This window comes from Photobacterium japonica (assembly GCF_050337005.1).
Classification (GTDB): Bacteria; Pseudomonadota; Gammaproteobacteria; order Enterobacterales; family Vibrionaceae; genus Photobacterium; species Photobacterium japonica.
In genome coordinates, this window is sequence record NZ_JAKJSN010000041.1 from 1 (window position 1) to 54,431 (window position 54,431).

Here is a 54,431-nt window from a genome sequence, read left to right on the forward strand (position 1 = left end):
GCCTTTTTGGCGTTCACGTACTGGCAATATCGCCAAAGAAATCGCGCTCGCCATGAAGCCCTCACGAAATTACAGCGTTTCACCCAGCCCGCACAATTTGGTGAGCTGAACCAATTATTACGCCAAATGGCGATGACCTATCGCCCTCGACAGCATGTCGCCGGACTCGCCGGTGAAAAATGGCTGGCATTTCTGGATGCGCAACTTCCCCAGAAAGAGGCCGGATTTGTAGCGCTATCGAGTGATTGGCAACAAGGGCTTTTCTCACCTATGCCGTTAAGTGAGAAGCAATTCAATGCTTGTTTACGTCAAGTGAAGGTATGGATTAAAAAAGCGCGCTTTGTGCAGCAAGAGCAGTAGGACAATGTGCAATGTTTGAATTTATTTGGTTGTGGGCTTTCGCCTTATTACCGCTTCCCTTTCTTGTTTATTTTTTAACGAAACCGTCGGTGCAGCCGTCTGCGATTCGATTACCGAAATTGCCGGCAGGACTCGGACAACAACAGCAAACCAGTCGTTGGCTATTGGGGTTAATGGGCGCCGCTTGGGTCGCCTTGATCGTTGCTTGTGCACGACCGGTTTGGTATGGCGACCCGATTGAAATCAACCCTGAACACCGCGATATGATGCTGGCCGTCGACTTATCCGGCTCGATGTCGACGGAAGACATGATCACGGAAAATGGCAATGCTATCGACCGTCTGACCGCCGTTAAAAACGTGTTGCATGATTTTATTGGCCACCGTAAAGGCGACCGCTTAGGCCTTGTGTTGTTTGCCAATCATGGCTATTTGCAGACCCCACTCACATTCGACCGAAATACCGTACAGCAACAACTTGATCGCACGGTGATGGGGCTGATTGGGCAAAGTACGGCGATCGGTGAAGGGCTTGGGGTGGCAACGCGCACCTTCATTGAGAGCAAAGCGCCCCAGCGCGTCATTGTATTACTCAGTGACGGGGCAAATACTGCCGGTGTCATTGACCCGATTGAAGCCGCCGAGTTGGCCAAGAAAAGCAATGTCACCATCTATACCGTGGGTGTCGGCGCAGAAGAAATGGAACAACGTACCTTTTTTTCAAGCCGTACAGTGAATCCCTCACAAGATTTGGATGAAACCACACTCCGCCGCATTGCAGAGTTGACAGGCGGCCAATATTTCCGCGCGCGCAACCCGCAGGAGCTGGAACAGATTTATACCACGATTGACAAGCTTGAGCCGGTCAATAATGCCCAGCAAACGTGGCGACCTCGCCAAGAGCTGTTCCGCTTTCCGTTGGCTGCCGTCCTGTTGCTGTCCATCGTCATTGTTATCATGAGAAAACGTCATGGCTAGTTTCACTTTCTTATACCCAGCTTGGTTTATTGCGCTGTTGCCGCTCGCAATCGTGCTGCCTTGGCTACGCCGTGGTCAGCAAAAACAGGGGCTCATTGCTCCTCACCTCGCGGCAAAACTGGGTGATCATACCCCAAAGAAAACCCACCATTTTCTGCCTGGGCTCGGCCTTTTTTGGCTGGGCATGGTTATCACATTAGCCGGGCCAAGTTGGCAGAAAACAACCCTGCCCGCTTACAGCCTGTCTGATGCCCGTGTACTGGTGATGGATATGTCTCGGTCGATGTATGCCAATGACGTGACCCCGAATCGCCTCACTCAGGCGCGATTCAAAGCGTTAGATTTATTACCCGGCTGGAAGGAAGGCAGTACCGGTTTAGTCGCTTATGCAGCAGATGGCTACACGGTTAGTCCGCTGACTGAAGACGCGAAAACGTTGGCGAGCTTAATCCCATCACTGTCTCCGGAAATCCTGCCGATTCAAGGCAGTAATGCAGCAGCCGGTATCCAAGAAGCCATTAACCTGCTCAAGCAAGCTGGCCATCAAGAGGGGGATATTGTCCTGATCACCGATGGACTCAACGATGACGAACTGGCGAAAAGCCAAGCGTTACTCGCCAACACTCCCTATCGCGTGTCTATTCTGGCCGTCGGCACACCACAAGGTGCGCCCATTAGGTTACCAGAAGGCCATTTATTGACCGACCAACAAGGCAATACCGTGGTCGATAAATTGGACATCGACAACTTACTGCCTCTCACGCAACAAACCGGTGGCGTTTTACAATTAGCGCAACCGACTAACAGCGATGTGGATCAGTTGATTGCAGCCACCAGCCAAACGGCCTCTCAGGCGGAAAAGCACGAGAAAAAAACCCTAGAAGAGCGCGTAAACAATGGATTCTGGTTGTTATTACCCCTCGTAATACTGGCATTGTTCGGTTTTAAGCGTGGTATTGTCGTTGCCCTGCTCTTTACCGTGATGCCAATGGACATGGCCCACGCGGCAAGCTGGAAAGAGCCCTTCCGAAACAATGATACCGTCGCATTTGAATTGTATGAACAAGGACAATTTGCGGAAGCAGCCAAGCAGTTTAATGCCCCATCATGGAAAGGCGCAGCAGAATACAAAGCAGGTCAGTTTACGCAAGCCATTGACACGTTACGCCCCCTTACGGACGAAACATCACGCTATAACCTCGGGAATGCCTATGCCCAATCGGGTGATTTAGACAAAGCGGCCGCACAATACCGTGCCATTTTGGCCGACAATCCGGATCACGCCGATGCCAAGAAAAACCTTGAACTGATTGAGGCAGCAAAACAGCAGCAAAAGCCAGAGGATCAACAAGAACAGCAGAATCAGCAGAATCAGCAGAATCAGCAGAATCAGCAGAATCAAAATGCTAACGGGCAGAATAAGCAAGATCAACAAAACACCGAAGCGTCACAATCTGATCAGCAGCAGAACCAGCAAGGTCAAAATCAACAGGGACAGAACCAACAAGGTCAATCCCAGTCAGGGTCTGACAGCTCGGGAGCTGACAAGGCTGAATCGTCACCGTCTCCGTCTGAAGGCGCTTCGTCACAAGATCAGGGTGCTTCTCAAGAACACGCATCATCACAGAGTCAATCGTCCTCACAACAGAAAACACAACACGGTGAGAACGGGCAGCCTAAAAAGCAGAATGGGCAACAGGCAACACAAGGAGAGCAGCCTTCGCCATCTTCTGCTCAAGCGCAATCAGAAGGTAAACCGACATATCCAGAGCAGAACGCGGAAGCACAACAAACTGCACTGAAAATGGCGGAATCCGACGATAGCGATCCGCAGGATAAAAACGGGTCGGCGGCCGTTGGTACCTCTAACGAGGGGGACAGTAATGCCTCTGCCAGCGATCCAATTTTGAAAAAACTGGAACAGGTGCCCGATGACACGGCTGAATTGATCCGCGCGCAGATCATCTTGCAAGCACGAGAAAAAGCAGCACCACAAGATACGGCAAACTCATGGTAATTAAACAATGACACGACTTAACGCACTCTCATCATCCACCGCGACACTGTCTCGTTGGCGCCATTCTATGGTGGCCCTCATTGCCTGTGCGCTCTTTTTTTTCTCAGCCGCCAGTCAGGCGGCACAAGCCGTTGCCACAGTGTCAAAAAACATTGTTGGCGTGAATGAAGTCTTTCAATTGCAAGTCAGCATTGATGATAACGTCAGCACGAATGCGCTGGATCTATCGCCGCTGAGTAACGACTTCAATGTCGGCTCACCCCAAGTGAGCAGTGGTCAAAACATCATTAATGGTGTGATCTCCCGTAGCACCTCATGGCGAGTTGCCATTGCGGCAAAAGCGGTGGGCGAATTTGTTATTCCGAGCTTTCAGATCGGTGCGACATCGACCGATCCCATCACTATCACCGTGATGAAATCGGCCAATGCAGAGGCTGCCACTGACACGAAACCCAACATCGCCTTGTCTGCAACATTAGAAAAAGACACTGCCTACGTGGGAGAAACGTTGCGTTACTCAGTCAGACTACGTATTGGCGAGCAAATGAGCCAAGCATCGCTACAGCCACCCTCTGGTGACGGCTTGGACGTGAAGCAGCAAGGCGATGACAGTCAGTTTGAAACGGTGATTAATGGCCGACGCTATCTGGTGATTACGCGTGATTACCAAATCACACCGACCAAAGACGGCGAGATTTTGCTGCGAGGAGCAGGCTTTACGGGCTCTATCGTGAAAGGCAACCGTGGATTTGGATCAACATTACGCCTCCCGTTTGAAGAACACGCCGATGATCTTACCTTGAACATTAAAGGCAAGCCGGCCAGCTATAAAGGGCTTTGGTTGCCAACGGAAGATCTGCAACTGGCACAAAAATGGGATCCAGAATCACCCCAAATCAAAGTGGGCGAACCCATCACACGTACCCTAACACTACGTATTAAAAATGCTGAACAAAGCACATTACCAAATATCACCCTCACCTACCCAAGTGCGGTACGGGTCTATGATGAAAAACCGGTGTACGGCAGCGAAGGGGACTACACCACAATGACCCTGAAGCAAGTGATCATCCCTCGCGCAGAAGGCCAATTAGCCCTACCGTCTTTGGCCATTAATTGGTGGGATACCACTACCGATAAACCTCAAACCAGTAAAGTAGACGGCTTAACCCTTGACGTGCAACCAGGTGATAGCCATTCATCGCTCATGGTGGCACCACCAGCCAATGGGAACACCACCATTGATCTCGCGGAAAAGAATACACCTCAGCCAACGGCAATCACGCCGCAGGAAGAGCCTTCATCCGGCATTTGGCCTTGGGTTTGTGGTGTACTGGCCTTGTTATGGGCGATCTTCACCGGGTTGTGGTGGCATGAACGCACGCAGCGACAAGCCTTAACCCGTGCACTCGCGCAATACGCAACACCCACACTACGCACGTTGCCTGACACCGATCCCCTGCAAGGAATGATCAACGCCGTGGCGGATAACCAGACTATTTTACTGCAGACGTATTTTCAGCAGTGGATCAAACAAAACCCTTCGCACCCAAGTAGAGAAAGTCTCCACTTGTTAATTGAAAAGCAGATGAAAGCTCGATATAGCATGAGCGGTGATACGGCGAATAAAGAGGACATCACGGCGTTACAGCAGCAACTTCAGTCACTAAAAAAACGTGATCCTGCCATCAACATCAAGCAGAAAAGTGCCCTTGAACCGCTTATTCCATAAGCATTTTAAATGGTTACGATAAAAATTAAGCCCGCTTTTCGTGGGCTTTTTTAACAAAACTTTTCACCAACAAACTGGCTTATTAACAACTTTTTCCGCCATTTGTCTTTGATAGCAATACTTTCTAAAAATAGCGATATGGAATGTAAAAAAAACGTTTCTTAAAAGTTCRTTAAATCAATAGTGGAAATATACCGAAAATCCTGTTACAAAATGTGACGAATACAAAATTAAATGCTTCACAACATAAATATAAAATATGCAGGATGTAACATGAATCAATCACAACCGTTTTTAGCCCGAGTTGCAAATGGTAGCCTCGTGATACAGATACTCATCGGTATCGTCGCTGGTGTCTTCCTTGCAACCTTTTCACCCGCTTCAGCCCTCAAAGTCGGCTTCCTTGGCAGCCTCTTCGTTGGTGCACTGAAAGCGGTCGCGCCTATCCTCGTCTTTATCTTGGTAGCGTCTTCTATCGCTAACCAGAAAAAAGGCACCCATACCAACATGAAACCCATTATTGTGCTGTATTTGTTCGGTACATTAATGGCATCGTTCACCGCGGTAACAATGAGTTTTCTTTTTCCAACCACTTTAACTCTTGTGACTGGCGCGACCAATGCAACGCCACCGGAAGGGATCAGCGAGGTACTTAACACCTTGCTATTCCAAATCGTGGACAACCCTGTTCATGCATTAATGAACGGTAACTTCATCGGTATTTTGGCATGGGCTATCGCATTGGGTTTTGCGCTACACCAAGCCAGTGATGCAACGAAGCAAGTGTTCCATGACATGTCGAACGGTATCACGCTGATCGTGCGTTTTGTCATTCGTTTAGCGCCTATCGGTATCTTCGGTTTGGTGTCACACACCTTTGCTGAAACCGGTTTTGATGCCCTGCTAGGTTACCTGCACCTTCTAGGGGTACTGTTGGGTTCAATGGCCATTATCGCGTTCATCGTGAACCCGATCATCGTGTATGTGAAAACAAAAGAAAATCCCTACCCATTGGTGCTACGCTGTATTCGTGAAAGTGGCATTACGGCTTTCTTCACACGCAGTTCAGCAGCTAACATTCCGGTCAACATGCAACTATGTAAAGATCTCGACTTGCATGAAGACACCTACTCCGTTTCTATTCCACTTGGCGCGACCATCAACATGGCCGGTGCTGCGATTACCATCACAGTGCTGACACTGGCAGCAGTACATACCATGGGAATTGAAGTTGATATGGCAACCGCGGTTCTACTGAGCGTGGTTGCAGCGGTCTCGGCTTGTGGTGCATCCGGTGTTGCGGGTGGCTCACTGCTGTTGATCCCATTGGCCTCTAGCCTATTCGGGATCCCGAATGAAGTGGCGATGCAGGTGGTTGCTGTTGGCTTTATTATCGGTGTTATTCAGGACTCTGCCGAAACGGCGCTGAACAGTTCAACCGATGTTATCTTTACGGCTGCTGCTTGTAAGGCCGCAGAGGCAAAGATGCCAGCGGCAGAGAAAGCCGCTAGCACTGACGTCGATGCACGTACTGCGTAATCCACTACGTTAATGGCACAAAAATCGAAACCGCACAAAACAAAAATCCAGCACCGAGGTGCTGGATTTTTTTATCTATCCTGTTCATATCAATGAACAGATATATTCACTCACCGTGATCAGTATTGGGTCACTTCGAAGCTAGGTACAAACACTTCTACACGACGGTTTTGAGCGCGACCTTGATCGGTATCATTCGATGCAACAGGCTCAAGCTCACCACGGCCTTGTGCAACAATACGGTCTTTTGAAATACCGACTTGCTCTGCCACATAACCCGCGACAACCGCGGCACGTTCTTCAGATAGTTTCTGGTTATACTCGACAGAACCACGGCCATCGGTGTGACCAACGACGTACAGTTTCGTGTCAGGGTATGCCACCAACTGTTTCGCTACAGGTTGCAACAATGCAATGTCTTCCTGCGTGAGTTTATCACTATCAAAACCAAACGGCAGAATCGCCCCAACCGCTTCAATAGTGATAACTTCCACTTGTGGTTCTGGCTCTGGCATTGGTTCTGGCTCAGGTTCTACCACTGCGATCGGTGCAGGTGCACCCCAGTGATATACCAAACTCACCCCGTAGAAATGCACGTCACTTTCACCAGGTTGCTGTGTATCGCCAACTTGGTTGTAGTATTGATATTCAACACGGGCAGACAAGTCATCATTAAAGAAGTATTCAGCACCGACACCCGCAGTTGCGGCAAGGCCTGAATCATCATCATTCACGACGCCGTTATCTGCATCGTAAACAAATCCACCGGCTTTAGCGTAAAGATCAAACGAGTTAGACACCTCGTAAGTAAATTTACCCAGTAAGTCTATACCCTGCACTTCAAAACCATCATTCAGATAGTCAGCTTGCCCAAGGTAAGTGTAACCCGCTTCGAGACCGAACCATGGTGTCACGTTATAACCAATAAATAGACCACCACCCCAGTCGTCTTTATCCAGATCTTGACCTTTCAATGACCCATCGACGTTATCGAATGTGGTTCCCCCTACACGTGCACCGACGTACCACGGATTTTCAGTTCCAGCCTGTACAGCACCCGAAATCAACAGTGCAAGCGGAAGAATTTTGAAGATTTTTGTCATATTAGTATATCCCTACTTTTTTATTTACCACTACCCATTCATTTTTAGAACATGCTGGTAATTCCGTGTCTTTTTTTTCAACAACAATGACACAAATCACACATTTGACACATGATACACGACAAAAAAGTGATATCAACCAAAAGCCATATCAATCCGTTGCATAATTTATACATCAACAGCACGCAAGGGCAACAATGCGCATCACTCTGGCTTGCGCAATAAAGCACCGTACAAAGACACCACAAAAAAACGCCTTAAAAAAAGCCTGCTCAGTGAGCAGGCTTTTTTATGTAGGGGAGATTCATCGACATAACCGTCTTTCACCACGCCTTCGCGTTTAATGATGACACACCGCCAACGCTTCCGCAGACGCATCCTCAATGGCCAAAAACAAGTAGTCAACCTGGCCTCTTGGTGAGGTCATCGGATTCAGGGTGACATTCTGGTACATAAAAGGCGCTTGCTGCGTGATCGGTCTGACATTGCGGCACTTAAATAAGTAAGGCCGCTGGCGCCATGTGACAAAGCCACGGCAGCCTAAATCAAACACCGGCTTCACTTTCACGACAAACCATTCCTGTGGGATTTCAGGGAACAGTTCAAACACGTTTTTTCCGATGGCTTCATGGGCTTGTTTTCCACTGTGGTGTGTCATGAAACCATTCCACACATGCACAGTGTAGTCACGATCAATCACCACTAGACCAAGGTCAACATGCTGCACCATGTCCACCATCCAGTGAAACTGCTCAAATTCTGCAGGTAACGACAACATGCGACTACTCCTCATCCATCAAATATGACAACTTGTTATCCAGCAAAGGGAAAGATTCATCCACAAACATTAGCAAGAGCTCACACTTTACATTTGAATTTTCAATGCCATAGCTCACTTCAAAGGTCATGGTGCGACGCCAATTACTTTCCGTTTTATCAATCATGTTATCGATGGACATATGCTGCCCTAGTACCACCGGATAACTCTGGAAAAACTTCACTTCTGCTTGTTGTCCCAAGCCTTTAAGGAACGATCCAACGAGGATGTTGCTCACGTCCATTAACAGTTCAAGTTCGGTATCGACACCGTCCACCTCAGGGTAATTCATCAAACGCATGAGATCTGCCACACTCGAATCACTGAGTAAAACTAATGCTTCACCCGCAATACCTTCGCCGTTAAAGCCTTGGCAAATTCCCGACATACTGCTGTTACTCGCCAGATGACGCAGGGTCATATGCAGTTCGCTGACTTCAAATACATTCACATTGGGCAGCGGTAAATTCACGAACACATTAAAGTGTCTAGCCAGTGAATCAGCCGCACGCCCAATGGCGACGTTAGCCACTTCGAGGTACACATCTCGACGACGCAATATCGGCGTGCTCGGGCGCTTAATATCCACATCCAATGAAAACACATCGACCGGTGCGATGAGTGTCTTCAGTAGTGCTCTTAAATGTTCTTTATCAATCGGCTTTTTGAGAAATTCAATGGCACCTAGAGCTTTTACCCGTGCTTGTGCCTGCGGCTGAATATCACCTGAAACAACAATGGTTTTAACGTTAATACCCTGCTGGCGCATGGCTTCTAGCGTCTGATAGCCATCCATTTCAGGCATGGTCAGATCCAAGAACAACAAATCAAAGTGGCCTTGCTGAAGGTGGTGCAATGCCTGCACCCCGTTTTCCGCGAACGTCACCTCCGGTGCGATAGATGACGGTAACGCCCTCGCCATCTGTTTTCTGGCTAACGCAGAATCATCACAAATTAAAATAGAGGTAGACATGGTATTTCCCATTCAAATTTATTCACGGATGTCGGTATACCCAAGTCACTTCTTAACGAAAAAGACAAAAGTAGCTTGGGTATACAAAACATTGAAAACGAGTTGTTTTTTGTTAAAAACGTATAGTACCAGCTACTTGTAGCCCGGTCTTGAAATAATCTCTTCCCACTTGGCTTTATTTAGGTTTGCATTGTGATCTATGCACAGTAAAATCAGCGTATTCTTTACCATCGTTTTATGACTCACTGACTCTTTTTATGAATGATCAAAGCTTTCCAGCTCATCCCCCGCAGCATTCACTTCGCGTTGGCATTATAGGCGGTGGTATTGCAGGCTCTACCGTTGCCCTTCAATTAGCAGAGCTGGGCATACAGGTCGAACTGTTTGAAGCAGGTACTAGCCTTGTCAATGGTCCCCCAATCTGCCATTTACACGCAGGCGGCAACCTGTATCGCGAGATTTCTGATGAACAATGCGTCACTTTATTAAAGCAATCTATTGATACGGTGAAGGTGTTCCCACACACGGTGAATATTCGCCCGACCGTGATTGCCGTACCACAGCACGACAGCAGTGATCCTACCGCGTTGCTGCCACGACTGAATAAACTGCAAACCCTCTATCAGCAATTAGTGAACGATGACCCAAGCCTGTGCGTGTTAGGCCAGCCTAAGCATTATTATAAACTGTATGAACGTGACGACATGGCACGACTGGCGCAACAAGCTACGCCAGATGCGCCACAGCAACTCGATGACTGGATGATCCCTCTGGCTAAACAGTTGGATCTCGATCGTTTCAAATTTCCATTCGTGTTAGTGCAGGAATTTGGCTGGAGTGTGTTCCGTTTGGCGGCAACAGCTCAACTTGCGCTATCACACTTGCCTAGCTGTACCGTGCATACGCAAAGTAAAGTGACGCACCTGCAACAAGCTGACGATTTGGGCTGGTCCATTGAATACCAAACTCACTCGATGCCTGAAGCCGATCATGTCACACACACAACGCACGTGGATTACCTGATCAACGCCTGTGGTTTCCAAACCGGCACCATCGATGACTTGGCGCAACTAAGCCGCCCTCGCTTGGTGGAGTTTAAGGCCGCGTACGTGACACATTGGGCAGCATGTCAGGGAGTATGGCCAGAAGTGATCTTCCATGGTGAACGTGGGACACCGGACGGTATGGCACAGCTTACCCCTTACCCAGAGGGGTATTTCCAGCTACACGGTATGACTGAAGACATCACGCTGTTCAAAAAAGGATTAGTGGCGAGCACCAACAACAGTGCGCAACCCCAGTTACAAGGCTCGTTCATTCAGAAGATCAAGCAGGGTTGGCCAAACGATGAAGCCACACTGCGATCTCAGCGTGCAATTAATCACATGGCACGTTTTGTTCCTCACTACGCCTCTGCAACGGTGGGAGGGAAGCCGCTGTTCGGTGCCCAACAAATTCCAGGGGATGATGCTTCACTGCGCGCCGCCGACATCTCTTTTGCCGGCCAACGTTATGCCCGCACTGAAATTGTGAAAGCCTCTTCAGCATTATCCGCCGCACACAGCATCGTAGACAAACTCGTGGAAGAAGGCTTATTCCAGTATCACGGTACACAACAGTCAGATGCGTTGTCGTTGCCCGTTACCCGCTCAATCTCCTCTCAGGATGTGGAAGAGAAGGCCATCGCCTTAGCGGAAGAGCGTCACTACCCTGTTGCGTTGGCAAAACCGCTGTCTTATCCACTGGCGTCATAAGCCGACACAGCATCAGAGCGCCATAAAATAGCAGCGAGGCCTCGGTCTCGCTGCTATTTTCGATAAATATTCATCGCCACATTCATTGACAGTCGTTATCGGTAAAAAACCGCCAACCAGATTGTTTCCGTGTCTGGCGTGGTCCACGATACCCGATGCCGTTGGTGTGCAGGAATATTGATGTGATCCCCTACGCCGAGTTCCACTTCTCGCGTTCCCTCTTCAAACACAATGCGGCCTTGGCCTTGTAGCACCATCACCCACTCATGCTCATCTTGGTCATACCATTCATCGCTTGGTGTGGTATGCCCCTTCGAAACAATCCGCTCAATGCGCATTTGCTGCCCACTGACGATGTCTTCCATTAGCTCTTGCGGTAACACATCGGGGATCATTGTAAATACATTTGCCACCTTGTCGCTTTCCGTCATGTCCATCCCCCCACTTTATCATTGCCCTCATCATGCTTACCCACAGAGAGGCTCACGAATTAGGTCGCGTACAAAAAAGACGAGGGGTTAACCTCGTCTTTTGGTGTTTATGTGACATGATATCTTGGCGCCTTATTCTGGACGCGGGATCTCAATATCAATTTTGGTATTCAATTCGGCCAACTCTTCTTGCAGTGCTGCTAACTGAGCTTCTGCATCATCGACCGCTTTTAGCTTAGCATCATATTTGTCACAGTCGGCTTGAGAAACCCAATTCCAACTGGTGCCTGACTTAAATTCATCACACGGCTTTTTAAACTCTTTTGCCACACGTTTGGCTTTTTTTACTTCTGCTTCAGCTTTGCTCACTTGTTTTTGCAATAACAGTTGTTGTTGGTACAACGCTTTCGAGTTATCCAACACCACTTTTTGCTTTTCTGCCGTACTGGTGAGTTTCACCACTTGGGTGTCGAGTTTTTTCTTCGTCACAATCATCGTCTTTTGCTCTGTTTTCATTGACGACAATCGCTTTTCATACTCTGCTTTTTGCGCGGCCAATTGCTCATCCAACGTGATTTGTGCCTGAATGATTTTTTCCTGCAAGCGCGTAATTTCAGCCCCAGCCGCTTCATTCAGCTGTTGAAATTTCGACGTTAAGTTGGCATTTTGTGCCTCCAGCACCTCTGTCTCTTTTGCCAACATAGCCAACGCTTCATCGTTTGACTTTTGGGTAACGAAATACCAGCCCGCAGAGGCAACGCCTGCGCCCAGTAGCAGACCGGCAACTAATGATACTTTCCAAGATGTCATATTATTTTCCATTGCATCCTCGTCAATTAAGGATAGATCTTTCCTTAATCCACTCATGCCCAAAAAGGAACGAAAACAAGCGAAGTCAGTGTTATATCAAATTTGCTGCGTAAACAGTAGAACCCGTTGCATAACTTGTCACATTACTGACATCCGAAGAACATCGGCTTAATGTAAATTCAGCACGAGATCTCCCGGCTTGATCCAACCGGCTTTACGCATCATTTCGGCAAAGAAAAGTGTCAACAACGCTGGCAGTACAAAATGCATCATCAACATAGCAGTATACATGGACGATGTTGACCAACCCGCCGCATCCAACGCGACAAAGGTTTGAATTTGTCCGACAAGCCCTGACGTCCCCATACCCGCCCCTAGTGGGGTGTTTTCCATCGCAAACACAACCGTTGACACTGGCCCTAAAATGGCCGATGTGATGATTGTCGGTAACCATATTTTGCGATTTTTAAGGATGTTTGGCATTTGTAGCATGGACGTACCCAGCCCTTGCGCCACCAACCCTGCCCAGCGGTTTTCACGAAAACTCATGACGGCAAAGCCCACCATTTGCACACAACAGCCCACTGTTGCGGCACCGGCAGCCAAACCATTCAGACTGAGCATAATGGCAATCGCCGCACTGCTGATCGGCAAAGTTAACGCCATGCCCATTAATACTGCAACGACCATACCCATCCAAAACGGATGCAGCTGGGTCGCATACATAATCACATCCCCAAGCGAGGTCATCGCATTGCCGATGTACGGCCCGATGAACGTGCCCACGGCGACACCGATAATCACCGTCACGGCCGGTGTTACCAAGATATCGACCTTGGTTTCATTGGCCACCAGCTTACCGCACTCCGTCGCAATCAATGCTGCCACAAACGCGCCAACCGGCCCTCCTAACGCTGCCCCCGCCGCCCCCACGGTCGTCACCGAAAACATCACCAGTGCGGGGGCTTGTAATGCATACGCCACAGCCACACCAATGGCCGGCCCTGTCATTTGCTTCGCTAACGGCCACAGCGTGTCAGTAAACAGTGGGATCCCCAACTTCATGCCTAAGGTGTTCAATATGGAACCCATCAGCAATGAGGAAAAAAGCCCCAACGCCATATAACTCATGGCGTGGATAAAATATACCCGAGGCGATAACGTGACATTTTTTCGTTTAACGAACGCGACAAAACGAGATTCTGTCCCTGATAAGTGTTGTGACTGCATTAACTACGCTTTTCATTCAGTGAATAGGCGGGAAGGATTTTATCCTATTCGTTACGTTTTTTTCAAAGAGTGATTACACGAATTCCCCACTCGGCCATTCATACTCAAAAGACATAAACATCGGTCAAATTCACATAATCAAACCGCAAACCAATACGCCTTTGCAGAATACGCAGTGAAATCATCACACTCACGCCACCCGCATCATTATCGTGCGTTTACTCACCGCATTTTATTTTCGTAGTGTGACTCAACTTATCGTGCCCGAGGAACCATCATGCATCGCCCTTTATTGTCTTCTTCCCGTCTATCGCTAATCGCCGCAACCATCGGTTGGGCGCTTAGCCCTTTTGCCAGTCATGCTGACAACGTTTTATTACCCACACCCGTGATGAAGGCCACGTCCGTTAACATGACCCACTGGCAAACAGACAATCATGCCGACATTGCCCACTATTATGCGAGCGAAAAACTCGATGGGATCCGTGCTATATGGACAGGCAACGCACTGATCACCCGACAAGGCAAACCACTGTATGCCCCCGCATGGTTTACCGCTTCATTACCGCCAGACCATGCCATTGAGGGCGAACTTTGGATTGAACGTGGCCAATTTCAGCACCTCAGCCAAATAGTGCTCGATAAGCAGCCTAATGAAAAACAATGGCGCAAGGTTAAATTCATGCTGTTTGATGCGCCCGCATCAACGGGATCGTTCACGCAACGCCTTGCGACACTGCAACAACTCGCTCAACGGATGGATCCAACCATCGTACAGGTTATCAACCAACGCACGCTGACCCACAACGAAGCTTTACATAAGTGGTTGGCGACCATTGAACGCAATGGCGGTGAAGGCATCATGCTGCACCACAAAGAAAACCCCTATTACCATGGGCGCAGTGCCGGCGTCCTGAAAATAAAGTCCTATCAAGATGATGAAGCGATCGTCACTGGCTACGAACCCGGTAAAGGAAAATATGCTGGCGTGATGGGAGCCGTCTGGGTCGTCACGTCTGACAATATCCGTTTCAAAATAGGCAGCGGTTTTCGGGATCATGACCGCGAACACCCTCCCGTTATTGGCAGCATGATTCAGTATCGGTTTAATGGCTATACCCAACGTGGGATCCCACGCTTTGCCCGCTATATACGCCCACGCGCAAATCCGGATCAGTAAATCGCCCCGACGCCACCCGGGATCTGTGACCTTGAAAACAAATATGCTTTCTCACCTTTCCCGTGGCGCTATTTCCCACGTAAACTTCATTATTCAATCGGGTTAAACACGCTCTTGGTGTGGTGCTATTTTATGCACTCAGGCAGCATTGCTCATTTATTCATTTCTCGTTCACATTCGTAGCGTTAGACTTAATAGCATGAAGATAAGAAGCGTTTTTTTTACCACATTTTTATTGGTCTTTTGTTTTCTCCCCCACGCTTTCGCTAATGTGAAGCTGGAGATTGAAGAAGATCACGACGACGTGATGCAGGCAGTCCAGCAGGGGCTCATTCAGCCCTATTCTGCCCTTCAGGCCGTCGTCAGCAAGCAGCTCCACGGACGGATCATCAAAGTCGAATTGGAAGAAGAGGACGATATTTGGATTTACGAGCTCAAACTCATTGACCCGAATAACAATATCGTTCGCGTTGAATATGAAGCTAAAACCCTGACCATTCTCGAAATTAAAGGCCGTGGGCTAGAAAACATCATCAAGGTATCGCAATGAAAGTACTTGTCGTAGAAGACGAAATCGTATTGGGTGAGCAAATTGTCGCCGGCCTGGAAAACAATGGATGGGTGGCAGAGTTGTCTTGCGATGGCATTGATGCCCTTTATCGTGGCACGTCTGAACCTTGGGATGCGATCATATTGGATCTCGGCCTGCCGAAGCTGGATGGATTGACCGTGTTAAAAGGGATCCGTGATGAAAATGTCACATGCCCTGTCATTATCCTCAGCGCGCGCAGTGAACTGACCCAACGGGTTGAGGGACTGAATGCAGGCGCCGATGATTACCTCACTAAACCGTTTCAAATGGTGGAGTTGATGGCTCGCCTGCGCGCGCAAGTCCGCCGTTCAACGGGCAATACCTCACCCGTGATCCAAGCCAGCGGCCTAAGCTTAGATACCCGCAGCTCTAAGGTTTCCTACCAAGGCGACAACGTGGATCTTACTGCGCTCGAATTTAAAGTGCTGTCGTACATGATGCACAACATCGGCAAAGTGATCTCCCGTACCGAACTGGTTGAACACATCTACAAACAAGACTTTGACCGCGATTCCAACACCATTGAAGTGTTCATTGGCCGCATTCGCCGTAAAATCGGCAGCGATGTGATTCAAACCGTCCGAGGGTTGGGATACCGCATCAATGGCAATTAACGCACCACAGCGTCCTACCTTGCCCAGCCTTCGCAGCCGCTTGCTTATTGCCGCGGCTGTTTGGCTTTTAGGCACTACCCTCTCGGCCGGCTACCTCGTGCCGTCCTTCATTAAAAGCTATTTGGTGGAACAAGAACAACAGCAACTCTACCTGTATCTGGATGAGCTAACCGCCCTGACCGAAGTCAACCACAGTGGCAAATTACTCACACCCAGTGCCTTGTCTAACCCGCGTTTTCAACAGCCCTATAGTGGCCTGTACTGGACGATGACAAACCATGAAACCGAGTTACGCTCGCGTTCACTGTGGGACACCCGTATCACGGGCAACGCCAAAAAAGGGTATCGAGGGCCAGATAAACAGTCTTTGCTGGTGGTAGAGCGTCAATTCCGATTACCCGAAGCCGATGAGCCGATAAAGCTTGTCATTGCCGCCAACCAAGACCGTTTATTGGAAACGCTGCAAAAACTGACGCATAGCCTGTGGCTGATCCTCGCGTTGCTTGCGGGCGGTACCTTATTGCTGATCTGGCTGCAAATCACGTGGTCGCTGTTGCCGCTAAAAGGTTTGCGAAACAAGTTAAAGCAGGTGCGTGATGGCGAACTGTCTGAGCTAACTGGCACGTATCCGGCTGAAATTCGTCCGGTGGTTGACGATCTAAATGCCTTACTATTCCATTATCAGGAGTTGCTCGAACGGGCCCGTCACCATGCAGGCAATTTGTCACATGCGCTGAAAACCCCGATTGCGGTACTCAATAACGACGTGGCCAATCTGTCAATGGATGACAGGCGCAAGCTCAGCCCGTCGTTACAGCAATTGCAGCAACACATTGACTACCATTTAGGCCGCGCACGCATGGCAGGAGCGGCTAACATACTGGCCGCGAAAACCGCCCCATCACCGCGTGTGGATGCCATTTCAATGGCCATGGATAAGGTGTATGCCCACCGAGGCGTGGTGCTGGTGAATGAACTCGACAGTGATTTGATGGTGGCGGTAGAAAAACGCGACCTCGATGAACTCATCGGCAACGTGATTGAAAATGGCTACAAATGGGCGCACGGGCTGATCCGCGTGCATCACCACGATGTGGATACGCAGACACTGTGCATCACCGTTGAAGATGACGGCCCTGGCATTGCGGATGATGATTATGAAAACGTGCTGAAACGGGGGGTACGCCTCGACGAGACAACCCCCGGCACCGGATTAGGATTGAACATTGTTAACGAATTGGCGCATAGCTATCGCGGTAAGCTTACATTAAGCCGAAGCGCCTTAGGCGGCGTCAAAGCTGAGTTACAGTTACCTAAACCGCGGCAGTGATCTTGACGCGCGAGTGATTGAGCCGCAACGGCTCAATCATGCCCTCTATTGCCGTCACGTTTCATGTTTTACCGACTTACCAAGCAACTTATTAACGATCTGCCTGACTACCTGCCCAGCAGCTGCTGGGCAGCAACTTACCGTTATATCGGCCAGACCGTAAAATTCACCACCCGCACAATCACCGCGACCACCACGCAACTCACGCCCAGTCGATACCATTTGTACTCAGCCACGGTCATATCTATGCGGCGATAGAACATTCTGACCACCCCGCCCCAATCATGGGTACGACGGCCATACTGTGCAATCCCCATCATGAGCATGCCCAGGCCGCCCAATAAAAAAAGGTATTCTGCAATATTCATGGTGTTCTGCATCATGACAACTTCCCTCTCGCGTCGACTACACTCTACCCTGTAGATTCAAACCGATTTAACGGTTGGCTATGTGTCCAATTTACGGCCTTGAGTGACCGACCACCATTAGACATTGGTAGGAAATCTGACGCCAACCCGTGAGCGCAATATCAGATTAGGGGAAAACACGCCCTGAATTGAATGATTCCAATGAAATAGCGGGATAAACAGCAAAGTTTATATCCTTGAGGAGGCGGTTTAGTGTAGAATCCCGCCCCCGGAATTTCTAACGAAGGTATCGAGGCGACATGCAATTACTCGAATCAAAATTACATAAAATTGACCGTCACAATTACCGTAGCTACTCCATGTTGCGCGGTGAATACCATTTCGTTGACTTCGATTTTTTCATTGATATTACGCAAACGGATCCTGCCGCGCCGGCTTCACGTGTACGTGCTCGCCGTAAATGGTCGTTGACCGATCTTGAGTGGCTAAAAGAGCAATCTACTGACTACCAACGTGCGGCCCGTGATTTTATCGCCCGTCACTTTGCGGATCTTGCTCAACAAATTAACGAACTGCAGATTGATCGTCCGGGTCAAGCTGTGATTGATCGTACCGCTGTTGTCTTTGATGAAGATGCGCTTGAACTGCGTTTCCGTGTGAATTTGCCATCTGATGGCCGCACCATCATCGCCAAGAAAACCTCGAATCTCCTCACATACACGATGCCAAAAATCATCCGTCGCGCCACGATTGCCCGTGAATTACCGATGGACGAATTGAAGCGCCACTGTGAAACCGTGGAAGATCAGGTTGCACTGCGTCGTCAACTGGCTGAAAAAGGCCTAATGGCGTTTGTGGCTGATGGCAGCATCCTGCCACGTCTATCAGGTGACAGTGAGTTACCAATGGCAGGCGCCATTCCTTTCACCAGCCCTGACAGTTTGGCGATTGAGCTAGACGCCCCTCACCGCGGTACAATCCGTGGTATGGGTATCCCGAAAGGCATTACCATGATTGTGGGTGGTGGCTTCCACGGTAAATCAACGTTGCTTAACGCCATTGAAAATGCCGTGTATGACCACATTCCGGGTGATGGCCGCGAGTACATCGTGACCGACGAAACGGCATCCAAGATCCGAGCTGAAGACGGCCGTTGCGTACATAACGTTGACCTGTCTCCGTACATCAGCAACTTGCCGATGGGCAAAGACACTACCATGTTCTCGACGCAAAATGCGTCAGGTTCAACGTCTCAAGCCGCTTGGCTACAAGAGTCGATTGAAGCGGGTGCACAATCATTGCTGATTGATGAAGATACTTCTGCGTCAAACTTCATGGTGCGTGACGAGCGCATGCAGAGTCTGATCGCGAAAGCAGACGAGCCGATCACGCCGTTGGTTGACCGTATCGCCCTGCTGCGTGATCAGCTTGATATTTCTGTCCTATTGGTAATGGGCGGTTCGGGTGACTATCTGGATGTTGCAGATACCGTGATCCAAATGCAAAACTACCAGGCCATTGACGTGACAGAAAAGGCCAAAGCGGTTGTTGCTTCGCACCCAACACGTCGTCAGCCAGAAGGGACAACGGTGATTAGCCGTCCTCGTACCCGTAAACTGAACCGTACCGGCCTAAAAACACAGCTTGAAGAAGGTAAATTCCGCATTCAAGTGCGTGATAAGACTTACATGCGTTTCGCGCGTGACTACATCAACCTGCAAGCGTTAGAGCAGGTTACGGATGCCAGTCAGCTGCACACCATTGGTTGGTTATGGTTCCAAGCGGCGCAAGGCAAAGGCTGGGAAAAAGCCCCAGCAAAAGTCTTCAACCAAATGCTCAATGAACACTGGTTCCGCTCAATGCCACAGTACGGCGACCTAGCGAAGCCACGTGTGATTGAAGTAATGGCGGTGCTAAACCGCATGCGCAGCGCCGAATTTGAATAAGCAAAAGCTGAATAAGCGGCATAAATCGTGTCGAGTGTGAATAATCCCCTCAGTGGATCATTCACAACAATGTGCGCTTAAAACGAAAAAGCCCTTTTTAGGGCTTTTTTCCTATTTAGCGTTTGCGGTTTAGATCCACCATCAGCGTGGTTATTCCCCCTCCCCAAAAAAACGCCCTCCGTTCCCGCTAGCAACACCGCTCCCCTCATTCGTCCATGTGTTTGAAGAATCAATGACCTATGCTCTACACTCAATACTGGGTTGAGTTGGCATACATATTGAGGGCATCATTCATGGTTAAATGGACGTTTTTACTCGCAAGCCTATTACTGGCCAGTGTTACCGCTCACGCAGAAGACGTCCCCTCGCAACATCCGCCACAATGGCAGCATAGCTTAGAGATCTATGCGCTTGCTCTGAATATTCGTGGTGACAGTACGATTGGGAACATTTCAACCGACATAGACATCGATCCCGCTTTTATCATGGACCATCTCGACATGGGCGCCATGCTGCGACTAGAGGGCATTTATCAGGGCCGGTGGGGATATTACATCGACTATAGTTTTATGGACCTCAGTGGTGACACAGATGCGGTGTTTGATACGGACCTCAACCTCCTTAAAGGTGACGTAGACATCCGGCAAGGCGTCTTAGAAGCCAAAGGGTTTAAACGCTACCATTATCATTTTGGCAGCATCGATTACATGGCAGGCATACGTTGGTGGGACAATGACATCGACGCCAAACTGTTTACCGCCGGTGGCGTCATCAACAAAAGCAAATCTCTCGATGAAAATTGGGTCGACTATCTCGTGGGTGTACGTTGGATAAATCAGCTCAACAAAGATTGGCGTTTCCATGCCAGTCTCGATATCGGTTTAAGTAAAGACACGAATTTTACCAGCTCATTGTTAACCGGCGTTTATTACCAAATGAACCAATGGTCTGAATTGAATATCGCGTATAAATCCACATGGGTCGATTACGATAACGCCGACAATTTTGCATATAACACCGCCTCGCAAGGCTTTCTGGCTGGCGTAATCTTTCATTTTTGAGCGTATTTAGACCCCGGTAAGGCAGAGATAAAACAGCGATAAGACAAGCGTAGAATCGAAAAAAAAGCTGAACGCGGTATGCATTCAGCCTTTCATGTTTACTGACCCGAAAATAACCGTGCTGTTATTTCTTGGCCGGTTTGAAGCGATAGAACACGGTCGATAGTGGTGGCAGATCCAATGCAATGGACTGCTTCAAACCGTGGCTGACCACCTTTTGAGTTTTCAGCACAGCTTGTACCTCGGCCTGACTGCCCCAGTATTGGCTATCATCGGTGTTCAGTACCAACTCGTAGTCACCGGCAACCGGCACACCCAGCTGATATCCTTGACGCGGCACGGGCGTAAAGTTCGACACCACCAGCACTTTGTCACCGTTCAACGCAAAGCGCTCATGGGCCAAAATACTGTTATCGGCATCATTTTGAACACGCCACTCGAAGCCCGCCGGATCGCAATCTTGCTCATACAGCGCAGGTTCTGCGGTGTACAAATGGTTTAAGTCTTTCACCAACGCCTGCATGCCATTGTGGCGCGGGTACTGCAACCAATGCCATTCCAACTCCCCTTCATGCGCCCACTCTGCACTCTGTGCAATTTCGGCGCCCATAAAGTTCAGTTTCTTACCTGGCTGGCCATACATGTAACCCATGTAAGCACGCAAGTTCGCGGTTTTCTGCCACTCATCACCCGGCATTTTGTTCAGCATAGACCCTTTGCCGTACACCACTTCATCATGTGAAAGGGATAATACGTAGTTTTCGCTGAAAGCGTAAACCATCGGGAACGTGATGGTGTCATGGTGATATTTACGGTGGATAGACTCTTCTTTAAAGTACGACAAGCTGTCATGCATCCAGCCCATGTTCCATTTGAAGCCAAAGCCAAGTCCGCCCATGTCGGTCGGTTTCGTCACACCTGGGAACGCGGTGGACTCTTCAGCAATGGTCATCGCATTCGGGTAGTGACGATATACTTCTTCATTCACCCAACGCAGTAAGCTCACCGCATCAAAGTTGACATTGCCGCCTTCATGGTTCGGCAACCACTGATCATGCTCACGGGAATAATCCAGATACAGCATAGAGGCTACGGCATCGACGCGCAGACCATCAATGTGATAGTGCTCGAACCAGAACAGCGCATTCGACACCAAGAAACGGCGCACGTGATCGCGGCCATAATCGTAGATGTAGCTCTTCCAGTCCTGATGCCAACCACGACGAGGGTCAGGATCATTAAACAGTGCCGTGCCATCGAAGTTCGCCAAACCATGATCATCTGATGGGAAATGGGCAGGCACCCAATCCAAAATCACGCCAATGTTAGCCTGGTGACACTGGTCAACAAAGTATTTGAAATCATCCGGCGAACCATAACGGCTACTCGGCGCAAACAACCCAATCGGCTGATAACCCCACGAGCCATAAAACGGATGCTCAGCAATCGGCATCAGTTCAACATGGGTGTAACCCATATCGCTCAAGTAAGGAATCAAAGCATCGGCCAATTCACGGTAGGTGTACAAGTCGCCGTTCGGGTGCGTACGCCATGAGCCGGCATGCAACTCATAAAACGACAAGGCTTGTTGGTGTTTCGGCGTGACCGGACGCGTTTGCCATGCGTTATCTTGCCACTGGTATGTGGCAGGGTTATACACTTTAGAGGCAAAAGACGGGTACTGCTCACTGTGGTAACCCCACGGGTCCGCTTTGTGCGGTAAGCCATTGCCTGCTGCATCTTTCAGTTCAAATTTATACAGGGTGCCTTCTTCAAGCTCAGGAACAAACAGTCCCCATACCCCGTCATCCAAACGTTGCATCGAATGACGACGGCCATCCCATGCATTGAAATGCCCCACAACACTCACCGCTGACGCATGCGGTGCAAACACCAAAAAGCGCACGCCTGATACCGGCTGACCAGCGCGGTTTAGTGTGATGAGTTGGGCACCCATCTCATTGTACATTTGTGACGGCGTCACTAATGCATCCGCAGAATGGATGAGATGGTGAAACTGGTATGGGTCGTAGAAGGTTTCTTCGCCTTGCGGCCAGCTTACAACAAGTTGATACAGCGACGCGGTTAAGTCCATTTCCCCTTCAAGCACGAAGCCACTGTCGGCTTCTCTGCTTAGCGTAAAGCGCTCACCGGATTCAGTGACTGCGTCAATGCTGTCAGCGCCCGGCATGTACACACGCAGTGTAATACCGTTCGACTGAAATTGAGGCCCTAAAAACGAGAATGGGTCTGAAAATGCAGCCCTTTCGAGCTGCATGTATTCCTTATCACTGCGGGTCACGGTTAGTGTGTCCAACGCATTACTCCTGATTACGATTTTTGTGCTGCTTTTTCTCGTGTTTCGGTTAACCCACGAGTTAAATCAACAATATTTTCGCGGGTGAAGATGTCATCTAAGGTGGTCGACAGCTTACGTCGCCAGTTAGGGTATTCATCCACAGTGCCCGGAATGTTGACTGGCATATCCATTTCTAGCCAGTCTTCAAGCTGTAGGCTGAGTAAGGCACTTGAGCTTGCTGCCATGTGTAATTGCATCGCCTCACTCAACGTCCTATCCATAGGGACATATGCAGCATCATGCCCTATACCCTCAGGAAGATAACCATGCCATGACAAACTATCAAGGATTTTTTGCTTACTTTCCGCACGGCTATCAAACAATGACTGCAACTGTTCCTTGTTTGGATACAGACCAAGTTCTTCACCCAGCTTCAAATCATCGCAGTGCCAGAAGCCTCGTAGCGTTGGCATATCATGCGTACACAATGCCGCCATAGACTGGTCTGCATAGTGCTTAGGCGAATAAAACCCACCGTCTTCGGCAGTTTCAAAGAAGAATACTTTGTAGGAATGGATACCCGCTGTCGACAATTTTTCGACAATCTCATCCGGCACCGTACCCAAATCTTCCCCGATCACCGTACACTGGTGACGATGACTTTCCAGTGCCAAAATCGCCATCATGTCTTCGACTGGGTAGTACATGTACGCCCCGTTCTTCGCCGAATCACCCTTTGGAATCCACCATAGGCGAAGTAGACCTAACACATGGTCAATACGTAGTGCACCACAACTGCGCATATTGGCACGTAACAACTGAACGTATGGTTCATACGCACGCTCTTTCAGCACTTCAGGGTTCAGCGGTGGCAAGCCCCAGTTTTGACCCAGTGGCCCCAAAATATCAGGTGGCGCACCGACGCTGACATCTTGGCAAAGCGCGCCGTGATCAGCCCATGTTTCTGAGCCAGAATCACACACACCCACAGCAAGGTCACGGTATAGCCCCATCGCCATGCCTTTTTCTTGTGCCAGTTCGTTTACTTCTGCCAGCTGCGTATCAGCCAGCCACTGCAAGTACATGTACAGCTGCACTTGTTGCATGTTGTTTTTGATGTATTCTTGAACGGCAACGTTATCAAAGTGACGGTACTGCTCTGGGAATACTGGCCAACCCCAGGTATTGTCATCTTGCTGCTTAAGCTCAGCATGTAGGGCATCAAATGCCGCTTGATGCAACAAGCTTTCACCGCCCTCTTCGACAAACTGCAAGAAAGCTTTTGCACGTTCGGTATTGTTCGCCAAATGGCGCTCAGAGAAGGTCTCAAACAACAGCGGCAATACGGCCATTTTTAAGCAAGACACTTCGCTGTAATTCACCCAATTGGCATCGCGCGCGTCATTTAAACGCTGCTGGAATTCTGGGCTACCCACTAACTGCTGCGCGGCATCACACTGCGCAAACTCCGTTACTGAGCTCACATCGATGTACATTAGGTTCAACCAACGACGTGAAGACGGGCTATATGGGCTCGCCCCTTCCGGGTTCGCTGGGAATAAAGAGTGAATCGGGTTTAACCCGACAAAATCACCACCACGCGCGGCTACATCGGCCACAAGCTGCTTCAGATCACCGAAGTCACCGATACCCCAGTTATGGTTGGTGCGGATAGAATAAAGCTGAACGCTAGTGCCCCACAGTTTCTTGTTTTCAAGCAGGGCATCTTGCTTGTAACAAGAAGGTGGCGTGACGATCAAGGTCATTTCAAACGGGGATTTACGACGCTTACGGTACACTTCAAGTTTGTGATAACCCCATGCCAGATCATTTGGCAGAGCAAATACAAGGGTGCCGCCAGTTTCGCGCTCATCCGACACAAGCTGTGATTGTAACCAGCCTTCCAGCACCTCACCTTGTTCGGTGATTAGGCGCCAGTTGAAATCACTGACACGTGCGCTCAGGCCCAAATGCATTTCAATGTGCATGGGCTCGTTACTGCGGATCACCTTCACAGGTGCCATCACATCAGGGCGTAAACGCTTTTGTGCTGATTCCAGCAACGCTTCATCATTTTTTGTGTCGTAGCCCAAAGCCGTCAACAGACGACGAATGGTTTCGCTGTCTACGCTGGCTTCATCACCCCAAGCACTGACGTAATGATCAGCAATGCCCACCATCTCAGCCACTTGTTTTAGTACTTGATCATCTTTCATCGTTCTCTCCGTGAGCGGCCTTGCGGCCGCTACGATGTTAGGGTTGTGTGGATAGCTTTTTATGATTAATTACAGCGGTAATTAACGGGTTACTGGATCAAGCTTCCAGATGTTATTGGCGTAATCACGAATACTACGGTCTGAGCTGAACTTGCTCATCAAGGCGGTATTTAGAATCGCTTTACGTGCCCATGTTTTCTGATCGCGGTATTCAGCATCGATCTTCTCATGTGTTTTCACGTAATCGGCAAAGTCAGCCAGAACAAGGTATGGGTCACCGCCATCAAGCAGATTCTCACGAATCGCAGAAAGCTGACCTGGACGACCCGGTGTGAACTCATCCGTATCCAACAAATCTAGCGCTGCACGCAGTACGCTATCCGCATGGTAATAGCGGTAAGGGTCGTAGCCCTCTTGTTTCAGTTGTTGTACTTCATCAACCAATAGGCCGAAGATAAAGATATTCTCGTCACCCAGTTCTTCACGCATTTCTACGTTCGCACCGTCCATCGTACCGATGGTCAATGCCCCGTTCATGGCGAACTTCATGTTACCGGTACCTGATGCTTCTTTACCTGCGGTAGAGATTTGCTCAGACACATCGGCAGCTGGGAACAAGATTTCGGCCAAGCTCACACGGTAATCCGGCACGAAGACCACTTTCAGCTTACCGCCCAAACGTGGGTCGTTATTCACTTTCTCAGCCACTTTGTTGATGGCGAAGATGATGTCTTTAGCCAGTGCGTAACCCGGTGCCGCTTTCGCCCCGAAGAAGAACACGCGTGGGTGCATGTCAAACGTTGGGTCGTTCAACAAACGATGGTACAGCGACAAGATGTGCAGCAGGTTCAAGTGCTGACGCTTGTACTCATGCAGACGTTTGATTTGAATATCAAAGATCGCATTGGTATCCAGCTCGATACCCATGTTGTCTTGTACCCAGTTCGCCAAACGTTGTTTGTTTTCTTTCTTCACCGCCATGTAACGCTGTTGGAAGTCCGCGTCATCCGCAAACTCAGCCAGTCCGGCAATTTTCTCAAGCTGTGCCGGCCAGTCTTCACCCACTTTCTCGCTGATCAGCGCAGACAAGCCCGGGTTACAGTATTTGATCCAACGACGTGGCGTGACACCGTTCGTTACGTTAGTCAAACGACCTGGGAACAACTCGTTAAATTCAGGGAACAAGTCACGCTGAACCAACTCGGAGTGCAATGCCGCCACACCGTTCACCGCGTAGGTGCTTACTACACACAGGTTTGCCATGCGCACCATGCGCTGTGGGCCTTCCTGAATGATAGATAGCTTGCGTTTAATGTTTGAGTTACCCGGCCATTTCGCTTCAACCACTTGCATGAAGCGGTGGTTGATTTCAAAAATGATTTCCATGTGACGTGGCAGCATGGCTTGGATTAGCGACTCACTCCACGTTTCCAATGCTTCTGGCAACAAGGTGTGGTTGGTGTAAGCGAAGGTGTTAGACGCAATCTTCCATGCGGCATCCCAGCCTAGCTTGTAGTCATCCAACAAAATACGCATCAGTTCAGGGATAGCGATGGTTGGGTGCGTATCGTTCAACTGAATGGTTTCCAATTGAGCCAATTCTTCAATGGTGTTACCGGCCGCATGGTGACGACGTAGGATATCGGCCACTGAACACGCACAATGGAAGTACTGTTGCATCAAACGCAGTGCTTTACCTTGGTCGTGGTTATCATTCGGGTACAGCACCTTGGTCACGTTACCGGCTTCCAGTGCTGAGTACTGTGCACCCACGTAGTCACCGTCATTGAAGCGTGCAAGGTTGAATGGCGTCGTCGAGCGGCATTCCCATAGACGTAGCGGGTAAACACTCTTATTGCCGTAACCCACAATCGGTAGATCCCATGCAATACCTTCCACCTGCATAGCTGGCACCCAGCGACGGCATTCTGTGCCGTTTTCATCGGTGTACGCTTCAACGTGACCGTACAAGTTAACGTATTGCGTCAGTTCAGGGCGCAGTACTTCCCATGGGTAACCTTCTACACCGCGCCATGCGTCAGGTGCTTCTTCTTGACGACCGTCAGAGAATGACTGACGGAATAAACCGTATTCATAGTGCAGGCCGTAACCGACGGCTGGGTACTCTTGTGCTGCTAACGAATCCATGAAACACGCCGCCAAACGGCCTAGACCGCCGTTACCCAATGCTGGGTCGCGCTCTTCTTCAAGCAGATCAGTCAGGTTCAGACCCATCTCTTCCATCGCGTGGGCGACGTCTTCGTACATGCCCATGCTGATCAAGTTATTGCCCGTTAAACGGCCAATCAAAAATTCCAATGATAGGTAGTTCACACTGCGCGCTTTTTCTTCCGACAGTGCTTTTTCTGTATCCAGCAGATTACCTGTTGTGATTTCTGCTAGTGCTCGCCCCATGGCAAGGTACCAACTGCGCGGTGTCGCGGTGGCTAATGTGCTGGCATACGTGGTTGTGAGGTGTTTTTCTACTGCCGCTTTGAAAGCCGCTTTATCAAATTGTTGTGTCTGACCATTCTTAGTCATGGTTCAATCTCGCTCTAGAATTATTTCCAACTGCTGACAATGTTGCCTGTCTTTCGCCGCTGGAACATCCTCCTGATAACGGGAGGATGAGGGATGAGTGAGAGGGGCGTAGTTCCTTCCGCCCCGCCCAATATGTGACCGGCTGCAAATAAATCGGGTGGAGAATCAACCCCCTGCCTCATTCAATGCAACTGAACTCACATAAGAAACATATAGACCGATGTGCAACCAAGAGAATAATTTCGTCAAATAAATCGAAGATATGTGACTGCAGTCATAAATTGAAGGCTGAGAGAGTAAGATTTGCTGCGCCAAAATTTTTCAACGGTAAAGTTATAGGGCAAATGCAATACCGTGGTGTCCATCTCATTGAGAATGTATGACAACACGGCATAACATGCTCTTCACGGCACGTTTCACGCGCCGATGATTAACGAGAGAGCATCAATGGATATGAAACCTTCTTAGAAGATGCAAGACTATGTGGATACCCTCTAAATTAACGCGTCCAGCGCGCCTTCATAATGCGATTCTGCGCCCTAGACTGCTTGAAACACTTGAGCCTGCGCCGTTTTACCGTCTTGTCTTGTTCCGCTCTCCAGCGGGTTACGGTAAAACCACCATGGCAGCACAATGGCTGAGTGAGCATTCGCATACCGGTTGGTTCAACATTGACGAGAATGACAACGACACATTCCGCTTTGCCAATTACTTATTGCAATCGATCAACAAAGCCACGCATAACGCCTGCCTGAAAACACAGGCCATGGCGGAGCGACGTCAGTTTGCGTGTTTGTCGACCCTGTTCAGTGAGCTTTTCGGTGAATTGAGTGAGTACCACGAACAAACCTATTTGGTTCTGGACGATTACCACCTCATCAACAACGATGATATTCACGATGGGTTGCGTTTTTTCCTCAAAAATATGCCCGATAACCTCACCTTAGTGGTAACCAGTCGTACCCTGCCACCGTTAGGCACCGCGAATTTACGCATTCGTGATTTGTTGATTGAAGTCGACAACGGCCTGCTGGCGTTTGATGAAGAAGAAACGGAACGTTTTTTCCATAAACGCATTGCCGATCAAGTCGAAGTCAGCGTCTTAAAAACCCTGCATACCCAAGTGGAAGGGTGGCCTTCTGCCCTACAGTTGATCGCTCTGCATGCCCAACAAAAACCAGACACGTTAGTGGCCTCGGCCGAGTCCATGGCCAATTTCAACCGTGGGCATTTGTGGGATTACCTTGCCGAAGAAGTGTTTGATTTGCTCGACAGCGATACCCGCCATTTCTTGTTGCAGTGCTCAGTACTGGATATTTTCAACGCTCAGTTGGTGACGGATCTCACCGGCCGCAGCGATGCCTTGGCGATGTTGGAATCACTGAACCGTTTTGGCCTGTTCCTGAACACGTTGGAAGGCGATAACAACTGGTACCGCTTCCATAATCTGTTTGCTGAATTCTTACGCCACCAGCGTTATTCGCAAATGCCCCAGCACCGTACAGAGCTGCACACGCTGGCGGCCAAAGCCTGGCTGAAACAGCAATCCCCTCAGCAAGCGCTGTTACATGCACAAAAGTGTGACAATGAACCGCTGGTGATTGATATTCTGTCCGACTACGGTTGGGACATGTATCACCATGGTGAAATCACCCTGCTGCAAACTGCCATTGCCAATATCGACAACGAACGTTTGCATGCCCATCCACGCCTGAGCCTGTTGCGCATGTGGTTGGCACAGAGTCAGCACCGTTACAACGATGTCGGTGACATGATCACCGAAACCGAAGCCGCGCTGGCCAAGCACAACATTGTGCTGAACGATGCGCTGCAAGGGGAATTTAACGCGCTGCGCGCGCAAGTGGCGATTAACCAGAACAACCCGGAAGATGCACTGATCCTCTCAGAGCAAGCCCTTGGTCAACTGCCCTCAACCACCTACCGTAGCCGGATTGTCGCCACCTCTGTGGTCGGTGAAGTGCACCACTGTTTGGGGAACCTAAGCCGTGCCCTGCCTATGATGCAGCAAACCGAAAAAATGGCGCGCCAGTACCACGTGTACCACCAAGCGTTATGGGCGCTGCTGCAACAAAGTGAAATTTTACTCGCGCAAGGTTACGTACAAAGTGCGTATGAATTGCTCGAACAAGCGTTCAAACTGGTTAAAGAACAGCACTTACAACAAGTGCCATTACACGAGTTCTTGTTGCGTTTACGCGCACAGATTTTGTGGTGCTGGAACCGCTTAGATGAAGCCGAAGAAGCCGCCCAGAAAAGTTTGGATGTGCTTGCCCCATATGATGAAACCAAACTGCTGCATGCCTACTCTATGCTGGCGCGCATCGCTATCACCCGCGGTGAGCAAGACAAAGCCGCCCGTTATCTCGACAAATGTAATGGGATGATGGAACGCTCGGTATACCACATCGATTGGCGTGCCAATACCGACCTTGCCAACCTGCTGTACTGGCAACAAAGCGGGGATAACGACCGTATTCAGCACTGGCTCGATCACGCCGAACAACCAGAAGCGGCCTGTAACCACTTCCAGCAATTGCAGTGGCGTAATATTGCCCGCGCCTGCATTCAGGTCGGTGATCTGACGCGTGCCGACGACATTTTTGCCATGCTGGATGAAAGCTGTGACAAGCACCAACTGATCACCGATAAGAACCGCAACCTTGTTCTGCAAGCGGTGCTCAGCAAACAGCAAGACAATCGTCCACAAGCACTGCATCAGATCAAAACTGCGTTGGAACTCACAAACAGCACCGGCATGGTGGGGTTATTCTTGTGTGACGGCGCGGTGATCTGTGATTTACTGCAAGAGTTAGTCGACATTAAAGCGTTAAATGAGTTAGAACTGCACCGCGCCCGTCATTTGCTGCGTGAAATGACCAGCAAGGAACGTAATCGCTCTGTGCATTTTGATGAAAACTTTGTCGAAAAACTGCTTAACCTGCCGGACATTCCGGAGTTGATCCGCACCAGTCCCCTGACCCAGCGTGAATGGCAAGTACTGGGACTGATTTACACCGGATACAGTAATGAGCAGATTGCTGCCGAGTTGGATGTGGCCTCTACCACCATCAAGACGCACATCCGTAACTTGTACCAAAAGCTCAACATCGCAAACCGTCAGCAAGCGATAGAAACAGCAGAAAATCTTCTAAAATTAATGGGCTTCTGATCACCAGAAGCGCCTTCTTAGGTTAAGGATGACCGATGATAGAATGGAGCAAAGATAGGCTGTGGTACGTGGACATGCCGTTCAAATTGAACGGCATTCCTGTCGGTGCCAGAATGACCATTATCCGTCTGGATAACGACCAGTTACTTATCCACTCTCCCATTCAGCTCACTACCCAATTGCAACTGGCATTAAGCCAATTAGGCGCAATACAAGCCATTGTCACCCCCAACATGGGTCACCATCTGTTCTTGTCTGAATGGTGGTTAGCCTACCCGCAAGCCTATTTTTTCGCGCCGCCCAGTTTAGAGCAAAAACGCACCGATCTGATCTTCGACGACGCCCTGAGCGCCACCACGCCCGCCTTGTGGCAGTACCAACTTTATCAAACATTACTGCGTGGCAGTGACTGTATGGAAGAAGTGATCTTCTGTGATCCGCACGCCAACACCTTGATCGTCGGTGATACACTTTCTTGGCTACGCCCTACACCGAACCTGCTCACGCTTGGGTTAGGGATCGCCAACGGTTGCTACTTTTCCCCCGCGCTGCCTTATTACTGGCGACGTACCTTTCATGACAAAACCCGCCTGCGCCAATCTCTGCAAGAGATCCTCACTTGGCCATTTGACCGTATCATTCTTTCTCACGGTCAGAACATCACACACAATGGCAAAGAAGTCTTTTACGATGCCTTTAAATGGGCCTTTGAGTAACACGTCAACACGCGCACACACGTCACATTGGTTATTTTTTGCCCTAAATCAAGATTTGGCTAATTTGCTGATTCACAATCATCAAGTGTGATAAGTGTCACTACCAGACCTCACAGTCGGCGTATATTTAATCATCGCAATCACCGATTGCGAGGTATACCCAAGCTCACTTTGCGGCCAATGTATCTCAGCGCTATCGTCTCAACAGCCAAGGCTGTGATAGCGACACAGATGAACGGTATTGGGGTTGCTTGGGTATAAAGCTACTTTTTTGAGGTTATGGATATGACTGCATCAAAATGTTATTTAAGAGACGTACTAGGACTGGGGTTAATTATTTCATCCGTTATGGTCATGCTCGGGATCATCTTCAGCGTACTCGCGGTATTAAATTATCTCGCAGGTCAAGATGTTGCCGCCAATACGTTCTTACAAGAAGCGTTGCCGCTGTTCTTCTTCATGGTACCTTCCGTGCTGCTGGCCCGATTCATCAGTCGCCCGCAGTGGATCCACGATATCGAAGACTTCCAACTCGCCGCGGCCAAAAAGTTTAGCCAGACGCATTAATCTTGTGTCAGCCCCTCGCTGAGGCACACATGCTTCACGCTTCACAGCCACCCTTTCCTTTAGAAGAAAGCGGTGGCTTTTTTGTCTGGTGCGCTTTTATCTCTAACGTTTTTATCTGAGGCTTTTATCTAACGTTTCAATCTGAGCCTTTCTGAACGGAAAATGAATTATTTCCTCAGTAAAAATTCAATGATTGTCATGCAGACTGTTCTCTATTGACTCTTTCCCCATAGCGAACAGATTTGGAGCCGACCATGACCCCCATTAGCATTGTGATCATTACCCTGAATGAAGAAAAACGCATTGGCCGCTTGCTTGACGACCTCAGCAAACAAAGCCACCGCAACTTTGAAGTGATTGTGGTGGACTCAAACAGTGACGATAATACCTGTTTAGTCGCCCAAGGGTTTGAACATGCCCTGCCCGCACTGACCGTCCATAACATGCAACAACGCGGCGCCAGCTTAGGCCGCAATACCGGCGCTCGTTTAGCTCAGCATGAACGCCTGCTGTTTTTAGATGCCGACGTACGCTTAGCCCCAACATTCCTCACTAATGCCTTATATGAACTCGACCAACGTAAACTCGATGTTGCCGGGGCGTACATGGGGGCAGAAAACCTATCAATGGGTTATCGCTTAGGCTATGCCGCCTTCAACACCGGCCTATTCCTGACTGCCTTCTTCTTCCCAACCGCCGTCGGGGCTTGTCTGTTTTCAACCCGCCGCGTCCATGAAGACATCGGCGGTTTTGATGAAAGTATCGTCTTGTGTGAAGACTGCGACTACGCCAAACGCGCCGCGAAAACGTGGCGTTGGCGTATGATCCCGGTCAGCTTCTGGTTTGATCCTCGTCGCCTAGAACAAGAAGGCTTTATGAAAATGGGCATGACCTATCTGAAAGCCAACGTACGCCGTTTCTTCAAAGGGGAAATGCGCAACAACGAAATGGAATACAAGTTTGGCCATTACAAGGATGTAAACTAACCCATGCACGATCTAGACTGGTGGTGGTTCTTTGGTGGGAGCTTTCTTGATGCCTTAATTGGACCCAATATATTTGTGCCCGGCGAGCCATTCTTGATCGGCGCAGGCTACCTGCTCAGCAGCGGGCTTATTTACGGTGTCGTGGCGGTATTACTCGGGGGCTTACTGGGTGATCAACTGAGCTTTTGGATTGGCCGCCGCTTTGGCGCACAAGGCCGACGTTGGCTAGGGCGTCATATTCACAAAACCCGCCGCCCTATCGCCAAGACACGACTGTTATTGAAGAAACGCGGGCCTCTGGTGGTCGCTGCCGCCAGACTGCTCGGGCCTATCGCGTGGATCATGCCCTTTTTGGCCGGCAGCTATGCCATGGCATGGCGCACGTTCACCCTGTATTCACTCGTTGGCCTGTTGCTCGGTGTCGGACAATTTGTCTTGCTGGGTTACGGCCTTGCACAAAGCATTGCATTACTGCCAAGTTGGGACAGTGTCATCATTGCCCTACAAGAGCATAGCCTGTTGCTGGTTGCCATCCTCGTTGCGACGGGATCTTGCTATGCGTTGTATCGTCGCTACCAATGGAAAAAGTGGGGCACCATGGTGCTGTGTTGGTTAATCGCCTTAACCGGTGCGAACTACTACCACTTTTTTCACAGCCAAGCGTATGACATGGCATGGATTTCATCAGCTCAAGCGCGCATGGCACCATCAGCCCAACATGACGACTCTCCTCTCATGTTGGATGACTTGAACTACAAAGTCTTTCCCGGCTTAGCCCCGGTCTATCAGGCTCAGCCCATCAATGTGGTTTATATCGGTTCACATCCGGATGCGCTCATGAAAAAACTGGGCTGGATTGAGAATAAAACGTTTTCCAATGACCAACTCACACTACGCCAATACATTGGCTTGATCACGCAAACCACCCCACCGGTGTCTGACTTATATTGGAATCAACAACCTCAGTGGCTGGCTTATCAGGTTAAAGGGGGTTTACTCAAACGCCGTCACATTCGTTGGTGGTACGCCGGTCAAGAAGCCGGTACACAACAAGCTATTTGGTTAGCCGCAATCAGCTATGATGACAACGTGAAACTGGCGCATTACAAAGGATTAATCACGCTTCTGCATGCCATTGACCCCGACACCGATGTAGAACGCGATACCCTGATGCACAACGCGCAGCAACAGGGTTGGCACACCGAGTATGCCCCGTTAGGCGACATTGAAGCCTTTTCGAAATCTCGCCACTATTTCACCGATGGCCGAGTGGCGATCATTACTCATCCCCAATAATCACCCACCGTAATGAAAACCCGCACAGTCCACACACGAAAAAGGCGGCCTTAACTGGGCCGCCTCTATTTTTTATCTGTTCAATCTTGCTGTTTGCGGATATTGAGCAGGCATCATGCCCATCTATTCGTCACGCGCTCTAGCCGCGTGGTCGTGCAAACACTTGTGTCCAATATTGGTCATATTGGGTATCCACGTTTTCCACCATGGCCGCCCCCATCTGAGTGACATTGGCATTCATGATATTGGTGCAGTGACCTGGACTTGCCATCCATGCCGCCATCACGGCTGAAATGCTCTTCTGCCCTGCGGCCACGTTCTCTGCCCATGCATTGGCTGAATAACCGGTATCCGCAATACGCTGATCAGGGCTTGAATTGTCCGACCCTGTGTGGCTCATGAAACCGCCGTTCGCCATATCACTTGAATGGCGGTACGCCGCTTCCTGTAAATCGTAATCCCACGTCAATGCAGGTACCGCTGGCATCATCTGACCGCCGCAATTTTGCTCTTTAGCACGCGCTTGGTTAACCGCGTTCAGCATTTGCTCAGCAAAATCGGTTTCGTCGGTAGGACCGACAGGGGCTGGTGTTACTGACCCGCCGGTGTTGCCTGTATCCGTACTGCCACCCGGTGTCGTCCCGGTATTATTGTTAGAGCCTGAACCTGTATTGACATTGCTACCGGTGTTCGTCGAAGCGCCGTCTGAACCGCCTGAGCCACCACAGCCAGAAAGTAATGCGGCAGACAATAATACTAATGGGAAAACTTTCATAATATACCTAGCAGTCGCGTTATTAATAAATGCATCAGTTCCGATTTCACGGGGCACACTATACTGACTCAGTGCTTAACGATTCAATACGAAATGGTTAAAAACCGCGCTATTTTACATAATACTGACAAGGCATCGTTCAGCTCAACTGACAGACTTGATTATAATTCATTGATTTAAAATAATAAGAATGGTGAGCCAATATAAAAAGCTACCGCCTTGATAACTGGYTATTGGGGTTTAATTACTAAGGCAATTTGGCGTGTGATTTTATYTCACTTTGTAGATCGTCCCAGCGGCAATTTCATGCAATATTAATAACCCGCCGCGTTTTATGCTTGTCATAAAATATAAACGACAATGTTGACCACAAAAAAATACCGCATGATGCGGTATTTTCCTGTTTGTTTTTATTTTTTGTGTTTTGGCTTTTTACCTTGCTGCCAAATCATCTTGAGTCACACTGACCCCTTTAATCTGTGCAAACACGGCATCACCGATCTGTAAATTCAATTCTTCTGCCGCCCACAGCGTAATGTTGGCCCACAGTTGGGTTTCCCCGACCCGCAATCGCACTTCTACCCTCTCCTGCTGATCAACCGGATGAATTTTATCGATTTTCGCAGCCAGCACGTTACGGATACTGGTTTGTGCGGGACGTACTTTGGTGATCGACACATCATTAGAGTAAATACGCACGCGTACCCACTCCCCGCGTGGCCGTTGCAGCTGATTCACCCACAAATAAGAATCGTGATTCAGCATAACCTGCGTTAACGCATACCGCGGATGACGCAAATTCACACGAGCACTCAATAATGAGCTTTGGTCTTTCACGGGCAGCCACGGGCGCATTTCCGGCGATCCCCACACACTGTTAATGTGGCCTGACACCACAACCCGCCCCTGATTCAGCATGACCATGTGATCCGCCAAACGTAAAATCTCATCCAAGCTGTGGGTGACATAGATGATCGGAATATTGACTTCTTTTGCTAGCTTTTCAAGGTAAGGCATCAGCTCTTGCTTGCGCGGCAAGTCCAATGAGGCCAGCGGTTCGTCCATGAGCAACATTTCTGGATTCGACAGCAACGCGCGACCAATCGCCACCCGCTGCTTTTCCCCGCCCGATAGCGATGCCGGATACCGTTTCAGCAACGGTGCAATGCCGAGCAAGGCTGTGACCGATGCAAAGTGCGCAGGATCAGGGTGACGGCAGCCATAACGCAGATTTCCCTCTACCGTATAGTGAGGAAAAAGCCGCGCATCTTGGAACACGTAGCCAATCTTGCGCTTTTCCGGCGGTTGATTGATCCCGTTAGCCTGATCAAAGAGCACATGATCACCGAGCGCTATACGCCCCTCATCCGGCTTAGACAACCCACTGATCGCATTGATCAGCGATGTTTTCCCTGCGCCAGAACGGCCGAAAACCGCCGTGATCCCCTGCATAGGCAAAGACAGATCAACGTCCATCTTCAGCTCACCGAGCGTCTGTTTAACGTGAATACGGATCATTGGATCTCCAAGCGGCGACGTGCAATACGGGTTAACCACTCAGACGCAATCAAAGACGCCAACGCAATCACAATGGCAATCACACACAATCGTGCCGCTTGATCTTCTGCCCCCGGCGTTTCAATAAAGGAATACATGGCCAGCGGAATAGTCTGGGTTTCACCGGGAATATTCGACACAAACGTGATGGTCGCACCAAACTCGCCTAACGCACGGGCAAAGGCCAAAATCGCACCAGTTAATACCCCTGGCAGGGTCAACGGTAAGGTAATAGTCACAAACACCCGCAATGGGCTGGCACCCAATGTGCGGGCGGCTTGTTCGAGCTTGCGATCCACGCCTTCCAGCGCCAAGCGGATAGAACGTACCATTAACGGAAAAGAAACGACGGCCACGGCCACAACGGCACCGCGCCAACTGAAACTGAAGGTTAAACCGAACCAGTCATACAAGGCACGGCCAACCACACCCTGCCGGCCTAACACCACCAGCAACAAATAGCCAATCACCACAGGCGGTAACACCAAAGGTAAATGAATCAAGCCATCTAATACCGCTTTACCGAAAAACTGACGACGGGCTAACACCCATGCACACGCAATACCCAAGGGTAAACTAACCACAACCGCCACGCTGGCGATTTTCAAGCTCAGCAATAACGCTTCAATTTCATACTCCGTCAGCACTACTTGCGCTCTCCGAAGCCGTATTGAGCAAAAATGGTCGCGGCTTCATCAGACAACAAATAGTCATAAAAACCCTGTACCGACGCATTGGCTTTGCCTTTCACCATCGCTACCGGATACGCGATCGGACTGTGGCTGCTATCGGGGATTTCACTGACCACTTTCACTTTTTTAGAAATCATCGCATCGGTTTTGTACACCACACCCAAGAGGGCTTCTTGGCGTTCGACAAGGAGCAGCGCCCCACGCACATTGTTCGCGCGCGCCAGCAAAGGCGATGCTTGCGGCCATAACCCTAATGACGTGAAAGCTTCTTTGGTATAAATGCCAGCAGGAACATGTTGCGGATCACCCGCCGCTAAACGGGTACCTTGTAAGGCGTTTTTGATGTCCCATGAGGCTGACAATGTGATGTGATCAACGGGATAGGAGGTCGGCGCCACCAGCACCAATGCATTTTCGAGCAAGGTTTTGCGACTATCGCTTTCAATCACACCTTGCTGCGCGAGGTAATCCATCCACTTTTCATTGGCAGACAAATAAATATCAGCCGGGGCACCTTGCGCAATTTGACGCGCTAATGCCGCCGATGAGGCATAAGAGAGTATCGGCTTTTGCCCCGTTTTCGTTTGGTAGGCTTGTGCGACGTCATTCATCGCATTCGTCAGTGAGGAAGCGGCAAACACCGTAACCTTATCCATTGCCCAACTGACATTGGCCATGACGGCTAACCCCAGCGCCATGCACCCAAGACTTAAACGCTTCATTTTTATACTACCTACCCCGGAAAAACAGCGACATATAGTAAGGGATATATCGCACCAGAGGAATACCTCTTACTTATACCTATCCAGCATGCACGCACATCGCACTTCTCGCGCGAGGGTATTCGCTCACTTTCACGCCATACTGATCAAAACCTAACTTTGACAACAAACAATCACAAGGGATCGGATTTTTATGCCGTCTCTGGTTAGGGTAGCACGTTCACCCAGCCCCTCGTTAACCGACACGAGCCGCTCGATGCACGGAGATTATCAATGAGACTTTCAAGGATGAAGACGTTAACTCGCTCACTGCTCGCCCTGACGACCGCCCTGTCCTTTTACACGACCGCTAACGACGCACTACCACCGGACACCTATATTCTCAGCACCACGCTGGATTACATCCATTATTATGATAAACAAGGGCAATTGCTTGCCAGCATGCAACATCGCCTACCACACAGCACAGAATCTCTGCGCGACCTTGTGAATACCCCGAACGGTATTGCTGTCTACTCCGGTACCTTCGATGCATCACTGGCGATGATACACCCCACCCACATCGCGCATTTACAGCACGAGGGATTAAGCAGCGTAAACAATGGTACGGCGGGCGGGATCGCGGTACTCGGGCGTTATGCTTACCTGACTGATATGGCAACAGCCAATGCCGCCAGCAAAGGCATCGTTCGGTTTGATTTAGAAAGCGAGACCTCTCAGGCGTACTTCACTGAACATGATTACATGGATATTACACTCGGCAATAACGGTTTACTTTATGCCCTCCGTAATGTGTACGGTGAACTGGATATTATTGAGCCCGTGACGATGAAACGGCTTAAACAGCACAATTTAGGCCATACGTCTTCATCCCGTGCGGTGACCGCGACAAAATCCGGTGAGATATTCATGGTCAGCTGGGACGGTTACCTCCATCACTATAGCCAAGAAGGAGAATTGTTCAGCCGCCAGTCATTAGACAACGCTGGCTTTGCGGATATTGATATTAATGCGCAAGGGGAACTGCTCGTCACCGCACGAGACGGTATGATGTATTTATTTGATGAAGCCGGCACGCAGCAAAATACTATTTTTCAAGGCTATACCTACCAAGCGTTCGCGGCATTTGCGGCACTACAGCGCAATTTCCCTGCGGTGTTGAAAAAGAATGCCTTGCCCAATGCCATCGAACAACAACAGCCCCTTACACTCGATTTGACCGGCAGCTATGATCCCGAAGGCGCTCCCGTGATCGCTGCCGTTGATACTACTGCAGGATTCAATGTTGAGCCGACCGAGGATCCATTACGGTGGACATTAACCGCCACACAACCCGGTGAACAGCAGATCACGATCACACTGAATGATGGCATGCAATCAACAACAAACACCGTCACTGTGAGCGTGGCGGGCATGGATTGCGAGACAGATCCCAATGCCAAACAATTTCCTGTATGGCAGCCCAACACCCTTTACACCCACGAAACGGTCAGTTATGACGGATTAGTCTGGCAAGCCAAGTGGTGGAATCAGAATAGCGCTCCCAGTTTTTCAGGGCCATGGCAATTAATCAGTGAGATCGCTTTACCTTGGCACGCAAATCGCCAATATTTGAAGGGCAACATCGTCACTTATCAAGGCCAACAATACCGAGCAAATTGGTGGACAAGCAATGCCCGTCCTGTCGACCACCCCGCTTGGATGCCTTTAGGCCCCGTAAGTGGTTGCTAACAAGCCCTTTCAGCGGGTATCACGTTTGTGATACCCGCTGTTTTCTTTTGAGCAGAGATGTAACGCAAATGAAAACTTGTTTTCCCCCATCAGCTATATCCGCACTCTCCTTAATAGTACTTATTTCTCTTTCTATCCAACAAAGTCATGCCGAAACACCAACAGAACGTGCACAGTGGAAAACAAAAATCCAATGGCCTGACATTTGTGAACAAAACTTGTCATCCATAATTAAATATTCATCAAACTTTGTCGGCGTTTCCGTTGATAAGTGGACAAATGGGCAGCGCATCATTTCCGTGGTCTGTGAGCCAGGATTATATAACCGAGGTAAAATGCTCTTTCTTGAACATGCTTCTGATGAAGCCGATAACAAAAAGCAATACACCACATTGAATTTTACAACATTTGGCCAAATTAAAGACAATCCCGATTATGCCTATTCTAAACCCACTCAACACTATCGCTATTTTCAAAAATCATCTCATATATTTTGGGGAAATCTGAACGTCGATAGCACGACAGGCACAATGACCAACCGTAATTTCTACCGTGGCCCTGGTGGTTGCGGCATCTTAACCCAGTACACCATCGAAAAAGGTAAAGCGGTAGTTAGTGAACTGCGCATGAAAACAGACTGTGATGAAACCATGCCACCACCAGAAGAATGGCGTTTATATCCAAAATCAGAATACGCTACATGGCCTAAAGTGGTGCAATAAATCACAAATTACTTCACCGCCTTTGCTTCTACGTATCTCTTCTATCTATGTACTCTTGCCTATCTGACATTCACCACATAAATATCAGATAGGCATTTCATCATAATGATTTAATACCACGATTTTCATTATCATCCTCGGCCTAGATATTCCACTGCGAATCACCGAGGTATCATTGATGAAATTCACCCTGCTTCCCCTCTCTCTGGCGATCATGAGTCAATTCGCGATGGCGGACACCACGCCAATCACGCCCGATGTAAAGCCCGCGAGCCGCTTTACCATTCAAAAGAACCACACGGTGGCCAATACGCTCGACTTTGCCAATACCGATGACTTCACCGATGCCACGCGTGGGTTCATTGCCACATGGCCCGACAAAACCATCAAAGATGCCAACGGCAACGTGGTGTGGGATTTTGCCAAGTTCGACTTCGTTAACACCGATAAAACGATCGATACGATCAACCCCTCTTTACAGCGCATGGCAAAGCTGAATAACCAGCACGGTCTGTTCAAAGTGAAAGACGGCATTTACCAAGTCCGCGGGTTTGACTTGTCTGTCATGACCTTTGTTCGCGGTGAACACGGTTGGATTGTTATTGATCCCCTCCTCTCAGAAGACACGGCCCGTGCCGGCTTAGATCTGCTATTCAAACATGTCGAAAAAGCCCCCGTCAGCACCGTCGTCTTTACCCACTCTCACATTGACCACTTTGGTGGCATTTGGGGAGTCACCAACAAAGCCGACATTGAAAGCGGGAAAGTGGCCGTTATCGCCCCTAAAGACTTTTTCGAGCATTCCATTTCAGAGAACGTGCTGGCGGGCAACACCATGAGCCGCCGTGCTGGCTACATGTACGGCAACATGATTGAAGCAGGCCCGAACGGCAAAGTGGACGGCGGCTTAGGGAAAACCACCTCGACCGGTAAACCGGGCATTGTGGAACAAACCATGGAAGTGCTGAAAACCGGCGAGATTCACGACATTGATGGCGTAGAAGTGGAATTTCAGATGGCGAACGGCTCAGAAGCGCCGTCAGAGTTTATCTTCTATTTCCCTGAACACCGCGTGCTCATGGCGTCAGAGGTGATGACCCACACCATCCACAACATCTCTACCCTGCGTGGCGCACGCAGTCGTGATGCCAATGCATGGGCAAGTTACGTGGATGAGTCGCTGGATTTATTCGCGGCAAAATCAGACATTATGATCGGTTCACACCACTGGCCGACATGGGGCAGTGACAAGATCACCGAGCAGTTAGAAAAAACCCGTGACATGTACAAATTTGTGCATGACCAAACGCTGCGTCTTGCCAACCAAGGCTATACGCCCAATGAAATCTCCGCCAGCATTCAATTGCCGGATAGCCTAGACAAAGCCTGGTATAACCGTGGCTACTACGGCACGGTATCGCACAACGCACGCGCAACTTACGACTTTTATTTCGGTGCATGGTGGGACGGTAACCCAGCGAACCTTAACCCACTGACGCCCGCACAAGAAGGTGAAAAGTATGTCGCGGCGATTGGTGGGGAAGAGAAAGTGATCGCCATTGCGCAGAAAGCGATTCAAGACGGTGATTACCGTTGGGCCGTGACGCTGCTTAACAACGTGACGTTTTCTAATCCAGACAACATGGCGGCCCGTTATTTAGAAGCCGATGCGATGGAGCAATTGGGCTACCAAGCCGAATCAGGCCCGTGGCGTAACTATTACTTAATTGGTGCGAAAGAACTCCGCCATGGTTACACCCCGGCACCGTCGCCAGATACGACGGCCATCGCCAGCAACATGCCGGTGTACTCGGTATTGGAATCACTGGCCGTGCGCATTAAGCCGGAAGCGGTAGATAACATGCATACCCTGATCAACATTCAGGTCGCCAATGATGACAACGTAGCCAGTGGCGAGTACGCACTGGAACTGTCAAACTCCGTGTTGAAAACCTACAAAGACAAACAATTTAAACAACCTGATGCCACTATTGCGTTGTCTAAACAAACCTTTGTAGACCTTATCACTGGCTCACTGTCTATAGAGCAAGCGATGAAAAGCGGTGCCTTCACCGTTGAAGGGCTAACCGCATTCAACGCCTTCATGGGCACCCTTGATCGTTTTGATCCTGCCTTCGGCATTGTAACGCCGTAACCAAAACCAGATGGCACAAACCCTATTGTGCCATCTGGGCTTCAATACACATCCTCAACCACACATGCGGCTGACTTTTATTGAATTTAGCCTGCCACACCATATGCGACTGAAAGGAACCACTGTCGAAAGGAAACGGTAGAATACGCAACTGAAACACGTCTTGATACTGCTTGGCAAACGACACGGGCACTGCTGCCACGGCATCACTGTAAGACACCGCAGCGAGCATCCCAATCAATGACGCATGCTGACTATACACCTGACGAGCGGGCAATGACTCTCCCACCAGCCAATCAATAAACGGTAACTGATGACGACGCATTTTAAACAACACATGTTGTTCATCGACGTATTGTTGAGGCGTCAAGCCAGCGTCAGACACACTAGGATCTGACAAGCGCGGATGATCCTGACGCACCACACAACACAAGTGATCTTCGGTAAGCACGGTTGACGCAAACACACGGCTGGTTGGCGCATCCACATCAATGATGAGATCGACTTTTTCCAACATCAAATCATCATACAGTTGTTCATTGCTGGACGGCGGTTCCATCAACACCACATCCACCGATAAATTCGCCAGCGCGCGGTCAAGAGACTGCCTCAACGAATGAATCATCGCTTCGTGGCAATACACCACAAACCGTTTCTGGGCGACCTCAGGGTCAAACGCCTCCATCCCGATCAACAGTGATTCAATGTCTAACAAAGGAGAGTGAATATGCTGATACAACTCATCAGCAAATCGTGTCGGCGTGATCCCGCGCCCGGTCCGGTTAAACAACGCCGCCCCCACATGCGTTTTCAATCGGGCTAGCGCATTACTCACTGCTGATTGCGTTAAATCCAGCTGCTCTGCCGCTTGCGTGACCGATTGTGTTTGATAGGCAGAAACAAAGACGCGAAGTAAGTTGAGATCGATTTTTCGCTGCACGTTCATTCAACATTCAAGTGATTTTACTGAAGTATATCGAAAAACAAGTGAAGTGAGAAAACACAAGCCCATCCGATCATCTCTCGCCCCTCGTACAAGCAAAAATCAGGCAGATCACGACCGTAATACGTCATTTTTGTGCTCAACCCTCAACGAATACCTTCTGACAATGTCGTTAGTTACATTCAAACAACAACATGCTTTCAGGAGTTACGCCTAATCATGACTTTCTCATCAATCATACCCCTCAGGCTGCTACACTCGCCCAAACAACGACCACATTAAGAAGGATTTTATTGTGACAAACCCTGCTTTTCCTGTGCGTAAAACCGCACTGGCGATGGCGATGCTCGCGCTGACCCATACCGCGACCGCCGATGATTTTGAACCTCAGGCCAATGTGAGCCCATCGGCACTGCCGCCGATCCCGGTACAATCTAGCCCCATGTTTATTAGCCTGGGCTTTGATGACAACGTAGAAGCCGACGGCCTGAAATGGGTCATGGATCTGCTTGCCAGTCACAACAACCCAGCCGGTGACGATGACTTTGCGGGCGAGCCACTGAGCGCGAGCTTCTTCATGCACTGTGAACCCGCAATGGACAATGAAGCAATCAAGGCCTTGTGGCGTGAACTGGCAGAGCGTGATTACGACATCGGTAACCACACCTATTCGCACCCCGATGACAAAGTGAACTACAACCCATTGCAGCCATGGATGACCGCTGAACAATGGCAAGAAGAAGTGAAAAAATGTGGGGACTTCCTCACCCGCGATGAAGACGAAGGCGGCATTGGCGTCGATGAAGTCACCGGTTTCCGCGCCCCGTTCATGACCTACAACGACAACACCTTAAACGCCATTGTGGATAATGGCATTCAATACGATGTTAGCTTCCCGGCTGGCATTGTGCCGGAACAAGACGGCACCAATAACTACTGGCCGTTTACGTTAGATAACGGCAGCCCGTCGCATAACCTTGCTGTTTCAGGTTGGTGGAAACCCGCGATCGATAACTACCCGGGGCTGTGGGAAATTCCGCTGCATACCTTGATTGTGCCGCCAGACAGTGAAATGGAAAAATTCGGCATCGACTACTCACTGCGTGACAAAATCGCCAGCCGTATCGGCTACTTCGATCCTGTCTCTGGCAAAGGTGATAACTTTGACTGGAACCTCTACACCACGCCTAATTGGGGTGCCGCAGGCCTGAATGAAGACGATGTTGTGGCCATTTACAGCTATAACCTTGATCTGCGCTTAGCCGGTAACCGTGCACCGCTGGTACTGGGGCTGCATTCCGCGTTCTATGGCCTGCTGAACGGAGGCGAACACTTTGGTATGCCAGAAACCACCGTGGCCTCACGCCAGAATGTACTGAAGCGTTTTGTCACCTATGCCCTGAGCAAGCCACAAGTGCGCTTTGTCAGCCATCAGGACCTCGTCGAGTGGATGCAAGATCCTGAACCGCTCACCCTGTGCCCTACGACTGAATGGCAAACACACACCGTGTACAGCGAAGGTGACACCGTCACTTACCAAGGCAAGCAATGGCAAGCCAAGTGGTGGACCATGCTGCAAATGCCGGGGCTGACCGCTTACTCCCCATGGGAAGAAATCGAAGCCTGTACGCCCGCATCTTAAGGTCACTAAACCGGATATTCAACGCGGCAACGAGTATTAAGCGCCGCTAAAACAGGGTGTACAGACTATGCATTCACGCTTATCTCCCTTATCAATCAGGGCGATAAGCGTTTTTTCATTCTTTTTTCCTCCTACACGCCCCTGTTTAACCTCGACATCACGCACTCACAGTCTGTATACTACGCCGCCTAATCATTTACCCCCAATTCGCACAGCATATTTTTCCGTTCTGGATAAATAATTATCTTGCTAGTAACCACCAAGGAATACCTCTTGATTTCAACCGCAAACATTACAATGCAATTTGGCGCAGAGCCTCTCTTTGAAAATATTTCAGCAAAATTTGGCAACGGCAACCGTTACGGGTTGATTGGCGCAAATGGCTGCGGTAAGTCAACGTTCATGAAAATCTTGAGTGGTGCACTGACACCAAGCTCTGGCAACGTCTCTATCACTCCAGGGTACAAACTGGGCGTATTGAGTCAGGACCAGTTCGCGTTTGAACAATACAACGTGATTGACGTTGTGATCATGGGCGACAAAAAGCTATGGGAAATTAAGCAAGAACGTGACCGCATTTATTCACTACCAGAAATGAGTGAAGATGAAGGCATGCGCGTGGCGGAACTGGAAAGTGAATTTGCCGAGCTTGATGGCTACAGCGCAGAAAGCCGCGCCGGTGACATTTTGCTTCAAGCGGGTATTGAAGAAGAATTCCATTACGGCCTGATGCAACAAGTCGCGCCAGGCTGGAAACTGCGTGTGCTATTGGCACAGGCGCTGTTTGCGAACCCAGAAGTGCTACTGCTGGATGAACCAACCAACAACTTGGACATCCACACCATCACTTGGCTGGAAGAAGAGCTGAAGCAACGTAAGTGCACCATGATCATCATCTCGCACGACCGTCACTTCTTGAACTCTGTGTGTACTCACATGGCAGACATCGACTACGGCGAACTGCGTATTTACCCGGGTAACTACGATTACTTCCTAGAAGCATCTGGCTTGATCCGTGAGCAGCTATTGGCCAGCAATGCGAAGAAAACCGCTGAAATTAACGAACTGCAAGACTTTGTAAACCGTTTCGGTGCTAACGCATCAAAAGCGAAGCAAGCAAGCTCTCGTGCTAAAAAAATGGACAAGATCAAGCTTGATGAAGTGAAATCAACCAGCCGCATCAGCCCGTCTATTCGTTTTGGCGAAGGCAAAAAACTGCACCGCCAAGCGCTAGAATTTGAAAACTTGGGACACGAGTTTGATGAAGGCCCACTATTCACTGGCGGTAATATGCTGCTTGAAGCAGGTACAAAACTGGCTGTGATCGGTGAGAACGGTGTGGGTAAATCTACCCTACTGCGTTGCTTGGTGAACGAACTAGCTAACACCGAAGGCACCATCAAGTGGTCTGAAAATGCCTCTGTGGGTTACTGCCCACAGGACAGCACAGCCGATTTCGATAACGACCTGACCATTTTTGATTGGATCTCACAATGGCGTACCGTAAAGCACGATGACCTAATGGTACGTGGTATTCTTGGCCGCCTGTTGTTCACCGCTGATGATGCGAACAAGAAAGCCAAAAACTGTTCAGGTGGTGAGAAAAACCGTCTGTTGTTTGGCAAGCTGATGATGCAAGACATCAACGTGTTGATTATGGATGAACCGACTAACCACATGGATGTTGAAGCCATCGAAGCCTTGAACAATGCATTGAAAGTGTACGAAGGTACCTTGATCTTTGTCAGCCATGACCGTGAGTTCGTGACCTCGCTTGCCACGCACATCATCGACATTAAAGACAAGAAGCTGGTTAACTTCCGTGGTACGTACGAAGAGTACCTAGATCACCAAGCTAAAATGCAACTGGTCGCTTAATAGCGACTTGCATGGCGGCATAGGCTGAATAATGCCCATTGTTCAGCCCTGTCTGCATTACGCCAAGCCATTCAGCCTGAATCGCTTGGCGTTTTTTCTATCTACTTATCCGCTTATCCGCTTATCCGCTTATCCGGGCAGTCTCAATCATCGCATCCACAATGTCAGTCAACGTCATGCCTAATTGACGATCAAGGTGGAACCCGGTGATCCCTAACGCTTCTGCCGCTTCTACATTTTCGATGCGATCATCAATGAACACACACTCTTGCGGCGTTTTGCCGATACGCGCTAACGTGGTGAGATATATTTCCGGCGCCGGTTTCTCACACCGCTCATAGGCTGAAATCACCACCTGATCAAAGTACGGCCGAATACCCAATAGATCCAACGACCAATCCAATGACGCCGTCGCATTCGATAACACATTCAACGAAAAATGGGGCGCTAAACGTTGTAAGCTGCTGACGGCGTCATCAAACAATTGGTATTGCGCACTGTCAAACGACAACATGAAGAGTTGATCGGCCAGCGTCATCACTTGTGTCTCTGAATCTTGGCCTGCCACATCGGCGGCGACAAACTGGCATCGTGCCTGTAGCCATCGCTTTTCATCTTGCCAATCAACGAGTGAATGCTGCTGAAAATAATCACGATCAAACAACGCCACCCGCGACAGGGCATCATCCACCCTGTCACTGTCGTAGCCCCGTGATAGCAACACTCGCTGCATCACCGATTTACGGTATTCCTGAATATAAATCAGCACCCCACCGGCATCAAAAATGATCGTAGTGATATTGCGTGATGGCTCATTGCCGCTTTTCCCGCTGAGGCATTGCACATCTCTGCCTTGTCGTTCGCGTGTCACACTGCGTTCCTGCACTGCCATTGTTCGTCCTTGTTATTGCTTGCTTTCGTTATTCCGCATCACGATATTTCATCACAGTCTCGCCCCATTCTGTTATGCATAAAGGTCATACCTTTACGGTCACTAAGGCGTATTATCACACCAATGCGTACCATCCAGCCAAACCGCCAGTGGCTAAACAGACTGGCCATGCATACCCCTCAAGGCGTGTCTCACCCGCAATGATGATGACATAGCCTAACCGACAAACGCCCAAACACTCAACCAACCACTGTATAGGAAACAAGACACTTCCGTACCAATAGGTAAATTCCACTTGGGTATTTTCAGTTAGCAGGCCTGAAGCAACCCATTCTTGTTCAAAACCCAGCGCCGCCACCATTAACACGATATGATTCACCGCAAGCCCCCATAACATCGGGGTCACTGCGTCGGCTTGGCGTCGGTCACTTCTGTTCGTGTCATCTATTCGCATTCTGTCCCATCCCCCTTATTCGTCCTTACTCGCCCGTCAGGTTGCTTTGTTCACGTCACTGTTCGTCATTGCCGCAAAACGATCATCTTGGTGAAAAGGAACTGTCATTTTCATTGCTTAGGCTGCTCTACCCATAACGCAATAATCCCCCATTACTCATCATAGGAATGCAGTTTGACCAACACAAATTCGGTATCCAACGTTTCCCCTTATCTGGCCGTGTTTGATCTTGATGAAACACTGATCGCGGCAGACTCCGCCAGCCTGTGGAATGCGTATTTAGTCGAACAAGGGTTCGCGCAAGAAAGCCTTTTGCTGGAAGAAAAAAACAGGATGCAGGCCTACCAAAAAGGCCGCATGGATATGCATGCTTATATGGCGACCACACTGGCGCCCCTGATTGGCATGCACATGGATGAAATCAGCCACATCGTCGACGATTTCATTGAAAAACGCATAAAACCGGCCGTTTATGCCGATGCCCTTGCCCGCATAAAATGGCACAAACAGCGCGGCGATACCGTATTGGTCATCTCCGCCACTGGGGAGCACCTCGTGAAGCCCATCGCCCAACTATTAGGGGCTGATGATGCCCTCGCCATTAATCTGCAACTCGATAACGGCAAAATCACAGGCAACACCACACATACATTGAGCTATCAACAAGGAAAGGTGATCAGAATGAAAGCGTGGTTACAGGCACACAATGGCCATTTTCAAGGCAGCTACGGCTACAGCGATTCCATCAACGATTTGCCGCTACTAGAAGCGGTAGACCGGCCTTTTGCTGTGAACCCCGACCCAACGCTCGCCCTGCATGCCCAGTTAAATGAGTGGACTATCATGGATTGGCGACACGACAACAACATCCTTCGCTGAGCTCACCTGCACGACGGGATCGCAATCCATTATCGACTTGCTCAATAAATTTGAATAAGTCGTTCTACTCAGCCTCCTTATGTTTTGCTGCGTAACCACTAGAATGAAAATCATTCACATATAAACACGGCAAAACCATGAACAAGGATTTAAGCACCCAAGACAGGGCCACGTATGATGGCCTCTCTATCGTCATTCACTGGCTGAGTGCCATTACCGTAATGGGATTGTTTGCCGTTGGGCTATGGATGGTCGATCTCAACTACTATTCACAATGGTACAAACCGGTGCCGCACTGGCATAAATCTGTCGGTATCCTCTTAGCGCTCGTCACCCTGTTTCGGTTGGTGTGGAAACACATCAAAAAGCCCCCCGCGATTGAAGGCGCACGCTGGGAAGTGATCGCCGCAACAATCGCGCACACGGCGATCTACCTGTTGCTGTTTGGGTTGTTCATCTCGGGCTACCTCATCTCTACCGCCGATGGACGCCCTATTGAGGTCTTCGATTGGTTTTCCGTTCCGGCCCTTGGCGCCTTATTTGATCAACAAGCCGATATCGCTGGAGAGATCCACTTTTATCTGGCTGTCACCTTAATCAGCCTAGTCAGCCTTCATGCCCTTGCGGCGCTCAAGCACCACTTCATCAATAAAGACACTACGTTAAAAAAAATGTTGGGAGTAAAGTAATATGAAAAAGCCCCTTGTTGCCCTCAGCCTGTTGGCTGCCATCGCCCTGCCTGTGACCAGCCATGCGGCTGACTACGTGATTGATACCGAAGGCGCACACGCCTCAATCAACATGAAAGTGCCGCACCTTGGCTACAGCTTCATTAAAGGCCGCTTCAATACCTTTGAGGGCACCTTCAGTTACGATCCTAACAATGTCGCCGCCTCTACCGTCAACGTCACCGTCGATACCACCAGTTTTGATTCCAACCACGCAGAGCGTGACAAACACATTCGCAGTAACGACTTTTTGGATGTCAAAAAATACAGCACCGCCACCTTCACCTCGACCAAGATCGACCCAAAAAGCAACGGGGAATTTTTGATAGAAGGCAACTTAACCCTACACGGCCAAACGAAACCCTTAACCATTGATGCCCAATTTGTCGGTGAAGGGAAAGACCCGTGGGGCGGTTACCGTGCCGGTTTTACAGGCACAACGCGCATTGAATTGGCCGACTTCGGCGTACCAGTAATGGGTGACGCCAGTTATGCTGAGCTGGAATTACACGTAGAAGGCGTTCGCCAATAAGCGATTTTTGCGTGGATTCCCGCTAACACTACCTGCACCGCCCTGTATAAAAACCCGGCAACCGTCGGGTTTTTCATTATTATTGTGCAAAATATCAGCAAACGATCCACTTCCTTACTGATATTTACAGATTGACATAGGAACCCTGCGCTAGGATGAGAGTCATAACAACAAGGACACGGTAACGTGCTAGACCAATAAGAAGGTAAACCATGACTCCGCAAGAAAAAGAACTCATTCAGAACGTCGCCAATAAACTGAAGCAAAGCCCGAACAAGGCGAAAGACGCTGACGCAGAACAACTGATCAACACAGAGATCGGTGCGCAGAACGATGCCGTCTACAAACTGACGCAAGCGGTATTAGTTCAAGAAATGGCACTGAAAGAGCTAAAGCAGAAAAATGAATACCTTGAGCAATGTGTGGAATTCCAAAAATCGGAAGCGAACCGCAGCACATTGAGCAAAATGATGGGTGGCAGCCGCCCAGCGCCGCAGCCGCCAATGCCAAGCAACCAGCCAAGCGCATTCGGTAGCTTCATGCAAACAGCAGCCAGCGTTGCAGTGGGTATGGTTGCGGGTAACATGATCAGCAACATGCTGTTCGACCATGATGAGCCAGCAGCCGACGCAACTGCGGCAACCGACACAGCAGCTGATGCAGCCCCTGCGGCAGATGCAGCGACGGATACCGCCGCAACCGATACTGCACCAGCAGACGACAGCGCAACGGCAGCGGCTGACACCGGTGACACTGGCGGCGGCTTCCTGGACGACTCATCAAACAGCTTCGCGTCAGATTACACTGACGGTTCATCGGGCTTTGGCGATGCCGGTTTCGGTGACAGCGGCTTCGGCGGCGGTTTCGGTGACAGTGGCTTCGGCAGCGATGACAGCTTCGCGAACAACGGCTTCGGTGACGGTGGTTTCGGTAGCGATGACGGCGGCTTCGGCGGCGGTGATGACAGCTTCTTCGGCGGTGGCGATGACTTCGGCGACGAAGACGTTTAATCCCCCATTGAACACCATGAAGGCATCCCTCGGGATGCCTTTTTAATTGGGGCGGCTTTATCAGCCCCGCTCATTCTTGGCGGTTTCCATCACGACCATTGTCGTAATGGCATCCACCTTGGGGATCTCCCCCAAAATATCGGTATGAAAGCGTTTATACGCGATGAGATCCTGCGTTTCGACCCGCAACAGATATTCACTGGTACCCGTAATATTGTGGCATTCCACCACTTCATCGGCCTCAACAATGTGGGTTTCAAAATTGCGTTGCGATTGCTTACTGTGGTTCGACAGCCCCACCGTCACATACGCGACAAAACCAATCCCCATTTTCGGGGCGTTCAACACCGCCCGATACCCTTCTATCACTCCGCTGCGCTCTAATTCTTGCACCCGACGTAAGGTTGCTGAGGGCGATAACCCCACCGCTTGCGCCAGATCCACATTCGGCAGTCGACCGTGGGTTTTCAGTACTTGCAATATTCTTTCGTCAAACCTGTCCATCACACCACATCATTGCTAACTTCGTCTTTATTACACAAATATAGCGCGAAAATTGACGCTATAAATCACTAATATACTTAGAGGCGCGCAACAAACTGTCGTTATTCGGCATCACACTTAAACAACGTCACAGGCAAGTATCACTATGGAACACCAACAGCTCATTGCACTGTTCACCTTTGCGTTTGTCACCATCATCACCCCTGGCCCCAACAACATTATGTTGATGACCTCTGGGGCAAACGTCGGCTTTATGAAAACCCTCCCCCACATGCTGGGCGTGACTGTCGGCTTCAGTGCCATGGTAACGTTAATTGGCATCGGTTTGGTGGGTATATTTCACGCCTACCCATGGCTGCACAATGTGTTGCAAGCTGTGAGCATTATGTACTTACTGTATCTTTCTTATGCCATTGCCACCAGTCGCGCCCCCACAGAACGCGGCGACGATCAATATCGGCCACTCACCTTCTGGATGGCCGCCAGTTTTCAGTGGGTCAACCCGAAAGGTTGGAGCATGGCGCTGAGTACCGTCACGTTGTACAACCCGGAAGGTAACTGGCACGGCATCGTGATCATCGCCTTGGTGTTTGCGTTGGTGAATCTGCCTTCTACCGGTATCTGGACGTTGGCTGGCCAAAAACTGCAACAGGTACTCACGCACCCAACACGCCTTCGCATGTTCAACTATGCCATGGCAGGCTTGCTGTTGGTGTCGATTGTGCCGGTATTCGTGCTGTAAACCATCAGCCTGTCTCATTAATGAGCAAACGGCAGCATTGGGGAACGTTGAGGGTTTACAGCCAAGGTTGAAGCCCGTATTATTCGCCGCATGGAGAGATGGCTGAGTGGTTTAAAGCACCGGTCTTGAAAACCGGCGTGGGTTTATAGCCCACCTAGGGTTCAAATCCCTATCTCTCCGCCACCTTCTAAAGGCCAGCAGAAATGCTGGCCTTTTTCGTATGCGTTGAATTCAGTGTTTGTTAGACGGGATTTTGTAAATCCCTCGTCGTGTGCGACCCCAGCACTCCGCCACATTTAAGCCTCAGTCGAAAGACTGAGGCTTTTTCGTATGCGTTGGGCTATACGTGAAAGTCGGGATTTTGTAAATCCCTCCTCGCGTGCGAGCCCAGCCGTGTGCGACTCCAGCACTCCGCCACATTTAACGCCCCCCTACTCTTCACCACCACACGCGAGTATCGCACTCTCTTTCACGTCGATTACATCAAACTGTGATATAGAAATGATGATGAAAATGTAGAATGTGATATATGGAACGATTCTACTTTTGTTTTTCCCATCTCCAGTGATACCTTTCAATATCAATGAGTTAACTTCGATGCTATTATGCACCCATGACAATATGTGGAATTGTAAGGTAGATGGGTTCTATATATTAAGTTGTTATGTGTAAATGTGGTAACTATGATAAATAACGAATATTTCAGTGCTGAAGAACATGGTTTTTCATACCCAGATAAATATAGAGAATACATCTCTGTATCGGGAGAGATTGGAGAACTCCGTTGGTGGTTCATTGGATCATCAAAAGGATTGTTTGAAATTGCTTATAAATTGGTAAATGAAGAACTAGAATCAAGTATTGAACTCTTTCCATTTGCTAAAAGTAGCGAAACGAATGCTCTAGCCTGTTTTGATAAATCAGGGAAAGTGTACTTTGTGATTGGCTATAATTCGCTTAAAAAAGTCGATTGGTCCAACCGACTTACGACACAAAATATAGTAGCTTGGTATCAAGGTGTTTCAACTGGAGTATTCTGAATATACACATAATCGGGTAGCCGGAGGTATTTACCCTCCAGCCCCCACACCACCCTGCATGCGGATCCGCACAGGGCGGTTCATTCAGAACGCCTAACTTAGATCTTTTGGTTAGGATATTGAACAGCTATCCATCCGTCTTTCAGTGAAAATAATCCCGCTTTCTTAAGGTAATCATTACTCAGCGC

General features: G+C 49.5%; 46 protein-coding genes and 1 tRNA gene. 29 read left to right on the top strand and 18 right to left on the bottom strand.

Annotated elements, in window-relative coordinates:
• The 5 genes from L4C36_RS15895 to sstT all read left to right on the top strand — a co-directional run.
• A partial coding sequence (locus L4C36_RS15895) for a DUF4381 domain-containing protein (RefSeq protein WP_428478785.1) occupies positions 1–360 on the top strand: 360 nt, incomplete at its 5' end.
• An 11-nt stretch (positions 361–371) separates the two neighbouring features.
• Positions 372–1,337, top strand: a complete 966-nt coding sequence (locus tag L4C36_RS15900) for a vWA domain-containing protein (RefSeq protein WP_428478786.1) — start codon at positions 372–374, stop codon at positions 1,335–1,337.
• Positions 1,330–3,354, top strand: a complete 2,025-nt coding sequence (locus tag L4C36_RS15905; RefSeq protein WP_428478787.1) for a vWA domain-containing protein — start codon at positions 1,330–1,332, stop codon at positions 3,352–3,354. Before L4C36_RS15900 ends, L4C36_RS15905 begins: the two co-directional genes overlap by 8 nt.
• Positions 3,355–3,361: 7 nt before the next feature.
• Entirely contained in the window at positions 3,362–5,086 is a 1,725-nt protein-coding gene (locus L4C36_RS15910; protein WP_428478788.1) for a BatD family protein, read from the top strand.
• Between the two features lie 273 nt (positions 5,087–5,359).
• Positions 5,360–6,625 (top strand): serine/threonine transporter SstT, encoded by a 1,266-nt coding sequence (gene sstT, locus L4C36_RS15915; protein WP_428478789.1) that lies wholly within the window; start codon positions 5,360–5,362, stop codon positions 6,623–6,625.
• Positions 6,626–6,744: 119 nt separating this feature from the next.
• Here the strand turns inward: sstT and L4C36_RS15920 are convergent, their stop codons facing one another.
• From L4C36_RS15920 to L4C36_RS15930, 3 genes are all read right to left on the bottom strand, one after another.
• A complete protein-coding gene (locus L4C36_RS15920; protein ID WP_428478790.1) occupies positions 6,745–7,728 on the bottom strand; it encodes an outer membrane beta-barrel protein in 984 nt (327 codons plus the stop codon).
• A 340-nt stretch (positions 7,729–8,068) separates the two neighbouring features.
• Entirely contained in the window at positions 8,069–8,506 is a 438-nt protein-coding gene (locus tag L4C36_RS15925) for a PAS domain-containing protein (RefSeq protein WP_428478791.1), read from the bottom strand.
• A gap of 4 nt (positions 8,507–8,510) precedes the next feature.
• Positions 8,511–9,518, bottom strand: coding sequence for a response regulator (locus L4C36_RS15930; RefSeq protein WP_428478792.1), 1,008 nt, complete (start codon positions 9,516–9,518; stop codon positions 8,511–8,513).
• A gap of 257 nt (positions 9,519–9,775) precedes the next feature.
• On the opposite strand from L4C36_RS15930, the gene L4C36_RS15935 reads away from it, so the two are divergent.
• Positions 9,776–11,272, top strand: coding sequence for an FAD-dependent oxidoreductase (locus tag L4C36_RS15935; protein WP_428478793.1), 1,497 nt, complete (start codon positions 9,776–9,778; stop codon positions 11,270–11,272).
• A gap of 95 nt (positions 11,273–11,367) precedes the next feature.
• On the opposite strand, the gene L4C36_RS15940 is transcribed toward L4C36_RS15935, so the two are convergent.
• From L4C36_RS15940 to L4C36_RS15950, 3 genes are all read right to left on the bottom strand, one after another.
• Positions 11,368–11,709 (bottom strand): cupin domain-containing protein, encoded by a 342-nt coding sequence (locus L4C36_RS15940; protein WP_428478794.1) that lies wholly within the window; start codon positions 11,707–11,709, stop codon positions 11,368–11,370.
• A gap of 126 nt (positions 11,710–11,835) precedes the next feature.
• The gene (locus tag L4C36_RS15945) at positions 11,836–12,513 is read right to left on the bottom strand and encodes a chromosome segregation ATPase (protein ID WP_428478795.1); all 678 of its coding nucleotides are present in this window, start codon (positions 12,511–12,513) and stop codon (positions 11,836–11,838) included.
• Positions 12,514–12,681: 168 nt separating this feature from the next.
• Entirely contained in the window at positions 12,682–13,743 is a 1,062-nt protein-coding gene (locus L4C36_RS15950; protein WP_428478796.1) for a PTS sugar transporter subunit IIC, read from the bottom strand.
• A 277-nt stretch (positions 13,744–14,020) separates the two neighbouring features.
• Between L4C36_RS15950 and L4C36_RS15955 the strand changes: the two genes are divergently transcribed.
• The 4 genes from L4C36_RS15955 to L4C36_RS15970 all read left to right on the top strand — a co-directional run bounded on the left by L4C36_RS15955 (position 14,021) and on the right by L4C36_RS15970 (position 17,459).
• Complete coding sequence (locus tag L4C36_RS15955; protein WP_428478797.1) at positions 14,021–14,923, top strand: DNA ligase; 903 nt, start codon at positions 14,021–14,023, stop codon at positions 14,921–14,923.
• Between the two features lie 199 nt (positions 14,924–15,122).
• Positions 15,123–15,473 (top strand): PepSY domain-containing protein, encoded by a 351-nt coding sequence (locus tag L4C36_RS15960; protein ID WP_428478798.1) that lies wholly within the window; start codon positions 15,123–15,125, stop codon positions 15,471–15,473.
• A complete protein-coding gene (locus L4C36_RS15965) occupies positions 15,470–16,129 on the top strand; it encodes a response regulator transcription factor (RefSeq protein WP_428478799.1) in 660 nt (219 codons plus the stop codon). Before L4C36_RS15960 ends, L4C36_RS15965 begins: the two co-directional genes overlap by 4 nt.
• Positions 16,119–17,459, top strand: coding sequence for an ATP-binding protein (locus L4C36_RS15970; RefSeq protein WP_428478800.1), 1,341 nt, complete (start codon positions 16,119–16,121; stop codon positions 17,457–17,459). The genes L4C36_RS15965 and L4C36_RS15970 overlap by 11 nt, the downstream gene beginning before the upstream one ends.
• Before the next feature lie 143 nt (positions 17,460–17,602).
• Here the strand turns inward: L4C36_RS15970 and L4C36_RS15975 are convergent, their stop codons facing one another.
• Positions 17,603–17,839 carry a hypothetical protein gene (locus L4C36_RS15975; protein ID WP_428478828.1) on the bottom strand — a complete coding sequence of 79 codons (237 nt, stop codon included), beginning with the start codon at positions 17,837–17,839 and terminating at the stop codon, positions 17,603–17,605.
• 287 nt (positions 17,840–18,126) lie between these two features.
• Between L4C36_RS15975 and L4C36_RS15980 the strand changes: the two genes are divergently transcribed.
• On the top strand, positions 18,127–19,773 hold the full coding sequence (locus L4C36_RS15980; RefSeq protein ID WP_428478801.1) for a P-loop domain-containing protein: 1,647 nt from the start codon (positions 18,127–18,129) through the stop codon (positions 19,771–19,773).
• 293 nt (positions 19,774–20,066) lie between these two features.
• Complete coding sequence (locus L4C36_RS15985) at positions 20,067–20,834, top strand: hypothetical protein (RefSeq protein ID WP_428478802.1); 768 nt, start codon at positions 20,067–20,069, stop codon at positions 20,832–20,834.
• A 124-nt stretch (positions 20,835–20,958) separates the two neighbouring features.
• On the opposite strand, the gene glgB is transcribed toward L4C36_RS15985, so the two are convergent.
• The 3 genes from glgB to L4C36_RS16000 all read right to left on the bottom strand — a co-directional run bounded on the left by glgB (position 20,959) and on the right by L4C36_RS16000 (position 27,890).
• Positions 20,959–23,112, bottom strand: a complete 2,154-nt coding sequence (gene glgB / locus L4C36_RS15990; protein ID WP_428478829.1) for a 1,4-alpha-glucan branching protein GlgB — start codon at positions 23,110–23,112, stop codon at positions 20,959–20,961.
• 53 nt (positions 23,113–23,165) lie between these two features.
• Entirely contained in the window at positions 23,166–25,349 is a 2,184-nt protein-coding gene (gene malQ / locus L4C36_RS15995; protein WP_428478803.1) for a 4-alpha-glucanotransferase, read from the bottom strand.
• 81 nt (positions 25,350–25,430) lie between these two features.
• Positions 25,431–27,890, bottom strand: coding sequence for a glycogen/starch/alpha-glucan phosphorylase (locus L4C36_RS16000; protein WP_428478804.1), 2,460 nt, complete (start codon positions 27,888–27,890; stop codon positions 25,431–25,433).
• A gap of 481 nt (positions 27,891–28,371) precedes the next feature.
• Between L4C36_RS16000 and malT the strand changes: the two genes are divergently transcribed.
• The 5 genes from malT to L4C36_RS16025 all read left to right on the top strand — a co-directional run bounded on the left by malT (position 28,372) and on the right by L4C36_RS16025 (position 34,645).
• A complete protein-coding gene (gene malT, locus L4C36_RS16005; RefSeq protein WP_428478805.1) occupies positions 28,372–31,080 on the top strand; it encodes an HTH-type transcriptional regulator MalT in 2,709 nt (902 codons plus the stop codon).
• A gap of 35 nt (positions 31,081–31,115) precedes the next feature.
• Entirely contained in the window at positions 31,116–31,796 is a 681-nt protein-coding gene (locus L4C36_RS16010) for a DUF4336 domain-containing protein (protein WP_428478806.1), read from the top strand.
• A 285-nt stretch (positions 31,797–32,081) separates the two neighbouring features.
• Positions 32,082–32,363 carry a D-fructose-6-phosphate amidotransferase gene (locus tag L4C36_RS16015; protein WP_428478807.1) on the top strand — a complete coding sequence of 94 codons (282 nt, stop codon included), beginning with the start codon at positions 32,082–32,084 and terminating at the stop codon, positions 32,361–32,363.
• 254 nt (positions 32,364–32,617) lie between these two features.
• Positions 32,618–33,349 carry a glycosyltransferase gene (locus L4C36_RS16020; RefSeq protein WP_428478808.1) on the top strand — a complete coding sequence of 244 codons (732 nt, stop codon included), beginning with the start codon at positions 32,618–32,620 and terminating at the stop codon, positions 33,347–33,349.
• A gap of 3 nt (positions 33,350–33,352) precedes the next feature.
• Positions 33,353–34,645 carry an LssY C-terminal domain-containing protein gene (locus L4C36_RS16025; protein WP_428478809.1) on the top strand — a complete coding sequence of 431 codons (1,293 nt, stop codon included), beginning with the start codon at positions 33,353–33,355 and terminating at the stop codon, positions 34,643–34,645.
• A 139-nt stretch (positions 34,646–34,784) separates the two neighbouring features.
• Here the strand turns inward: L4C36_RS16025 and L4C36_RS16030 are convergent, their stop codons facing one another.
• The 4 genes from L4C36_RS16030 to modA form a co-directional block, all read right to left on the bottom strand.
• Entirely contained in the window at positions 34,785–35,420 is a 636-nt protein-coding gene (locus L4C36_RS16030) for a CAP domain-containing protein (protein ID WP_428478810.1), read from the bottom strand.
• 432 nt (positions 35,421–35,852) lie between these two features.
• Positions 35,853–36,938 (bottom strand): molybdenum ABC transporter ATP-binding protein ModC, encoded by a 1,086-nt coding sequence (gene modC / locus L4C36_RS16035; protein WP_428478811.1) that lies wholly within the window; start codon positions 36,936–36,938, stop codon positions 35,853–35,855.
• Entirely contained in the window at positions 36,935–37,624 is a 690-nt protein-coding gene (modB, locus tag L4C36_RS16040; protein WP_428478812.1) for a molybdate ABC transporter permease subunit, read from the bottom strand. The genes modC and modB overlap by 4 nt, the downstream gene beginning before the upstream one ends.
• Complete coding sequence (gene modA / locus L4C36_RS16045; protein WP_428478813.1) at positions 37,624–38,391, bottom strand: molybdate ABC transporter substrate-binding protein; 768 nt, start codon at positions 38,389–38,391, stop codon at positions 37,624–37,626. Before modA ends, modB begins: the two co-directional genes overlap by 1 nt.
• Positions 38,392–38,679: 288 nt before the next feature.
• On the opposite strand from modA, the gene L4C36_RS16050 reads away from it, so the two are divergent.
• The 3 genes from L4C36_RS16050 (at position 38,680) to L4C36_RS16060 (ending at position 42,999) form a co-directional block, all read left to right on the top strand.
• Positions 38,680–40,122: a carbohydrate-binding protein gene (locus L4C36_RS16050; protein WP_428478814.1), complete on the top strand. Its 1,443-nt coding sequence runs from the start codon at positions 38,680–38,682 to the stop codon at positions 40,120–40,122.
• Between the two features lie 68 nt (positions 40,123–40,190).
• Positions 40,191–40,844, top strand: coding sequence for a hypothetical protein (locus L4C36_RS16055; protein ID WP_428478815.1), 654 nt, complete (start codon positions 40,191–40,193; stop codon positions 40,842–40,844).
• Between the two features lie 178 nt (positions 40,845–41,022).
• The gene (locus tag L4C36_RS16060) at positions 41,023–42,999 is read left to right on the top strand and encodes an alkyl/aryl-sulfatase (RefSeq protein WP_428478816.1); all 1,977 of its coding nucleotides are present in this window, start codon (positions 41,023–41,025) and stop codon (positions 42,997–42,999) included.
• A 22-nt stretch (positions 43,000–43,021) separates the two neighbouring features.
• Here the strand turns inward: L4C36_RS16060 and L4C36_RS16065 are convergent, their stop codons facing one another.
• Positions 43,022–43,945: a LysR family transcriptional regulator gene (locus L4C36_RS16065; RefSeq protein ID WP_428478817.1), complete on the bottom strand. Its 924-nt coding sequence runs from the start codon at positions 43,943–43,945 to the stop codon at positions 43,022–43,024.
• 340 nt (positions 43,946–44,285) lie between these two features.
• On the opposite strand from L4C36_RS16065, the gene L4C36_RS16070 reads away from it, so the two are divergent.
• Together L4C36_RS16070 and L4C36_RS16075 are read left to right on the top strand one after the other, a co-directional pair.
• Positions 44,286–45,584 carry a polysaccharide deacetylase family protein gene (locus L4C36_RS16070; protein ID WP_428478830.1) on the top strand — a complete coding sequence of 433 codons (1,299 nt, stop codon included), beginning with the start codon at positions 44,286–44,288 and terminating at the stop codon, positions 45,582–45,584.
• Between the two features lie 273 nt (positions 45,585–45,857).
• Positions 45,858–47,462, top strand: coding sequence for an ABC-F family ATPase (locus L4C36_RS16075; RefSeq protein ID WP_428478818.1), 1,605 nt, complete (start codon positions 45,858–45,860; stop codon positions 47,460–47,462).
• Between the two features lie 121 nt (positions 47,463–47,583).
• On the opposite strand, the gene L4C36_RS16080 is transcribed toward L4C36_RS16075, so the two are convergent.
• Positions 47,584–48,354: an HAD family hydrolase gene (locus L4C36_RS16080; protein WP_428478819.1), complete on the bottom strand. Its 771-nt coding sequence runs from the start codon at positions 48,352–48,354 to the stop codon at positions 47,584–47,586.
• Between the two features lie 115 nt (positions 48,355–48,469).
• Positions 48,470–48,808: a hypothetical protein gene (locus tag L4C36_RS16085; RefSeq protein ID WP_428478820.1), complete on the bottom strand. Its 339-nt coding sequence runs from the start codon at positions 48,806–48,808 to the stop codon at positions 48,470–48,472.
• A gap of 174 nt (positions 48,809–48,982) precedes the next feature.
• Between L4C36_RS16085 and L4C36_RS16090 the strand changes: the two genes are divergently transcribed.
• The 4 genes from L4C36_RS16090 to L4C36_RS16105 all read left to right on the top strand — a co-directional run bounded on the left by L4C36_RS16090 (position 48,983) and on the right by L4C36_RS16105 (position 51,957).
• Positions 48,983–49,687 carry an HAD family hydrolase gene (locus L4C36_RS16090; RefSeq protein WP_428478821.1) on the top strand — a complete coding sequence of 235 codons (705 nt, stop codon included), beginning with the start codon at positions 48,983–48,985 and terminating at the stop codon, positions 49,685–49,687.
• 137 nt (positions 49,688–49,824) lie between these two features.
• Positions 49,825–50,376 (top strand): cytochrome b, encoded by a 552-nt coding sequence (locus tag L4C36_RS16095; protein ID WP_428478822.1) that lies wholly within the window; start codon positions 49,825–49,827, stop codon positions 50,374–50,376.
• A gap of 1 nt (position 50,377) precedes the next feature.
• Positions 50,378–50,947 carry a YceI family protein gene (locus L4C36_RS16100; protein ID WP_428478823.1) on the top strand — a complete coding sequence of 190 codons (570 nt, stop codon included), beginning with the start codon at positions 50,378–50,380 and terminating at the stop codon, positions 50,945–50,947.
• 212 nt (positions 50,948–51,159) lie between these two features.
• Positions 51,160–51,957, top strand: coding sequence for a DUF2076 domain-containing protein (locus L4C36_RS16105; RefSeq protein WP_428478824.1), 798 nt, complete (start codon positions 51,160–51,162; stop codon positions 51,955–51,957).
• A 60-nt stretch (positions 51,958–52,017) separates the two neighbouring features.
• Here the strand turns inward: L4C36_RS16105 and L4C36_RS16110 are convergent, their stop codons facing one another.
• On the bottom strand, positions 52,018–52,461 hold the full coding sequence (locus tag L4C36_RS16110) for an Lrp/AsnC family transcriptional regulator (RefSeq protein WP_428478825.1): 444 nt from the start codon (positions 52,459–52,461) through the stop codon (positions 52,018–52,020).
• 145 nt (positions 52,462–52,606) lie between these two features.
• Here L4C36_RS16110 and L4C36_RS16115 point away from each other — a divergent pair, with 145 nt between their 5' ends.
• From L4C36_RS16115 to L4C36_RS16125, 3 genes are all read left to right on the top strand, one after another.
• Positions 52,607–53,203, top strand: a complete 597-nt coding sequence (locus tag L4C36_RS16115; protein WP_428478826.1) for a LysE family translocator — start codon at positions 52,607–52,609, stop codon at positions 53,201–53,203.
• Positions 53,204–53,295: 92 nt separating this feature from the next.
• Positions 53,296–53,386: transfer RNA gene (locus L4C36_RS16120), tRNA-Ser, on the top strand.
• 500 nt (positions 53,387–53,886) lie between these two features.
• Positions 53,887–54,243: a hypothetical protein gene (locus tag L4C36_RS16125; protein ID WP_428478827.1), complete on the top strand. Its 357-nt coding sequence runs from the start codon at positions 53,887–53,889 to the stop codon at positions 54,241–54,243.
• Positions 54,244–54,431 lie beyond the last annotated feature (188 nt).

What these genes read in the sequence shown, in the direction of transcription:
- L4C36_RS16025 (WP_428478809.1), top strand. Translation starts at nt 33,353, where the DNA reads ATGCACGATCTAGACTGGTGGTGGTTCTTTGGTGGGAGCTTTCTTGAT.
- L4C36_RS15950 (WP_428478796.1), bottom strand. Translation starts at nt 13,743, where the DNA reads ATGCAGTCACAACACTTATCAGGGACAGAATCTCGTTTTGTCGCGTTC.
- L4C36_RS15930 (WP_428478792.1), bottom strand. Translation starts at nt 9,518, where the DNA reads ATGTCTACCTCTATTTTAATTTGTGATGATTCTGCGTTAGCCAGAAAA.
- L4C36_RS15975 (WP_428478828.1), bottom strand. Translation starts at nt 17,839, where the DNA reads ATGCAGAACACCATGAATATTGCAGAATACCTTTTTTTATTGGGCGGC.
- L4C36_RS16060 (WP_428478816.1), top strand. Translation starts at nt 41,023, where the DNA reads ATGAAATTCACCCTGCTTCCCCTCTCTCTGGCGATCATGAGTCAATTC.
- sstT (WP_428478789.1), top strand. Translation starts at nt 5,360, where the DNA reads ATGAATCAATCACAACCGTTTTTAGCCCGAGTTGCAAATGGTAGCCTC.
- malQ (WP_428478803.1), bottom strand. Translation starts at nt 25,349, where the DNA reads ATGAAAGATGATCAAGTACTAAAACAAGTGGCTGAGATGGTGGGCATT.
- L4C36_RS15970 (WP_428478800.1), top strand. Translation starts at nt 16,119, where the DNA reads ATGGCAATTAACGCACCACAGCGTCCTACCTTGCCCAGCCTTCGCAGC.
- L4C36_RS15960 (WP_428478798.1), top strand. Translation starts at nt 15,123, where the DNA reads ATGAAGATAAGAAGCGTTTTTTTTACCACATTTTTATTGGTCTTTTGT.
- L4C36_RS15940 (WP_428478794.1), bottom strand. Translation starts at nt 11,709, where the DNA reads ATGGACATGACGGAAAGCGACAAGGTGGCAAATGTATTTACAATGATC.
- L4C36_RS16050 (WP_428478814.1), top strand. Translation starts at nt 38,680, where the DNA reads ATGAAGACGTTAACTCGCTCACTGCTCGCCCTGACGACCGCCCTGTCC.
- L4C36_RS16100 (WP_428478823.1), top strand. Translation starts at nt 50,378, where the DNA reads ATGAAAAAGCCCCTTGTTGCCCTCAGCCTGTTGGCTGCCATCGCCCTG.
- L4C36_RS16095 (WP_428478822.1), top strand. Translation starts at nt 49,825, where the DNA reads ATGAACAAGGATTTAAGCACCCAAGACAGGGCCACGTATGATGGCCTC.
- L4C36_RS16110 (WP_428478825.1), bottom strand. Translation starts at nt 52,461, where the DNA reads ATGGACAGGTTTGACGAAAGAATATTGCAAGTACTGAAAACCCACGGT.
- modC (WP_428478811.1), bottom strand. Translation starts at nt 36,938, where the DNA reads ATGATCCGTATTCACGTTAAACAGACGCTCGGTGAGCTGAAGATGGAC.
- L4C36_RS15935 (WP_428478793.1), top strand. Translation starts at nt 9,776, where the DNA reads ATGAATGATCAAAGCTTTCCAGCTCATCCCCCGCAGCATTCACTTCGC.
- L4C36_RS15925 (WP_428478791.1), bottom strand. Translation starts at nt 8,506, where the DNA reads ATGTTGTCGTTACCTGCAGAATTTGAGCAGTTTCACTGGATGGTGGAC.
- L4C36_RS15905 (WP_428478787.1), top strand. Translation starts at nt 1,330, where the DNA reads ATGGCTAGTTTCACTTTCTTATACCCAGCTTGGTTTATTGCGCTGTTG.
- L4C36_RS15980 (WP_428478801.1), top strand. Translation starts at nt 18,127, where the DNA reads ATGCAATTACTCGAATCAAAATTACATAAAATTGACCGTCACAATTAC.
- L4C36_RS16010 (WP_428478806.1), top strand. Translation starts at nt 31,116, where the DNA reads ATGATAGAATGGAGCAAAGATAGGCTGTGGTACGTGGACATGCCGTTC.
- L4C36_RS16070 (WP_428478830.1), top strand. Translation starts at nt 44,286, where the DNA reads ATGCTCGCGCTGACCCATACCGCGACCGCCGATGATTTTGAACCTCAG.
- L4C36_RS16080 (WP_428478819.1), bottom strand. Translation starts at nt 48,354, where the DNA reads ATGGCAGTGCAGGAACGCAGTGTGACACGCGAACGACAAGGCAGAGAT.
- glgB (WP_428478829.1), bottom strand. Translation starts at nt 23,112, where the DNA reads ATGCAGCTCGAAAGGGCTGCATTTTCAGACCCATTCTCGTTTTTAGGG.
- L4C36_RS16085 (WP_428478820.1), bottom strand. Translation starts at nt 48,808, where the DNA reads ATGCGAATAGATGACACGAACAGAAGTGACCGACGCCAAGCCGACGCA.
- L4C36_RS16055 (WP_428478815.1), top strand. Translation starts at nt 40,191, where the DNA reads ATGAAAACTTGTTTTCCCCCATCAGCTATATCCGCACTCTCCTTAATA.
- modA (WP_428478813.1), bottom strand. Translation starts at nt 38,391, where the DNA reads ATGAAGCGTTTAAGTCTTGGGTGCATGGCGCTGGGGTTAGCCGTCATG.
- L4C36_RS15945 (WP_428478795.1), bottom strand. Translation starts at nt 12,513, where the DNA reads ATGACATCTTGGAAAGTATCATTAGTTGCCGGTCTGCTACTGGGCGCA.
- L4C36_RS15965 (WP_428478799.1), top strand. Translation starts at nt 15,470, where the DNA reads ATGAAAGTACTTGTCGTAGAAGACGAAATCGTATTGGGTGAGCAAATT.
- L4C36_RS16020 (WP_428478808.1), top strand. Translation starts at nt 32,618, where the DNA reads ATGACCCCCATTAGCATTGTGATCATTACCCTGAATGAAGAAAAACGC.
- L4C36_RS16065 (WP_428478817.1), bottom strand. Translation starts at nt 43,945, where the DNA reads ATGAACGTGCAGCGAAAAATCGATCTCAACTTACTTCGCGTCTTTGTT.
- L4C36_RS16105 (WP_428478824.1), top strand. Translation starts at nt 51,160, where the DNA reads ATGACTCCGCAAGAAAAAGAACTCATTCAGAACGTCGCCAATAAACTG.
- malT (WP_428478805.1), top strand. Translation starts at nt 28,372, where the DNA reads ATGTGGATACCCTCTAAATTAACGCGTCCAGCGCGCCTTCATAATGCG.
- L4C36_RS16000 (WP_428478804.1), bottom strand. Translation starts at nt 27,890, where the DNA reads ATGACTAAGAATGGTCAGACACAACAATTTGATAAAGCGGCTTTCAAA.
- L4C36_RS16125 (WP_428478827.1), top strand. Translation starts at nt 53,887, where the DNA reads ATGATAAATAACGAATATTTCAGTGCTGAAGAACATGGTTTTTCATAC.
- L4C36_RS15900 (WP_428478786.1), top strand. Translation starts at nt 372, where the DNA reads ATGTTTGAATTTATTTGGTTGTGGGCTTTCGCCTTATTACCGCTTCCC.
- L4C36_RS15955 (WP_428478797.1), top strand. Translation starts at nt 14,021, where the DNA reads ATGCATCGCCCTTTATTGTCTTCTTCCCGTCTATCGCTAATCGCCGCA.
- L4C36_RS15985 (WP_428478802.1), top strand. Translation starts at nt 20,067, where the DNA reads ATGGTTAAATGGACGTTTTTACTCGCAAGCCTATTACTGGCCAGTGTT.
- L4C36_RS16030 (WP_428478810.1), bottom strand. Translation starts at nt 35,420, where the DNA reads ATGAAAGTTTTCCCATTAGTATTATTGTCTGCCGCATTACTTTCTGGC.
- L4C36_RS16115 (WP_428478826.1), top strand. Translation starts at nt 52,607, where the DNA reads ATGGAACACCAACAGCTCATTGCACTGTTCACCTTTGCGTTTGTCACC.
- L4C36_RS15920 (WP_428478790.1), bottom strand. Translation starts at nt 7,728, where the DNA reads ATGACAAAAATCTTCAAAATTCTTCCGCTTGCACTGTTGATTTCGGGT.
- L4C36_RS15910 (WP_428478788.1), top strand. Translation starts at nt 3,362, where the DNA reads ATGACACGACTTAACGCACTCTCATCATCCACCGCGACACTGTCTCGT.
- L4C36_RS16015 (WP_428478807.1), top strand. Translation starts at nt 32,082, where the DNA reads ATGACTGCATCAAAATGTTATTTAAGAGACGTACTAGGACTGGGGTTA.